At 71.3% G+C, this 55015-nt stretch carries 51 protein-coding genes and 1 CRISPR repeat array (1 of these 52 only partly in view); of the genes, 28 read left to right on the top strand and 23 right to left on the bottom strand.

Features of this window, described 5'->3' with window-relative positions; all coding sequences use genetic code 11:
• From def to G472_RS0129395, 6 genes are all read left to right on the top strand, one after another.
• On the top strand, positions 1-421 hold the 3' portion of the coding sequence (def, locus tag G472_RS0129420) for a peptide deformylase (RefSeq protein ID WP_029011263.1). 107 nt of this gene lie to the left of the window's left edge; the window shows 421 of its 528 coding nt (coding positions 108-528); its start codon lies beyond the left edge, outside the window; it ends in the stop codon at positions 419-421.
• Between the two features lie 19 nt (positions 422-440).
• Positions 441-1148, top strand: coding sequence for a COQ9 family protein (locus G472_RS0129415; protein WP_029011262.1), 708 nt, complete (start codon positions 441-443; stop codon positions 1146-1148).
• Between the two features lie 98 nt (positions 1149-1246).
• Positions 1247-2515 (top strand): serine--tRNA ligase, encoded by a 1269-nt coding sequence (serS, locus tag G472_RS0129410; RefSeq protein WP_029011261.1) that lies wholly within the window; start codon positions 1247-1249, stop codon positions 2513-2515.
• Positions 2515-3297, top strand: a complete 783-nt coding sequence (surE, locus tag G472_RS0129405) for a 5'/3'-nucleotidase SurE (RefSeq protein WP_029011260.1) — start codon at positions 2515-2517, stop codon at positions 3295-3297. The genes serS and surE overlap by 1 nt, the downstream gene beginning before the upstream one ends.
• Positions 3294-3974 carry a protein-L-isoaspartate(D-aspartate) O-methyltransferase gene (locus tag G472_RS0129400; protein WP_029011259.1) on the top strand — a complete coding sequence of 227 codons (681 nt, stop codon included), beginning with the start codon at positions 3294-3296 and terminating at the stop codon, positions 3972-3974. Before surE ends, G472_RS0129400 begins: the two co-directional genes overlap by 4 nt.
• A 44-nt stretch (positions 3975-4018) precedes the next feature.
• The gene (locus tag G472_RS0129395) at positions 4019-5209 is read left to right on the top strand and encodes a peptidoglycan DD-metalloendopeptidase family protein (protein ID WP_084536984.1); all 1191 of its coding nucleotides are present in this window, start codon (positions 4019-4021) and stop codon (positions 5207-5209) included.
• Here G472_RS0129395 and G472_RS0129390 read toward each other — a convergent pair.
• Positions 5166-6023, bottom strand: coding sequence for an ATP-binding protein (locus G472_RS0129390; RefSeq protein ID WP_029011257.1), 858 nt, complete (start codon positions 6021-6023; stop codon positions 5166-5168). The genes G472_RS0129395 and G472_RS0129390 overlap by 44 nt on opposite strands.
• Positions 6024-6207: 184 nt before the next feature.
• Between G472_RS0129390 and yajC the strand changes: the two genes are divergently transcribed.
• From yajC to G472_RS0129375, 3 genes are all read left to right on the top strand, one after another.
• On the top strand, positions 6208-6618 hold the full coding sequence (gene yajC / locus G472_RS0129385) for a preprotein translocase subunit YajC (protein WP_029011256.1): 411 nt from the start codon (positions 6208-6210) through the stop codon (positions 6616-6618).
• Positions 6619-6781: 163 nt separating this feature from the next.
• Positions 6782-8359 (top strand): protein translocase subunit SecD, encoded by a 1578-nt coding sequence (gene secD, locus G472_RS0129380; RefSeq protein WP_029011255.1) that lies wholly within the window; start codon positions 6782-6784, stop codon positions 8357-8359.
• 33 nt (positions 8360-8392) lie between these two features.
• Positions 8393-8767: an Mth938-like domain-containing protein gene (locus G472_RS0129375; protein WP_029011254.1), complete on the top strand. Its 375-nt coding sequence runs from the start codon at positions 8393-8395 to the stop codon at positions 8765-8767.
• Between the two features lie 10 nt (positions 8768-8777).
• Here the strand turns inward: G472_RS0129375 and G472_RS36390 are convergent, their stop codons facing one another.
• Positions 8778-9869 carry a DUF3616 domain-containing protein gene (locus G472_RS36390; RefSeq protein WP_051341567.1) on the bottom strand — a complete coding sequence of 364 codons (1092 nt, stop codon included), beginning with the start codon at positions 9867-9869 and terminating at the stop codon, positions 8778-8780.
• 199 nt (positions 9870-10068) lie between these two features.
• Here G472_RS36390 and G472_RS37770 point away from each other — a divergent pair, with 199 nt between their 5' ends.
• A complete protein-coding gene (locus G472_RS37770; protein WP_051341565.1) occupies positions 10069-11058 on the top strand; it encodes a hemerythrin domain-containing protein in 990 nt (329 codons plus the stop codon).
• A 9-nt stretch (positions 11059-11067) separates the two neighbouring features.
• Here the strand turns inward: G472_RS37770 and G472_RS0129360 are convergent, their stop codons facing one another.
• Positions 11068-12579: a UbiD family decarboxylase gene (locus tag G472_RS0129360; protein WP_029011253.1), complete on the bottom strand. Its 1512-nt coding sequence runs from the start codon at positions 12577-12579 to the stop codon at positions 11068-11070.
• 104 nt (positions 12580-12683) lie between these two features.
• Here G472_RS0129360 and G472_RS0129355 point away from each other — a divergent pair, with 104 nt between their 5' ends.
• On the top strand, positions 12684-12974 hold the full coding sequence (locus G472_RS0129355) for a HigA family addiction module antitoxin (RefSeq protein WP_029011252.1): 291 nt from the start codon (positions 12684-12686) through the stop codon (positions 12972-12974).
• 103 nt (positions 12975-13077) lie between these two features.
• Positions 13078-13656, top strand: coding sequence for a hypothetical protein (locus tag G472_RS37765; RefSeq protein ID WP_029011251.1), 579 nt, complete (start codon positions 13078-13080; stop codon positions 13654-13656).
• 17 nt (positions 13657-13673) lie between these two features.
• On the opposite strand, the gene G472_RS0129345 is transcribed toward G472_RS37765, so the two are convergent.
• Positions 13674-14330 (bottom strand): class I SAM-dependent methyltransferase, encoded by a 657-nt coding sequence (locus tag G472_RS0129345; protein WP_029011250.1) that lies wholly within the window; start codon positions 14328-14330, stop codon positions 13674-13676.
• Between the two features lie 148 nt (positions 14331-14478).
• On the opposite strand from G472_RS0129345, the gene G472_RS37760 reads away from it, so the two are divergent.
• Positions 14479-15312 carry a CHAP domain-containing protein gene (locus G472_RS37760; RefSeq protein WP_051341563.1) on the top strand — a complete coding sequence of 278 codons (834 nt, stop codon included), beginning with the start codon at positions 14479-14481 and terminating at the stop codon, positions 15310-15312.
• Positions 15313-15318: 6 nt separating this feature from the next.
• On the opposite strand, the gene ubiA is transcribed toward G472_RS37760, so the two are convergent.
• Positions 15319-16254, bottom strand: a complete 936-nt coding sequence (ubiA, locus tag G472_RS0129335) for a 4-hydroxybenzoate octaprenyltransferase (protein ID WP_029011249.1) — start codon at positions 16252-16254, stop codon at positions 15319-15321.
• 148 nt (positions 16255-16402) lie between these two features.
• Between ubiA and G472_RS0129330 the strand changes: the two genes are divergently transcribed.
• The 3 genes from G472_RS0129330 (at position 16403) to trhA (ending at position 19421) form a co-directional block, all read left to right on the top strand.
• Entirely contained in the window at positions 16403-17227 is an 825-nt protein-coding gene (locus G472_RS0129330) for a 16S rRNA (uracil(1498)-N(3))-methyltransferase (protein ID WP_051341561.1), read from the top strand.
• Positions 17228-17245: 18 nt separating this feature from the next.
• Positions 17246-18610, top strand: a complete 1365-nt coding sequence (locus G472_RS0129325; protein ID WP_029011247.1) for a glutamate--cysteine ligase — start codon at positions 17246-17248, stop codon at positions 18608-18610.
• A gap of 142 nt (positions 18611-18752) precedes the next feature.
• Positions 18753-19421 (top strand): PAQR family membrane homeostasis protein TrhA, encoded by a 669-nt coding sequence (gene trhA, locus G472_RS36370; RefSeq protein WP_035694186.1) that lies wholly within the window; start codon positions 18753-18755, stop codon positions 19419-19421.
• A gap of 6 nt (positions 19422-19427) precedes the next feature.
• Here trhA and G472_RS40730 read toward each other — a convergent pair whose 3' ends face one another.
• The 4 genes from G472_RS40730 to G472_RS0129300 all read right to left on the bottom strand — a co-directional run bounded on the left by G472_RS40730 (position 19428) and on the right by G472_RS0129300 (position 25146).
• Positions 19428-21983 carry a methyl-accepting chemotaxis protein gene (locus G472_RS40730; protein WP_029011246.1) on the bottom strand — a complete coding sequence of 852 codons (2556 nt, stop codon included), beginning with the start codon at positions 21981-21983 and terminating at the stop codon, positions 19428-19430.
• Between the two features lie 128 nt (positions 21984-22111).
• The gene (mog, locus tag G472_RS0129310) at positions 22112-22660 is read right to left on the bottom strand and encodes a molybdopterin adenylyltransferase (protein ID WP_029011245.1); all 549 of its coding nucleotides are present in this window, start codon (positions 22658-22660) and stop codon (positions 22112-22114) included.
• Positions 22661-22682: 22 nt separating this feature from the next.
• A complete protein-coding gene (gene ccoG, locus G472_RS0129305; protein ID WP_029011244.1) occupies positions 22683-24239 on the bottom strand; it encodes a cytochrome c oxidase accessory protein CcoG in 1557 nt (518 codons plus the stop codon).
• 97 nt (positions 24240-24336) lie between these two features.
• Positions 24337-25146 (bottom strand): DUF2243 domain-containing protein, encoded by an 810-nt coding sequence (locus tag G472_RS0129300; RefSeq protein ID WP_051341560.1) that lies wholly within the window; start codon positions 25144-25146, stop codon positions 24337-24339.
• Positions 25147-25286: 140 nt separating this feature from the next.
• On the opposite strand from G472_RS0129300, the gene G472_RS0129295 reads away from it, so the two are divergent.
• From G472_RS0129295 to G472_RS0129270, 6 genes are all read left to right on the top strand, one after another.
• Positions 25287-26243 carry a radical SAM/SPASM domain-containing protein gene (locus G472_RS0129295; protein WP_029011242.1) on the top strand — a complete coding sequence of 319 codons (957 nt, stop codon included), beginning with the start codon at positions 25287-25289 and terminating at the stop codon, positions 26241-26243.
• A gap of 12 nt (positions 26244-26255) precedes the next feature.
• Positions 26256-26579, top strand: a complete 324-nt coding sequence (locus G472_RS0129290) for a metal-sulfur cluster assembly factor (RefSeq protein WP_029011241.1) — start codon at positions 26256-26258, stop codon at positions 26577-26579.
• A 4-nt stretch (positions 26580-26583) separates the two neighbouring features.
• Complete coding sequence (locus G472_RS0129285) at positions 26584-27657, top strand: hypothetical protein (protein ID WP_035694183.1); 1074 nt, start codon at positions 26584-26586, stop codon at positions 27655-27657.
• A 73-nt stretch (positions 27658-27730) separates the two neighbouring features.
• Positions 27731-28870, top strand: a complete 1140-nt coding sequence (gene hypD, locus G472_RS0129280; RefSeq protein WP_029011239.1) for a hydrogenase formation protein HypD — start codon at positions 27731-27733, stop codon at positions 28868-28870.
• A 3-nt stretch (positions 28871-28873) separates the two neighbouring features.
• Positions 28874-30541 carry a hydrogenase maturation protein gene (locus G472_RS0129275; protein ID WP_029011238.1) on the top strand — a complete coding sequence of 556 codons (1668 nt, stop codon included), beginning with the start codon at positions 28874-28876 and terminating at the stop codon, positions 30539-30541.
• Positions 30542-30657: 116 nt separating this feature from the next.
• Positions 30658-30846: a hypothetical protein gene (locus tag G472_RS0129270; RefSeq protein ID WP_029011237.1), complete on the top strand. Its 189-nt coding sequence runs from the start codon at positions 30658-30660 to the stop codon at positions 30844-30846.
• Between the two features lie 122 nt (positions 30847-30968).
• Here the strand turns inward: G472_RS0129270 and G472_RS0129265 are convergent, their stop codons facing one another.
• The 4 genes from G472_RS0129265 to G472_RS0129250 are packed head-to-tail and all read right to left on the bottom strand — an operon-like array spanning position 30969 to position 35441.
• Entirely contained in the window at positions 30969-32600 is a 1632-nt protein-coding gene (locus G472_RS0129265; protein WP_029011236.1) for an NAD(P)-binding protein, read from the bottom strand.
• Positions 32597-33604: a thiamine pyrophosphate-dependent enzyme gene (locus G472_RS0129260; RefSeq protein ID WP_029011235.1), complete on the bottom strand. Its 1008-nt coding sequence runs from the start codon at positions 33602-33604 to the stop codon at positions 32597-32599. Before G472_RS0129260 ends, G472_RS0129265 begins: the two co-directional genes overlap by 4 nt.
• A 16-nt stretch (positions 33605-33620) precedes the next feature.
• Positions 33621-34868, bottom strand: coding sequence for a pyruvate ferredoxin oxidoreductase (locus tag G472_RS0129255; protein WP_029011234.1), 1248 nt, complete (start codon positions 34866-34868; stop codon positions 33621-33623).
• 15 nt (positions 34869-34883) lie between these two features.
• A complete protein-coding gene (locus G472_RS0129250) occupies positions 34884-35441 on the bottom strand; it encodes a 2-oxoacid:acceptor oxidoreductase family protein (protein ID WP_029011233.1) in 558 nt (185 codons plus the stop codon).
• Positions 35442-35661: 220 nt separating this feature from the next.
• On the opposite strand from G472_RS0129250, the gene G472_RS0129245 reads away from it, so the two are divergent.
• A complete protein-coding gene (locus G472_RS0129245) occupies positions 35662-35982 on the top strand; it encodes a hypothetical protein (RefSeq protein ID WP_029011232.1) in 321 nt (106 codons plus the stop codon).
• A gap of 50 nt (positions 35983-36032) precedes the next feature.
• On the opposite strand, the gene G472_RS0129240 is transcribed toward G472_RS0129245, so the two are convergent.
• The 5 genes from G472_RS0129240 to G472_RS36360 form a co-directional block, all read right to left on the bottom strand.
• A complete protein-coding gene (locus tag G472_RS0129240; protein WP_029011231.1) occupies positions 36033-36413 on the bottom strand; it encodes a response regulator in 381 nt (126 codons plus the stop codon).
• Positions 36410-40099 carry a PAS domain S-box protein gene (locus tag G472_RS0129235; RefSeq protein WP_156927300.1) on the bottom strand — a complete coding sequence of 1230 codons (3690 nt, stop codon included), beginning with the start codon at positions 40097-40099 and terminating at the stop codon, positions 36410-36412. The genes G472_RS0129240 and G472_RS0129235 overlap by 4 nt, the downstream gene beginning before the upstream one ends.
• A gap of 169 nt (positions 40100-40268) precedes the next feature.
• The gene (gene glgC, locus G472_RS0129230; RefSeq protein ID WP_029011229.1) at positions 40269-41522 is read right to left on the bottom strand and encodes a glucose-1-phosphate adenylyltransferase; all 1254 of its coding nucleotides are present in this window, start codon (positions 41520-41522) and stop codon (positions 40269-40271) included.
• 164 nt (positions 41523-41686) lie between these two features.
• Complete coding sequence (locus G472_RS0129225) at positions 41687-42124, bottom strand: SH3 domain-containing protein (RefSeq protein ID WP_029011228.1); 438 nt, start codon at positions 42122-42124, stop codon at positions 41687-41689.
• A 111-nt stretch (positions 42125-42235) separates the two neighbouring features.
• Positions 42236-42781, bottom strand: a complete 546-nt coding sequence (locus G472_RS36360; RefSeq protein ID WP_035694180.1) for a GNAT family N-acetyltransferase — start codon at positions 42779-42781, stop codon at positions 42236-42238.
• A gap of 175 nt (positions 42782-42956) precedes the next feature.
• Between G472_RS36360 and G472_RS36355 the strand changes: the two genes are divergently transcribed.
• Entirely contained in the window at positions 42957-44021 is a 1065-nt protein-coding gene (locus G472_RS36355) for a glycosyltransferase family 9 protein (RefSeq protein ID WP_156927299.1), read from the top strand.
• Between the two features lie 20 nt (positions 44022-44041).
• Here the strand turns inward: G472_RS36355 and G472_RS0129210 are convergent, their stop codons facing one another.
• Entirely contained in the window at positions 44042-44716 is a 675-nt protein-coding gene (locus G472_RS0129210) for a LuxR C-terminal-related transcriptional regulator (RefSeq protein ID WP_029011227.1), read from the bottom strand.
• 421 nt (positions 44717-45137) lie between these two features.
• Between G472_RS0129210 and G472_RS0129205 the strand changes: the two genes are divergently transcribed.
• Positions 45138-45407, top strand: coding sequence for a hypothetical protein (locus G472_RS0129205; RefSeq protein WP_029011226.1), 270 nt, complete (start codon positions 45138-45140; stop codon positions 45405-45407).
• A gap of 16 nt (positions 45408-45423) precedes the next feature.
• Here G472_RS0129205 and G472_RS37750 read toward each other — a convergent pair whose 3' ends face one another.
• A complete protein-coding gene (locus tag G472_RS37750; RefSeq protein ID WP_051341555.1) occupies positions 45424-46989 on the bottom strand; it encodes a sensor histidine kinase in 1566 nt (521 codons plus the stop codon).
• A 302-nt stretch (positions 46990-47291) separates the two neighbouring features.
• On the opposite strand from G472_RS37750, the gene G472_RS39620 reads away from it, so the two are divergent.
• Positions 47292-47462, top strand: coding sequence for a hypothetical protein (locus G472_RS39620; protein WP_169732867.1), 171 nt, complete (start codon positions 47292-47294; stop codon positions 47460-47462).
• Between the two features lie 17 nt (positions 47463-47479).
• On the opposite strand, the gene G472_RS0129190 is transcribed toward G472_RS39620, so the two are convergent.
• The 3 genes from G472_RS0129190 to G472_RS0129180 form a co-directional block, all read right to left on the bottom strand.
• Positions 47480-48478 (bottom strand): BMP family lipoprotein, encoded by a 999-nt coding sequence (locus G472_RS0129190; protein WP_029011225.1) that lies wholly within the window; start codon positions 48476-48478, stop codon positions 47480-47482.
• Positions 48479-48501: 23 nt separating this feature from the next.
• Complete coding sequence (locus G472_RS37745; protein ID WP_051341553.1) at positions 48502-49308, bottom strand: hypothetical protein; 807 nt, start codon at positions 49306-49308, stop codon at positions 48502-48504.
• 93 nt (positions 49309-49401) lie between these two features.
• A complete protein-coding gene (locus tag G472_RS0129180; protein WP_035694205.1) occupies positions 49402-51459 on the bottom strand; it encodes a putative bifunctional diguanylate cyclase/phosphodiesterase in 2058 nt (685 codons plus the stop codon).
• A gap of 353 nt (positions 51460-51812) precedes the next feature.
• On the opposite strand from G472_RS0129180, the gene G472_RS0129175 reads away from it, so the two are divergent.
• On the top strand, positions 51813-52793 hold the full coding sequence (locus G472_RS0129175) for a BMP family lipoprotein (protein WP_029011223.1): 981 nt from the start codon (positions 51813-51815) through the stop codon (positions 52791-52793).
• 13 nt (positions 52794-52806) lie between these two features.
• Entirely contained in the window at positions 52807-54318 is a 1512-nt protein-coding gene (locus G472_RS0129170; RefSeq protein WP_029011222.1) for an ABC transporter ATP-binding protein, read from the top strand.
• Positions 54319-54510: 192 nt separating this feature from the next.
• Positions 54511-55014: a CRISPR direct-repeat array (repeat unit 33 nt; unit sequence GGTCGCTCCCCGTGCGGGAGCGTGGGTTGAAAC).
• Position 55015 lies beyond the last annotated feature (1 nt).

Here is a 55015-nt window from a genome sequence, read left to right as displayed (position 1 = left end):
GATCGAGACGATGCACGACGCCCCCGGAGTCGGGCTGGCGGCGCCGCAGGTCCACCGGGGGCTGCGCATCGTCGTGTTCCGGGTGCCGGCGGATCGGTCCGGTGGCGAGGCGGTGGCGGATACGGTGCTGATCAACCCCGTCGTCGAGCCGCTGGGCGAGGAGTTGGTGGCGGGCTGGGAAGGCTGCCTGTCGATTCCCGGCCTGCGCGGCATCGTGCCCCGCCACCGCCGCATCCGCTACCGCGGCGTCGACCTGTCGGGGAATCCGATTGAGCGGGAGGCCGAGGGCTTTCACGCCCGCGTCCTGCAGCACGAGGTGGACCACCTGGACGGCATCCTCTACATCGACCGGATGCCCGACCTGCGCCTGTTGGCGTTCAACGAGGAATCGGAACACATCACGGCCGCCCTGTCGGCCTGAACGGGAGGGGAGCACGCCCATGGAAACCGCCGCCGAGATGGACCGGATCAGGGACGAGATCCTGGACGCGACGCTGCCCAACGTGGTCTTCGACAGTTGGAGCGAACTGGCGATGCGCGACGGCGCCCGCATGGCGGGCTACGACGCGGCCATGGCCCTGCGCGCCTTCCCCGGCGGCGTGCGCGATCTGGTGGAGCATTTCAGCGCCCGGTGCGATCGCCTGATGGTGGAGGAGATGCACCGCCACCCGCTGGCGGAGATGCGCACGCCCGACAAGATCCGCCTGGCCGTGCTCGCCCGCCTCGACGCGCTGGAGCCCCACAGGGAGGCCAAGCGCCGGCTGCTGGCCTATCTGGCGATGCCGCAGAACCTGGGGCTCGGCCTGCGCCTGCTCTACCGCGCGGTCGACGCCATGTGGTACGCCGCCGGCGACCAGGCCACCGACGTCAACCACTACACCAAGCGGGCGACCCTGGCGGCGGTGGTCAGCGCCACCACGCTCTATTGGCTGGACGACCCGTCGGAGGGGCGCGCGGACACCCGCGCCTTCCTCGACCGCCGCCTGGGCGACGTCATGGGGATCGGCAAGGCGGCGTCGCGCCTGCGCGGCGCCGGCGGGCTGCTGTGGAGCCTGCCCAACCCCTTCCGCCTGGCCCGCCAGGTGCGCCAGCGCACCGCCTCGGCGCAGGCGTCCAACGCCACCGTGCACATGGCGGAGAACATCTGACCCGGCGGAGGCGGCGGCCCCGCGGCCGCCCGCACTCTGGATTTGCACGGGGAGGGGGTCTATAACCGGCCTCCTGTCCCCGCAACGTCCGTTCCGCCATGCACGATCTCCGCGCCATCCGCGACAATCCCGACGCCTTCGACCGCGGCCTTGGCCGGCGGGGGCTGGAGCCCCTGTCCGCCGTGGTGCTGGACCTCGACTCCCGCCGCCGCGCCGCCCAGACGCGCATGCAGGAGATGCAGGCCCGCCGCAACGAGGCGGCCCGGGAGATCGGCCTCGCCAAGAAGCAGGGGCGCGACGCGCAGCCGCTGCTGGACGAGATGGCCGACCTCAAGATCCGCCTGCCCGAGGCGGAGGAGGAGGAGCGGCAGGTGGGCGCCGAACTGGACGCCCTGCTGGCCGCACTGCCCAACCTGCCGGCAGACGACGTGCCCGACGGGCCGGACGAGACCGCCAACGTGGAGATCCGCCGCCACGGCGAGCCGCGCCCCATAGCCAACCCCCGGGAGCATTTCGACCTGGGCGAGGGGCTGGGGCTGATGGACTTCGGGGCGGCGGCCCGCATGTCCGGCGCGCGCTTCACCGTGCTGAAGGGTGCCCTGGCCCGGCTGGAACGGGCGCTGGCCCAGTTCATGCTGGACCTGCACACCACCGAGCACGGCTACACCGAGGTGGCGCCGCCCCTGATGGTGCGCGACACCGCCCTGTTCGGCACCGGCCAGTTGCCCAAGTTCGCCGATGACCTGTTCCGCACCACCACCGACCATTGGCTGATCCCCACCTCCGAGGTGCCGCTGACCAACCTGGTGGCCGACCGGATCGTGGCGCAGGAGGAACTGCCCCTGCGCTTCACGGCGCTGACCCCGTGCTTTCGCGCCGAGGCGGGATCGGCCGGGCGCGACACCCGCGGCATGATCCGCCAGCACCAGTTCTGGAAGGTGGAGATGGTCTCCATCACCGCCCCCGACGCCTCCGACGCCGAGCACGAGCGGATGACCGCCTGCGCCGAGACGGTGCTGCGGCGCCTGGACCTGCCCTACCGGGTGGTCGCCCTGTCCAGCGGCGACATGGGCTTCTCGGCCCGCAAGACCTACGACATCGAGGTGTGGCTGCCCGGCCAGAACGCCTACCGCGAGATTTCGAGCTGCTCCAACTGCGGCGACTTCCAGGCGCGCCGCATGAAGGCGCGCTGCCGTCCCGGCGGCGAGAAGCAGACGGCGTTCGTCCACACCCTGAACGGGTCGGGCGTCGCGGTCGGGCGCTGCCTGATCGCGGTGCTGGAGAACTACCAGCAGCCCGACGGCTCCATCGTCGTTCCCGAGGCGCTCCGCCCGTACATGAACGGGCTGGAAAGGATCGTCCCCTGATGTTCGCCCTGCCGCTCGACCTGGCGTCCGCCCGCATCCTCATCTCCAACGACGACGGCATCCAGGCCGCCGGCATCCGGACGCTGGAGCGGATCGCCCGCACCCTGAGCGACGACGTGTGGGTGGTGGCGCCGGAGGCGGAGCAGTCCGCCGCCAGCCATTCGCTCACCATCCACCGGCCCCTGCGCCTGCGCCAGGTGGGGGACAAGCGCTACACCGTCGACGGCACGCCGACCGACTGCGTGCTGCTGGCGATCAACCACATCCTGCGGGACCACAAGCCGACGCTGGTGCTGTCGGGGGTCAACCATGGCTCCAACATCGGCGAGGACGTGACCTACTCCGGCACCATCGCCGCGGCCATGGAGGCCACCCTGCTGGGCGTGCCGGCCATCGCCCTGTCGCAGCACATCGAGCCGGGCGGGCCGCCCGACTGGGAAACGGCCGAGCGCCTGGGGCCGGAGGTGATCCGCAAGGCGGTGTCGGTGGCCTGGCCGAAGAACGTGCTGATGAACGTGAACTTCCCGGCCGTCGCACCCGACGCCGTCACGGGCATCCACATCGTGCGCCACGGCAAGCGCAAGATCGGCGACGAGCTGTTCGAGCGGCTGGACCCCCGCGGCCGTCCCTACATCTGGATCGGTGCCCTGCGCGGCGAGGCCGAGGTGGCGGAGGACACGGACATCCATGTCGTGTTGAACGGCGGCATCTCGGTGACGCCGCTGTTCCTCGACCTCACCCACACCCCCACGCTCCAGACGCTGAAGCAGGCGTTCGTGTGACCGTCGACGCGCGCAAGATCCGTCTCATCATGGCCCTGCGCCGGTCGGGCGTCACCGACACCCGGGTGCTTGCGGCCATCGAACGGGTCCCGCGCGAGTTGTTCGTCCCGCCCTCCTTCCACGACCAGGCGTGGGAGGACACGGCCCTGCCCATCGACCACGGCCAGACCATCAGCCAGCCGATGATCGTGGCGCTGATGACCCAGACCCTGGACGTGCACGACCGTCACAAGGTGCTGGAGATCGGCACCGGATCGGGGTATCAGGCGGCGGTGCTGTCGCGCCTGTGCCGCCGGGTCTACACCATCGAGCGGCACGGGCCGCTGCTGCACGAGGCGGAGCGCCGGTTCCAGGCGCTGCGCCTGCACAACATCACCACCCGTCACGGCGACGGGACGCGCGGCTGGCCGCAACAGGCCCCGTTCGAGCGCATCATGGTCACGGCCGCCGGCGGCCCCGAGCCGCCGAAGGACTTGACGGATCAGCTCGGCGTTGGTGGTGTCATGGTCATTCCGCTGGGTGGGTACGGCGACCAGCGCGTCGTCCGCATCCGGCGCACCGAAACCGGTTTCGATCGGGAGGATCTGTGGCCCGTCCGTTTCGTCCCTCTGTTGTCCGACCAGCCGCAGCCGGAGCAGCCGGCCGAGGCGGGCGTGGAGCACGCCCGGCGGGCCTGACGGGCCGGTGCGTCGCCGCGGCCCTGCTGGCGGCGCTGCCGGCCGTGGCCGCCTGCCAGCGCACCGGCGACCCGGCCCCGGTCACCCTGGTCCGCCAGGCCGGGGATTCCGTGGGCGGCACCGTGATCGTGCAGAAGGGCGACACGCTGTACGGCATCGCGCGGCGCTACGACGTGCCGCTGCGCGACCTCATCGAGGTCAACCGGGCCTCGCCACCCTACGCCCTGCAGGTGGGGGAGCGGCTGACCCTGCCGCGCACCCGCGTCTACACGGTGCAGCGGGGCGATACGCTTCACGGCATCTCCCGCATGACCGGCGTCGGCATGAACGAGCTGTCGCGCCTCAACGGCTTGCAGGAGCCGTACGCAGTCCAGTCCGGCCAGCAGCTCCGCCTGCCGCCCGAGCGCGGCGGGGTCGAGGTGGCGCGGGACTGGTCGCCGCCGCCCGCGGGGGCGCCGGGTGTCAAGCCCGCCCCGGTGGTGACCGCCGCTGCGCCGCCGCCGCCGCCCCGTTCGGAGCCCATCGCCCTGGCGCCGGCACCCGCCGCCGCACCGCCGCCCGCAGGCACCGCCGCCTCCCCCAAGGTCACCGCCACCCCGCTGCCGCCGCCGACCGCCGCACCGGCCGCGCCGCCCGCCGCCGCTTCGCCGCCGCCGGCTACGGCCGCGGCGCCCGCTCCCGCTCCCGCCGCGGCGCCGCCCCCGGCAGCGCCGCCGGCCACGGCAAAGCCCGCGCCGGCGGCACCGGCACAGGTAGCGGCCGCGCCGCCGCCGCGCCCGCCGTCGGAGGAGGGGCCGCCGCCGCGCGGCGGCTCGCGCTTCCTGTGGCCGGTGAAGGGCACCGTGGTGTCCACCTTCGGCACCAAGACCGACGGCATGCACAACGACGGCATCAACATCGCCGCACCCAAGGGCACTCCGGTGGTGGCCGCCGACAACGGCGTCGTGGTCTATGCTGGCAACGAGCTGCGGGGCTTCGGCAATCTGCTGCTGGTCCGCCACGCCGACGGCTTCATCAGCGCCTACGCCCACCTGGACCGGATGGACGTCCAGCGCGGCGCCACCGTGCGCCGCGGCCAGGCGATCGGCACGGTCGGCCAGACCGGGTCGGTGTCCACCCCGCAGCTCCATTTCGAGCTGCGCAAGGGCAGCCAGGCCATCGACCCGCGCACCGAACTGGAAGGTGCCCGCGTCAGCGAAGGGGCTTCCCCAGCCGGCCGGCCAGGTCCTGGATGAGCTGCCAGGCGACGCGGCCCGACCGGCTGCCGCGGGTCACCGACCACTCCACCGCCTCGGCGCGGAGCTGATCGGGCGGCAGGTCCAGGCCGTAGCGGGCGGCGTAGCCCTCGACCATGGCGAAAAAGGTCTGCTGGTCGCAGTTGTGGAAGCCCAGCCACAGGCCGAATCGGTCCGACAGCGACACCTTCTCCTCCACCGCCTCGGCCGGGTTGATGGCGGTGGAGCGTTCGTTGTCGATCATGTCGCGGGGCATCAGGTGGCGGCGGTTGGACGTGGCGTAGAACACCACGTTGTCCGGCCGCCCCTCGATGCCGCCCTCCAGCACCGCCTTCAGCGACTTGTAGTGGGCGTCGTCATGGTCGAACGACAGGTCGTCGCAGAACAGGACGAAGCGGCGCTCCAGCCCGCGCAGGCGGGCCAGCAGGCGGGGCAGGGACGGGATGTCCTCGCGGTGGATCTCCACCAGGGCCAGGGTGCCCGGCCGCTCCTCGTTCACCCGGGCGTGCGCCGCCTTGACCAGCGAGCTTTTGCCCATGCCGCGCGAGCCCCACAGCAGGGCGTTGTTGGCCGGCAGTCCCGCGGCGAAGCGGCGGGTGTTCTCCAGCAGGGTGTCGCGCTGGCGCTCGACGCCCTGCAACAGGGCGATGTCGACCCGGTTGACCGCCGGCACCGGCTCCAGCCGGTCGGGGTCGGTGTGCCAGACGAAGGCGTCGGCGGCACCGGCCTCGACCGGGGCGGCGGGCGGCGGGGCCAGGCGCTCCAGGGCGTCGGCGATGCGGGCAAGCAGGGGAAGAAGCTGGGACTCGGACATCGCGGGCTCGGCATGCGGACGGGATCGGGGGTGGCGAGCCTACGGTGCCGGCCCCCCGCCGACAAGGGAAAGCCTCGGTTCGGGCGGGCCGGGGTACCGGAAGGCGTTGCATCCCTGCCACGGGCGGCTATAGTCGCCGCGTTCCCATGCCCTGCGGCATCGACCAACCATCAGGAGCTTCAGGATGTTCATCTCGACGGCCTACGCCCAGACCGCGGCGCCGGGCGGCGGCGCCGACATGTTCATGTCCATGCTGCCCCTCATCCTCATTTTCGTGGTCTTCTACTTCCTGCTGATCCGTCCGCAGCAGCGCAAGATGAAGGAACACAAGGCAATGCTGGATGCGGTGCGGCGCGGCGACCGCGTCGTCACCGGCGGCGGCATCATCGGCACGATCACCAAGGTCGGGCCCGAGGACGAGCTGACCGTCGAGATCGCGGAGAATGTGCGGGTGCGCGTGCTGCGCTCCACCGTCAACCTCGTCCTCTCCAAGGGCGAGCCGGCCAAGGGCGAGGAGGCGGCCGCCGCCGCTCCGGAGGCGCCGAAGACCGAAGGCGCCGCCAAGTCGCTGGGCAAGATGTTCGGCCGCAAGTGATCCCCGGCGGCTCCCCCCGGGGTGCCGCCGACGTCACCTTCCTGATCAATGCCGGGGCATTGATCCGTCGGGTTCGCAGCCGGCGATCGGTGGACGAGACCGATCGCCGGGCGCATGACGCGCCCGATGCGCAACGCAACGAACGGGGCAACCGGCCAGGACCATGGTCTATCTAGCCAAGTGGAAGATCGTCCTCATCCTCGTGCTCTGCACGCTCGGGGTCATCTACGCCGCGCCGAACCTCCTGGACCGGCAGACGGTGGAGCGGCTGCAGGGTGAGTTGCCGTCGTGGGCGCCGACGCGCACCATCAACCTCGGCCTTGACCTGCAGGGTGGCTCCCACCTGCTGCTGGAGGTGGACCTGCGCGCCGTGACGCAGGAGCGTCTCAACGCCCTGCTCGACAGCGTCCGGTCGGAACTGCGCACCGCCAACATCGGCTATCTCGACCTGGCCATCGACGGCAGCGCGGTGGCCTTCACCGTGCGCGAGCCGGGGCGGGTGGACGAGGCGCGGGACCTGGTGCGCCGCATCGAATCGGGGGCGCTGGAAACCTCGGTGGACGGCGCCGGCCGGGTGCGGGTCGGCCCCACCGAAGAGGCCATCGCGGCGCGCGGCCGGCAGGCCGTCGACCAGTCCATCGAGATCGTGCGCCGCCGCGTCGACGAGACCGGCACCCGCGAGCCGACGATCCAGCGCCAGGGCGAGGACCGCATCCTCCTTCAGCTTCCCGGCATCGACGATCCCGAGCGGGTCAAGCGCCTGATCGGCCAGACCGCCAAGATGACCTTCCATCTGGTCGACGAGACGGTGAGCCCGGCCGAGATGATGGCCGGCCGCGTGCCGCCCGGCACGCTGCGGCTGCCGCTGGTGGAGCAGCCGGGCCAGTACATGGCGGTCAACCGGCGGGTGATGGTCAGCGGCGACACCCTGACCGACGCTCAGGCCACCTTCCAGGACGGCCGTCCGGTGGTCAGCTTCCGCTTCGACTCGGTGGGCGCGCGCCGCTTCGGCGACGCCACGCGGGAGAACGTGGGGCGGCTGTTCGCCATCGTGCTCGACAACCGCATCATCTCCGCCCCGGTAATCCGCGAACCGATCCTCGGCGGGGCCGGCGTCATCTCCGGGAACTTCACGGTGCAGACCGCCAGCGACCTGGCCCTGCTGCTGCGCGCCGGCGCCCTGCCGGCGCCGCTCAACGTGATCGAGGAGCGCACCGTGGGTCCCGGCCTGGGCGCCGATTCGATCGAGGCGGGCAAGATCGCCAGCGTCGCCGGCCTGACCCTGGTGGTCGTGCTGATCCTGGCCACCTACGGCCTGTTCGGCGTGTTCGCGGTGTCGGCGCTGGTCATCAACATGGTGCTGATCTTCGCCGCCCTGTCGGCCTTCCAGGCAACGCTGACGCTGCCGGGCATCGCCGGCATCGTGCTGACCATCGGCATGGCGGTGGACGCCAACGTGCTGATCTTCGAGCGCATCCGCGAGGAGCAGCGCAACGGCCGCTCGGTGATCTCGGCCATCGACGCCGGCTACAGCCGGGCGCTGACCACCATCATCGACAGCCAGTTGACCACCCTGATCGCCGCGGTGCTGCTGTACGCCTTCGGCTCCGGCCCCATCCGCGGCTTTGCGGTGACGCTGACCATCGGCATCGTCACCTCGCTGTTCACCGCGATCTGGGTGACCCGCCTGATGGTGGTGGCGTGGATGCGGCGGACGAAGCCGAAGCTCGTCCCCATTTGAGGTCCGGAACCCGCTGCACGACGAGGACCGTCCATGGACATCACGCCGCTCATTCCCCATGACCGTTTCATCATCGATGGTTACGGCGAGGGGCAGATCAGCGTCGCCGGCACGTGGCGGTCGGGGCCGGTCATTGTCTTCCCCCACCGGGCCCTGGACTGGGAGGTCGACGGCGTCGCCTCCCTGACCCCGGACAGCTTCCGCCCCGTGCTGGAGGAACAGCCGAAGGTGGAGGTGCTGCTGCTCGGCTGCGGCCCCCGGGCGATCCTTCCGCCGCCGGAGGTGCGCCGTGCCCTGCGGCCCTATGGCCTGACGCTGGAGCCCATGGACACCGGTGCCGCCTGCCGCACCTACAACGTCCTGATGGCCGAGGGCCGCCGGGTGGCCGCCGCGCTGTTCCCGGTGTAGGGCGGCCGCGTCACCGGTCCGGCAGGGCGAACAGGTCCGCGTCCACGCCGCTGCCGTCGGCGTGCAGCCGTCCCGCGCCGGGGTTGTCGTAGACGACCAGCAGGCGCGGCCCTTCGGGCGTGGCGAGCAGGGCCATGCCCTCCGCGTGATCGAAGCCCGTGCCGTGGGGCAGATCGAGCGTGCGGGTCAGCCGATCGCGGGGGATGATCGTCGCATCGCCGACATCCGCGGCGCCGCTCCATCGGTAGACGATGACCGGGCCGTCCAGATCCATCGTCGGACCGGCGAGGATCAGCAGGTCGTCACCGTCGAACGCCAGTTCGCGCACGCCCAGCCCGTCCAGGTCGAGGAAGTGCTTGCGGTAGGGCTCGCCGGCCGCGCCGATGGGGGTGATGTCCAGGCGGCCGTTCCCCGCGTCCGCCGGGTGCAGCTCCAGCACGCAGGCCCAGCCCCGCAGCACCGGCCCGCGCAGGCCGAGGAACACCCGGTCACCGCGCACCGCCAGCCCTTCCACGTCGAATCCGTTCTCTTTGGCGGGAACCTTCAGGAAGCGGCCGATGTGCGCGTCGTGCTTCAGAGCCTTGGCCAGCGCGTTGCGGCGGTCCCCCATCTTCACGCAGGCGGCGGTGCGCGGGCCGTCGCGGCGCACCGGTTCCGGGTCGGCGCCGGCCAGGGGGATACGGCCCAGGAGGTACCGGTTGGGTTCACGCTTCACGTCGGTCAGGCGGGCGAGGGCGGCGGCGGCGTCCCGTTCGTCGGGCTTGGGCTTCCGGCGCGCCAGGCTGTGCGATCCGGTCACCCACAGCCAGCCACCGTCGACCGCCAGCCCCTCCACATCCACCTCGCCATCGGAGCCGGCCGGCAGGTCGAAGAAGGACGCGAGCGCATAGGACCGGTGTCGTCCGTAGCCGGCGCTGTCATCGGTGCGCAGCAGCCGTTCGATGCGGGCCCCCTCGTCGGACCCGACGAACAGGGCCGGCCCCGCCGCTTCGATCGCCGAGAGGTTGGCGCGAATCGGTTCGGCCGGGGCATCGGATCCGGCGTCGGGGTCGGCCGGGTGCAGCGGGACCGCACGCAGGCGTTCGGCGGGGCGGTGGGGCATGGGGCGTTCTCCGGTGCATCGGGCGCCGCGAGCGGTGAACTCGGCGCGGCTGCGCGCGCCAACGGCGCGAGCGCCGGGGGCGTTCCGCGGCCGGCGCATTTTTTTCCGGAACCGTGGCGCGGCCACACGGTTTTCTCCGGCGTATTGCGGCGCAACATCCGCATGTTGCGCCGCGGAACACCGACGGGGGAACGCACTCATGAGCATCACTCAGGTTCTGCAATCCATGCCGGCGAAGGCGAACGAACTGTTCGCCAAGCTGGCCGACACCAGCGATGGCGCCGTGAAGACGCGCGAGCGTCTGCTCGGTGAGCTGAAGGAGGAGCTGGAGCAGCAGGCCCGGCTGGAGGAGGAACACCTCTTCCCGTTGCTGCGCCGCCACAAGGAGACGAAGGACCTCGTCCCCGCCGCCATCGATGACAACCGGAAGGTCCGTGCCCTGCTCTCCGAACTGGAGGGCATGCCCAGGGACGGCGCGGCCTTCGGTGACAAGGTCGGGGAACTGCGCCGGCTGTTCCAGCAGCACGTCCGCGACGAGAAGAAGGAACTGCTGCCCGCCGTCCGCAAGGCGCTGAGCGACGACGAGCAGCAGCGCCTTGCCGAGTCGCTGGAGGAGCAGAAGGCCGGCATGGTCGAAGCCCGCCGGGCCGAGGCCGAACAGGCGCGCCGCCAGCGCGAGGCGGCGGAGGCCACCGCCGAGACCGCGCGCAACGCCGCGCGGACCACGGCCGAGACCGCGCGCAACGCCGCGCAGACCACCGCCGAGACCGCGCGCAGCACGGCGCAGGCGGGCGCCGAGGTGGCCCGCACCGCGGCGCGCAGCGGCGTCGACGCGGCGCGCACCGGCGCCCGGACCGCGTTGCAGGCGGCCGGCGCCATGGACCGCATGGCCGAGCCGGTGCGCGACCGCATGCTGGCGATCAGCACCGCCCCCAACGTGGCGGCGCGGGCGGCCAGCGAGGCCGGGGCGGCGTGGATCGCCTACGTCAACCGCACGGCGCTGGCCGGCAGCGAGGCCGGCCGTCGGCTGACCCGCTGCACCTCGCCGCAGGAGCTGGCGGCGGTGCAGGGCGAGGTGGTGGGCGAGGCGATGAACGCCTGGCTCGACATGCAGAACCGCCTGCTGGACATCTCCATGCGCGCCTCGCGCGACATGGTGCAGCGGGTGGAGCGGGCTGAACGGTCGTAAAGGCGGGCGCTACTTCCAGATGGGCCGGCCGCTGCCGGGCAGGCCGTAGCCGGCCCATTTGCGCGTCACCTCCTCGATGACCGCGTCGCTCATGCGGATCTTCTCGCCCCATTCGCGCCGGGTCTCGGGCGGCCACTTGTTGGTGGCGTCCAGCCCGACCTTGCCGCCCAGGCCCGACTCGGGGCTGGCGAAGTCCAGATAGTCGATGGGGGTGCCTTCGATGACCGTGATGTCGCGGGCCGGGTCCATGCGGGTGGAGATCGCCCACATCACGTCCTTCCAGTTCCGCGCGTCGATGTCGTCGTCCACGACGATCACCCACTTGGTGTACATGAACTGGCGCAGGAACGACCACACGCCCATCATCACCCGCTTGGCGTGGCCGGGATAGGCTTTGCGCATGGACACCACGGCGATGCGGTAGGAACAGCCTTCCGGCGGCAGCCAGAAATCGACGATCTCCGGGAACTGCTGGGTCAGCAGGGGGATGAACACCTCGTTCAGCGCCTCGCCCAGCACCGACGGCTCGTCCGGCGGGCGCCCGGTGAAGGTGGACAGGTAGATCGGCCGGCGCCGCATGGTCATGCACGACACGGTGAACACCGGAAACGGCTCGACCGAGTTGTAATAGCCGGTGTGGTCGCCGTAGGGCCCCTCGTCGGCCGTCTCGTCCAGGCTGACGTGGCCCTCCAGCACGATCTCGGCCTGCGCCGGCACCTTCAGCGGCACCGTCTTGCAGTCCACCAGCTCCACCTTGCGGCCGCGCAGCAGGCCGGCGAACTGGTACTCCGACAGGGTGTCGGGCACCGGCGTCACGGCGGCCAGGATGGTTCCGGGGTCGGCGCCCAGCACGACGGCGCAGGGCAGCGGCTCCGGCCGGCCCGATGCCGCCCAGCGCCGATGGTGCTGCGCCCCGCCGCGGTGCTTCAGCCAGCGCATGATGGTGCGGTTGCGCCCCAGCACCTGCATGCGGTAGATGCCGAGGTTGAAGTCGTCCTCGCGCCGGCCGGTCGGGCCCCTGGTCACCACCAGCGGCCAGGTGATCAGCGGTGCCGGCTCGCCCGGCCAGCAGCTTTGCACCGGCAGGCGGCCCAGATCCACATCGTCGCCCTTCAGCACCACCTCCTGGCAGGGGGCGGAGCCGACGGTCTTCGGCTTCATCGCCAGCACGGTGCGGGCCAGCGGGATCAGCTCCAGCGCCTCGCGGAAGCCGCCCGGCGGCTCCGGCTGCTTGAGGAAGGCCAGCGTCTCGCCCACCGCGCGCAACTCGTGGGCCTCGCGGTCCATGCCCCGGGCGACGCGCTCCACCGTGCCGAACAGGTTGACCAGCACCGGCATCTCCGAGCGCGTGCCGTCCGCCTTGATCGCGTTCTCGAACAGCACCGCCGGGCCGCCCTCCGCCAGCAGGCGGGTCTGGATCTCGGTCATCTCCAGCACCGTGGAGACCGGCTCGCGGACCACCACAAGCTGCCCGTCGGCTTGCAGCCGGTCGATGAAGTCGCGTAAAGACGTGTACGGCATGACGGTCTATCCCGGCGGCGAGCGAGTGCGAGGCCGTAAGGTTCGGCGGCGCGCCGCATTCGTCAAGCGCCGTGAACGTGCCCGCGACGGGGGAATTGTACACCATGCCAATCACGACCCATCCCGGCGAGATCCTGCGTGAGGAGTTCCTGGAGCCGATGGGCCTGTCGGTCGACGCGCCGGCGCTGGCGCTGCGCGTTCCGGTGTCGCGCATGAACGGGATCGTCCATGAGCGGCGCGCGGTCACGGCCGACACCGCCCTGCGGCTGGCCCGCTATTTCGGGACGACGCCGCAATTCCGGATGAACCTTCAGACGAACCACGACCTGTCGATGGCTGCGCACGACCACGGCGGCGAGATCGAGCGCGACATTCAGCCGCGCGAAGCGGCGTAGCGAAAAGGCAGGTCCCTCTGCGGCGGGGCGGTGCTTCCCGGTTGCGTCCGTGCGTCCTGTTGGCGAATATCGCGCCCGGCGTTCACGCGAGCGGAGAAGGTCGATGCATCATCGCGAAGCCCTGGAGCCCATCGTCGACTTCGTGCGCGGCGTCGGCATTTCCGTCGAGTATGGCGAGGGGGCCCGCGGCGGCTTCCTGCCGGGGGTGAACATCCGCGACGGGGTGATCCACGTGGATCCCGACACCCTGGTCGGATCGGGCGACGTCCTGCACGAGGCCGGGCACATCGCCGTCGTGCCGCGCCGCTATTGGCCCCGGCTGGGGCGCGACATCCAGGCCGACCTGGAGGCTCTCGTCGCCGAAGAGACGGCGGACGGCGGCACCGCCGACCCGCAGCTCGTCGCCGCGGTCCGGATGGGGGAGTTCATGTCGCAGGCCTGGTCCTACGCGGTGGCCCGGCACCTGAGCGTGTCGCAGGAGGCCATCTTCTTCCGCGGGTCTTACCAGTTTCACGAGTATGAAGGGCTTCACCCCATGCTGGCGTGGCTGGAGCGGGGGACCCATTTCGGCCCCCTCGCGCTCGCCCAGGCGGGCATGACCGGCTTTTCCGGCCTGCTCGACCACATGGGCAACAACGGCCTGCCGCCCTTTCCCCACATGACCCGCTGGTCGATCGACTGAGGTGGCCGGGCGGGCCGTCACCCCGGCAGCATCCGCCAGACGTCGGTTTCCCGGACCGTGCGGTCCTCCAGTTCCAGCGACGTCGGCACGGCGTAACGGGCCAGATGCTCCATGCCCTGGTCGGGGCGGTAGCTGCGGCCGGGGTCGCCCAGCAGGACGGTGACGCCGGCCGCCGCCAGGGTGCGCAGCCACGCGGTGACGCGGCCGGCCATGGGCTTCTCGTAGCAGACGTCGCCGGCGCACACGAGATCAACGCCGGGCAGGGGATCGCCGATCAGGTCCTCGCAGCGGGCGTCCACGGTGACGCCGTTGAGGGCGGCGTTGAGGTCGATGGCCGCCAGGGCGAACGAATCGATCTCCAGCGCCAGGACCGAGGCGGCACCGGCCCGGCGTGCGGCAATGGCCACCAGCCCGCTGCCGGCGGCGAAGTCGACGACGCGGCGTCCCCGCACCAGGTCGGGACGGTCCAGCAGATGGCGCGCCACCGCCTGCCCGCCGGGCCAGGCGAAAGCCCAGTACGGGGGCGGAAGATTGGACTTCCGTAACGTTTCTTCCGTCGCCTCCCACAGGGGTGTCACCTCGGTGGCGAGATGAAGGCGGATCTCCGGAATCAGGGGCGGCGGGGCGGTAATCGTGTTGGTGCGGACGAAGTCCGCGGGCGAAGGGGAGGTCATCGGCGCGGCTCGTGCGTGACGGTTGCGGGGTGCGGGGCAGGGGAACTTATCCACAGCCGCGTCATGTTACATAAATCAAACGGAGTGGACAGGTCCTGCGCATCGTGTTACCCAGCCGACACAGGGAATACAACGGGGTGGGGGAGTCATGCGATCGAACGGACTGGGAATCCGCCTGTCGCTTGCCGCGTTTCTCGCGTTCAGCCCCATGATCGTCCCCGCGGCGCAGGCACAGGATTGCGTTCGCACCGTTCGCGCCCTTTCCGACTTCACGATTCGCGGTGATGCCTGGCTCTGGTGGAGCCGGGCGGAAGGTCAGTACGCCCGCGACACCCGGCCGGCCGCCGGCTCGGTGCTGGTGTTCAAGCGCAGCGGCCGGCTCAACCGCGGCCATGTGTCGCTGGTCAGCCGCGTCATTGACAGCCGCACCATCGAGGTCGACCACACCTGGCTGGACGGCGAGGGGCTGCGGCGCAACATGCGGGTGATGGACGTCTCCGGCCGCGGCGACTGGTCCACCGTCCGTGTCTGGCACGAACCCAGCGCCCAATGGGGCCTGCGCACCTATCCCACCTACGGGTTCATCCTGCCCGACGGCACGGAGCCGCAGCGCACCGGTCCGCGCATGGAGTACGCGGTGGCTCCCTCCGGCCGCGCCCCGCGCGGACGCGATGTTCAGGCCCGCATCGCCGAGGCGGCGATCCCGGTGGTGCCGGCGCGCAAGCCACTGCTGCACACCGCCGCCGTGCCCGCCCCGACGGCACCGGTCGCCGCTCCCGCCGCCGCTCCGGTCACGGTCGCCACCGTGCTGCCGGGGGTCAAGCCCGGGAGTCGCCCGGCCGCCGCCGTCACCACCGCTGCGGCCGCGCCCGCCGATGCCCGGCCGGTGACCGTTGCGGCCCTGCCGCCGACCGTCCAGCCCGCCCGCAAGCCCGTCCGCACCGGCGCCGGCTCCCATCAGGTCGCCAGCGCCGAACGTTAACTCCCCTTACACGACCCGACCGGCGACGATCGCCGCCAGCACCAGCCAGCCGAACCAGCGGTTCGAGCGGAACTTGGCCAGGCAATCGGTCTGGTCGTCGGGGTTCCAGGTCGCCACCTGCCATGCCAGGTGCAGGCAGGCCAGCATCAGCACCGGCTGGAACCAGGGGCCGACCCCGGCCATCCGCCCGGCCAGCAGCAGACCGCCGAAGGTCAGCGTGTAGAAGGCGTAGATCCAGATCTTGCTGGAGTCGCCCAGGCGCAGGGCCGTCGATTTCACGCCGATGCGGGCGTCATCCTCCTTGTCCTGGTGGGCGTAGATGGTGTCGTACCCCAGCGTCCACACGATGCCGGCGGCGTAGAGGAGCAGGGCGGGCACCTCCAGCTCGCCGCGCACCGCCGTCCAGCCCACCAGAGCCCCCCAGTTGAAGGTGAGCCCCAGGAACGCCTGCGGCCACCAGGTGATCCGCTTCATCAGGGGGTAGGTGAAGACCAGCACCAGCGACAGCGCCCCCCAGGCCACCGTCGCCGCGTTGAACTGCAGCAGCACCGCCAGCCCGATCAGCAATTGCAGGACCAGGAAGGCCAGCGCCCGGCGGACGCTGACCTGGCCGCTGGGGATCGGCCGGCCGCGGGTGCGCTCCACCCGCCCGTCGATGTCGCGGTCGAGGATGTCGTTGATGGTGCAGCCGGCGCCCCGCATCACCACGGCACCCACCGCGAACAGCGCCAGCAGGCGCCAGTCGGGCAATCCGGGCGACGCCAGCGCCGCGCTCCACCAGCAGGGGAACAGCAGCAGCCAGGTGCCGATCGGCCGGTCGAGGCGCGCCAGCCGCAGATAGGGGCGGACGGCGGCCGGCGCCAGGCGGTCGATCCAGTCGTCACGGCGAATGTCGGTGAAGCCCGGGGCCGGAGTTGGCGCGGGGGAGGGGGGCGTGGGCATGGCGGCCGGTGTTCCGTGGTCGGCGAGATGCGCGCCACCCTAGCCCCCGCCCGCGGCCCCCGCAAGGCGGGGTGCCGCGGACGGGCATTAGGTCTATAGTCGGGCGGAATCCGCCGATCCGCAGCGCCCGCCGAAGGCCCGACCGCGCATGTCCGAGAGCACCGCCACCGACCACCATCCGGATGCCCGTCCGAAGATCCGCCTCTACGTCGACGGTCCCCTGGCGACCGGCCAGGCGGTCGGGCTGGACCACGAGCGGGCGCACTACCTGCGCCACGTGATGCGCCGGGACCGCGGCGACGCCATCGCCGTGTTCAACGGCCGCGACGGAGAATGGCGGGCCACCATCGACGGGTTCGGCAAGGGCTGGTGCTCCCTGACGGTGGACGGGCGGTTGCGGGCGCAGACGGCGGCCCCCGACCTGTGGCTGCTGTTCGCGCCGCTCAAGCGCGGGCGCATCGACACGGTGGCGGAGAAGGCGAGCGAGCTGGGCGCGTCGCGCATCTGGCCGGTCTTCACCCGGCGCACCGACCCCCACCGGGTCAACCTGGACCGGCTGCGCGCCAACGCCGTGGAGGCGGCCGAGCAGTGCGAGCGCCTGACCGTGCCGGAACTGGCCGAGCCGGTGCCGCTGGACCGCGCTCTGGCCGGCTGGCCGGCCGATCGCGTGCTGTTCTTCTGCGCCGAGAGCGGGTCTGCCATTCCCGTTGCGGAGGCCGTGCGTGCCCACGCCACGCGTCCGGCCGCTTTCCTGGTCGGACCGGAGGGAGGCTTCGACACGCGGGAGCTTGACGCCATCCGCAATCTTCCCTTTGTTGTTCCGGTCGGCCTGGGGCCCCGTATCCTGCGGGCCGACACGGCGGCCTTCGCCGCGCTCGCGTGCTGGCAGGCCCTCGCCGGGGACTGGGCCGCGGGTGGCGACGCCAGACCGCCGTACCGGTCGCCGGATGCTCCGGCGACGCCCACCTCCTGATCAGGGCAACGCACGGCCATGTCCGCTCCCCCCACCGCGCAAGGCGAACCGGTCACCGACCGGCGGCAACTGGTCGCCTATCTGGAGTCCGGCAGCAAACCGGCCGAGGACTGGCGCATCGGAACCGAGCACGAGAAGTTCGCCTACCGCTTGTCCGACCTGCGGCCGCTGCCCTACGACGGGCCCGACGGTATCGGCGAGCTGCTGACGCGCATGCAGCGCTTCGGCTGGGAACCGGTGGAGGAGAACGGCAACGTCATCGCCCTGACGCAGGACAAGGCCAACATCACCCTGGAGCCGGGCGGGCAGGTGGAATTGTCCGGCGCACCGCTGGTCACCCTGCATCAGACCTGTTCGGAGGTGCACCGCCACCTGCGCCAGGTCAAGGAGGTCGGCGGGGAACTGGGCATCGGCATGATGGGGCTGGGGTTCCAGCCCAAATGGACGCGCGACGACATCCCCTGGATGCCCAAGGGCCGCTACCGCATCATGCGCGACTACATGCCCAAGCGGGGCGGGCTGGGCATCGACATGATGACGCGGACCTGCACCGTGCAGGTGAACCTGGACTTTGCTTCGGAAGCCGACATGGTGAAGAAGTTCCGGGTGTCGCTGGCGCTCCAGCCGGTGGCGACGGCGCTGTTCGCCAACTCCCCCTTCACCGAGGGGAAGCCCAACGGCTTCCAATCCTTCCGCAGCCACATCTGGACCGACACCGATCCCGACCGCACCGGCGACCTGCCGTTCGTCTTCGCCGACGGTTTCGGGTTCGAGCGGTACGTCGACTACATGCTCGACGTGCCCATGTACTTCGTCTACCGCAACGGCACCTACATCGACGCCTCCGGCCAGTCCTTCCGCGACTTCATGGCGGGCCGGCTGCCCGCCCTGCCGGGTGAGACGCCGCGGATCACCGACTGGGTCGACCATCTGACCACCGCCTTCCCCGAGGTGCGCCTGAAGAAGTACCTGGAGATGCGCGGCGCCGACGGCGGCCCGTGGCGGCGCCTGTGCGCCCTGCCGGCCCTATGGGTCGGGCTGCTGTACGACACGGCGGCGCTGGACGCCGCGTGGGACCTGGTGAAGGACTGGACCGGGGAGGAGCGCGCCCGCCTGCGCGCCGACGTGCCCCGCCACGGCCTGCGCACGCCGTTCCGCGACCGCACCCTGCGCGAGGTGTCGCTGGAGGTGCTGGAGATCGCCCGCGGCGGTCTGGTGCGGCGGCGGCGCAACGACAACTGGGGCGACGACGAGGCGCATTTCCTGGACACGCTCCAGGGCATCGCCGAATCCGGGCAGACGCCGGCCGACGAGTTGCTGGCCCGCTACCACGGGGTTTGGGGCGGCAGCGTCGACCCCGTGTTCCGGGAGTACGCCTACTGAGGTTTTAACCTCCCCGGATCGCGGAGCACGGCACGGGGCATCGCGTTGATCCTTTGACGGCGGCCGGACCGCCGGACAAGGACGGAGGACCGATGCCCCGCGACCGCTTCGGCGCCGCGCGCCACCGGGGGGCGCCGTCGCCATGACCAGCGCCCCTTTCGATTTCCCCGACTACACCGACCGGGAACGCACGGCCGATGCCGTGGTCCACGTGGTGGGCGTTCCCGGCGCCATCATCGCCGCCGCCTGGCTCATGAGCGCCGCGGCGGTCCACGCCACGCCCCTGGAAATGACGGCGCTTGCCATCTACTGCGCCGGCATGGTGGGCGTACTGACCTCCTCGGCGCTCTATAACATGACGCCGGCCGGCTGGTGGAAGGAACGGTTCCGCCGCGCGGACCACGCGATGATCTACATCGCCATCGCCGGCTGCTACACGCCGCTGTCGCTCACCCGCCTGAACGGCGAGGGCGAGGGGCTGGTGCTGTGCATGGCCGTGTGGGGCATGGCGCTGGCCGGCGCCGCGCTGAAGCTGCTGTTCCCCCGCCGTTTCGAGCGCACGGGGTTGGTGCTCTACCTGCTGATGGGCTGGGCCGCCCTGGCGGTGGTGGGGCCGCTGCAGGCGTCGCTGTCCGCCGCCGCCTTCGCGCTGATCCTGGCGGAGGGGGTTGCCTTCACCCTTGGCGCCTGGATCCACCACCAGGTCTGGATCCCCTACTACAATCCGATCTGGCACGTCTTCGTGCTGATCGGTGCCGGCTGCCACTACGCCGCCATGGTGCTGGAGTTCACCGGGGCGGCGCCGGCCTGACCCCGGTCAGGCGACCCGGCGGAAGAAGGCGACGAGGCCGCGCAGGTCGTTGGCCTGATCGGCCAGGGAGCGGGACGCGGCGGTGGTCTCCTCGACCAGCGCCGCGTTGCGCTGGGTCATCTCGTCCATCTGGGCGACGGTGGCGTTGATCTCGTCCAGGGCGGTGGCCTGTTCGGCCGAGGCTGCCGCCATCCGGGCGATGAGGGCCGCCACCTCCTGCACGCCCGATACGATGCCGGCCAGCGCGTCACCCGCCCGGCCGACCAGCTCCACACCGTCGCGCACCTGGCCGTCGCTGTCGAGGATCAGGGTCTTGATCTCCTTCGACGCCTGGGCGGAGCGCTGGGCCAGGTTGCGCACCTCCTGCGCCACCACGGCGAAGCCGCGCCCGGCGTCGCCGGCCCGCGCCGCCTCCACCGCCGCGTTCAGGGCCAGCAGATTGGTCTGGAAGGCGATCTCGTCGATCACCCCGATAATGTCGGTGATCCGACGGCTGGCCTCTTCGATCCGCTTCATGGCCGCTACGGCGGAGCCGGCGATGGTGCCGCCCGACTCGGCGGAGCGGCGCGCGTCCTCGGCCATGCGGTTGGCGTGCCGGGCGTTGTCGGCACTGGAGCGGACGGTGGCGGCGAGCTGCTCCATGCTGGCCGCCGTCTCTTCCAGCGACGACGCCTGCTGCTCCGTGCGCTCCGCCAGGTCGGTGGAGCCCAGCGCGATTTCCCCGGACGCGGTGCCGATGGTGTCCGCGGCGGCGGCGATGCGCGCGACGATGTCGCCCAGCCGTTCGGCGGTACGGTTGGCGTCCTGCCCGATGCGGCCGAACATGCCCCGCTGGTCGCCGTCGATCCGCTTGGACAGGTCGCCGTCGGCCAGCGCCGCCAGGAACTCCACCACGTCGCGCAGCGACCGCTCCGACGTTCCGGTCAGGGCGTTCATGCTGCGCGCCAGCTCCAGCATGAAGCCCTCCTTTCCCGTCGTGGTGCAGCGTTTGGAGAAGTCGCCCTCGGCGGCGGCGCGGACGATGGCGGCGATCTCGTCTTCGATGGCCAGTTCCTGGGTCACGTCCCGCCATTCCACGACCGTCCCGTGGCGGGCCCCCTGTTCATCCAAAACCGCCGTTGCGATCAGGTCGAAGCGGCGCACCCCGATGTCCACCCGGGAGCGGTGGGAGCCGGTGAGCGTCGAGAGGAGGCGGCGCTGCATCGTCGGGTCGCGGTGCCAGTCGTCGATGTGGGAGCCCTGCAGGGCGTTGACGTCGAACCGCGGCAGCCGGGCGCGGATGTCCGCCTCCGCCCGGCGGAACATCTCCAGCACGGCGCGGTTCAGGTAGATGATCCGCCCGTCGGTGTCGGCCATCATCACGTTGGCCGACACCGTGTCCAGTGCGGTCTTGATGCGCATGGCCGATACGCCGGCGGTGCGGATGTGATGGATGGCGCGGGCCAGCGCGCCGACCTCGTCGCCGCGCTCGTCGCCGGGCACGGGCACCTGGACCTCGCCGGCCGCGATGCGTTCGGTGGCGGCCGTCAGGCCACCGATGGTGCCGGTGATAGAGCGCACCACGGCGATGCCCACCAGCAGCGCCAGCCCCGACCCGGCCAGCGCCACCGCCAGGACCAGCGCGAAGTCCCGCCGCGCCGCCGCGGCCCTGGCGTCGGCCATGGCGCGCAGATCGTCGGCCAGGCGGTCCTCCACCTCCTTCATACGGTCGATGCGCTCCGTCGTGGCGCGGAACCAGTCGGGGGCGGCGGTGCCCTTCAGGTCGCCCGCGATCCCCGCGTCGAGTGCCACCCGGCGCAGTGCCTCGACCGTTTCCAGCGCCGAACCCTCGGCCCGGCTGCGGAACAGGGCGGCCGCGTCGGAGGCGGCGACTCCCCGGAAGACCGCGAAATAGGTGTCCTGGGCCGCGATCAGCGACACCAGGCGGCGGTAGGTCGGGCCGTCGAAGGCCCCGGCGGCAAACCCGCCGGAACCGGTGGCCCGTTCCTGCCCGGCGCGTTCCTTGCCCTGCATCAGGGCGGTGTAGGCGACGACCACGTTCTTCAGGTCGGCGTCGCCGGTGATCCGGCTGACCTCGTAGGTGGCATCCAGCAGGCCGCCGATGACGCGGGTGTAGAAGGCGAAGGACTCCGGCCCCGGGACCGCCAGGCGGTCGATTGCGCCGCGGCGCTGCGCCAGCGTGGCCAGAAGCGACTCGGCATCGGCTACCGACGCCAGGAACCCCTCATAGTCGGGGCTGCCCCGCAGCCCCGCCAGCGCGCCCGTCAGCCCCGCCAGCGCCCCGTCGGACAGGGTGCGCTGGGCGTCCAGCTCGCGGCGGAACTGGTTGCCCCGGCTGCCGATGTAGAGGGCGCTGGCCCCGCGCTCTCTTTGCAGTTCGTGCGCCAGGGCCCCCACGGTGGTGGTGACGTCGGCCAGGGTGCGCAGCCGGGTGATCTCCGACAGGGCGCGCCACCGGTCCGCGACGACTCCCGCCGACAGGGCGGCCAGGGCCACGATCGACACCGCCAGCGCGGCCAGCACCTGGCGTCGGATCGGCCAATGGGAAAGGCGCGGGATCATGGGCATCCCCGGTCAGCGAAGGATTGAGGGAACGCACGGATTGTATGCCAACCTTAGCGGTTGGGGTATGAACAATCCATAACCGGCGTGCGGTCTTTGACCCCGACGGCCGGTGCGTCCCTGCGGGGTCAGGCCTTCGGCCGGAAGGCGGCGCACACCGCGGGATCGGTGTCGATCCGGGCGCCGCCGATCAGGTCCAGGCAATAGGGAATGGCGGGGAACACCGCCATCAGGCAATCGCGGATCGCCGACGGCTTGCCCGGCAGGTTGAGGATCAGCGCCGTGCCGCGGATGCCGGCGGTCTGGCGCGACAGGATGGCGGTGGGGACCACAGCCAGGCTGACGGTGCGCATCAGCTCCCCGAAGCCGGGCATCATCTTCGCGCACACGCTCTCCGTCGCCTCCGGGGTCACGTCGCGCGGGGCGGGGCCGGTGCCGCCGGTGGTGACGACCAGGTCGCACCCTTCGGCGTCCGTCAGCTCCGCCAGGGTGGCGGCGATGACCTCGAATTCATCGGGGATGAGGCGGGCCACCGGCTCCCACGGGGAGGTGATGATGCGCTCCAGCTCCGCCCGGATGGCCGGGCCGCCCTTGTCCTCGTAGACACCGCGACTGGCGCGGTCCGACACGGTGACGATGCCGATGCGCAAGGGCCGGTCGCTGCCGGGCGTGGTCATGGCCGGGACTCCTGCCGGGACGTCAATCGTGGGGGGCGAGGAAGACGGAGGTGTAGGTCTGCGTGTCGCCGCGCACCCGCTCCGTCAGGGTGAAGGTGAGCGGGGTGGAGGCGGCGCCGACCGACCCCGGCGGTACCGTCACATAGACGCGGTAGGTGGCGACGCTGTCGGGATCGGCCTCGATGGTGACCGGTCCGTTCGTGTCGCCGTCGCCGGCGGTGGCCAGATCGGCCCCGGTCAGCCCGCTGATCGCCAGGGTGTACGCGCGGCTGTCGCGCGTCTTATTGGCGACCTTGAAGGTGTACGCGTTGCGCAGGGAGCCGTCCTGCAAGGTGACGTACAGCGGGGCGCGATCGCGCAGCACCGACACCTCGAACCGGGCGCGGTTGGCGAAGGTCACCGTCATCAGGGCACCCACCAGGATCATGACCACGAGGTAGACCACCACGCGGGCGCGGATCAGCGGCACCCGGTACCCCGGGGCTGCGACGGCACAGCCGCCGCCGGTCCCGCAACCGCCGCCGGCCCCGCAGCCGGTTGCCGCCGCCGGCGCGGCAGCGGGCCCGGGAGCGGCGGCCGGCCCCAGCGCGGCGGCGGCCTGGCCGGCCAGCGTGTCGAAGGCGATGAGGCCGCGCGGACGGCCGACCGAGTCCATGATCTTGTCGCAGGCGTCGACGCACAGGCCGCAGTTGATGCAGTCGGCGTTGGCGCCCTCGCGAATGTCGATGCCCATCGGGCAGACCTGGACGCATTGCGCGCAGTCGATGCAGTCGCCATAGCCGCGGGCCTGACGCTGTTCCCAGCTTTCCGACTTGCGCTTGGGCGCGCGGGTGTCGCCGCGCAGCGGCTGGTAGGTGACGACCAGGCTGTGCTCGTCCAGCATGGCCGACTGGATGCGCGGCCACGGGCACATGTACTTGCACATCTGCTCGCGCGCGAAGCCGGCCATGGTGTAGGTGGACACCGTGAACAGGCCGAGGAACGTCAGGGCGTTGCCCGACAGGTTCAGCGTCGCCATGTCCGCTGCCAGGGTCGGCGCGTCTGTGAAGTAGGCCAGGAAGCCGAAGCCCGACACCAGCGACACCACACCCCAGAAGGCATGCTTGGCGGTCTTGCGCATCAGCTTGCGCCGGGACCAGCGGGCCTTGTCCATGCGGATGCGCTCCGCCCGGTCGCCTTCGAAAAACTGCTCGATCCGGATGAACAGGTCGGTCCACACGGTGTGGGGACAACCGAAGCCGCACCAGATGCGCCCGGCCAGGGCGGTGGCCAGGAACAGCCCGACGGCGGCGATGATCAGCAGGCCGGTGAGGTAATAGATCTCCTGCGGCCAGATCTCGATCCCGAAGATGAAGAAGCGGGCCTGCTCCAGATCGAACAGCACGGCCTGGCCCGGCGCCTCCGCCCCGCGGTCCCAGCGCAGCCACGGCACCACGAAGAAGATCGCCAGCAGAATGCCCAGCGCCGACCATTTCAGGCGGCGGAAGCGGCCGGACACCGCACGCGGGTGGATCTTCTTGTGGGATTCGTAGAGGGGGGCCTGCTCCGGCGCGGATTTGAACGGAGTACCGTCGGGCATGTCGCGGACCTGGTGGCGGGATCTGGATGCGGACCATACCGGATAGCGATCCTGCGACGAATTGACCAGGATCAAGATCGCCGGCCGCGCTGCCGCGTCACACCCTCAGCCAGTCGAAGCAGCCCGCCGGCAGAATGCCGTTGCTGACCAGCAGCGCGCCATGGCGGTAGAGAGGCCGGACCGACCCGCCGGGGCCGACGTCGATGGCCCACAACTGCCCGGACCCATCCCCCCACACCAGCCGCCCGTCCACCGCATCCACCGCCGCCGCCACGTCGGTCATGGCGGTGCCGGGACGGAACAGCACCATGTGGATGGTGACGTCGGGCGGCGGCAGGGCGGCAAGGGGACCGGCGACCAGCACGGCCGCCGCCAGGGCCGCCGGTGCCGCCCGCCGGGTGCGGCGATCACCGCCGCCGCTGTCATCGGTGCCGCCTCGGCGGTGCAGCCACAGGCCCGCGGCGATGAACAGCACGCCGAACACCACGAACCACAACAGGTCCCACAGCAGGGGGCTGGCGGACTCCATGCGGATGCGGTGGATGCCGAGAATCCAGTGGGACAGGATGCCGTCCACCACGTGCCAGACGCCGAATCCGATCAGGGCGTCAGCGAACAGCCGGCGATCGGCGCCCGGCCCGGCGAAGGCGCGGCGGCTGCGCCACAGCAGCCACAGGCCCGCCGCCGCGACGACGTACATGATCGCGTGGAACAGCCCGTCGGCCAGGATCTGGACCCGGATGTCCCGGAAGGCGGCACCCTCCACCGCCGACAGCAGGTGATGCCATTGCAGGATCTGGTGCAGCAGGATTCCGTCGAAGAACCCGCCGATGGCGAAGCCCAACAGGAATCCGGCCCACCGGAGGCGGGAGGGCGGTGCCGCGTGCGCGGGTGCGGTGTCGAGCATGGCGGGTCCTCGGCGTGCCCGGTCTGCCACCTCAATGCCCGCGGGCCCGAAGCGTTCCGGCCCCTTGACCGTGATCAAAGCCGGCCGGCCCCCGTGTCGGCTATGGACAGACCATGGTTTTTCGGTCCGGAGCGAACGGCATGTCTTCGATTACCCGGCGCGTCGACGCCATCACGGCGATCCCGCAGGCGTACCTTACCGCCGCACCGCCGCCGCCGCGCAGCGTCAAGATCGAGCTGACCGCCCGTTGCGACCTGCAGTGCTTCTTCTGCGCCACGGGGTACAAGCTGCGCGACCGCGCCGACATCGACCGGGACCTGCTGGTCCGCCTGCTGCACGAGATGCGGGCCGCCGGGGTCGAGGAGATCGGCCTGTTCTACCTCGGCGAATCGATGCTCTACCCGCGCCTGGCCGAGGCGGTCGCGGTGGCCAAGCGGGACTGCGGCTATCCCTATGTCTTCCTGACCACCAACGGCCGCATGGCGTCGCCGGAGAAGGTGCGGGCCTGCATGGAGGCGGGGCTGGACAGCCTGAAGTTCTCCATCAACGCCGCCGATGCCCGGCAATACAAGGAGATCACCCGCGTCGACGCCTTCGACCGGGTCATCGCCAACCTGAAGGAGGCGCGCGCCGTGCGCGACGCCGTGCTGGCGCAGACCGGGCATCGCTGCGGGCTCTACGCCTCGTCGATCCTCTACGACGGGGAGCAGAAGGAGCGCATGCAGCGCACCGTGGACGCCATCCTGCCCTACGTGGACGAGCACTACTACCTGCCGCTCTACAACCAGGCGGGCTTCACCGCGGGGGCCGGCGGCACGACGCCGGTCGCCGGAAACATCGGCCGCGTCGGCGCGCTGCGGGATCCGCTGCCCTGCTGGGCGGTGTTCACCGAGGGCCACGTCACCTATGACGGCAAGCTCTCCGCCTGCTGCTTCGATCACGACGGGCGCTTCGACATGGGCGACCTCACCACCACCCCGTTCCGCGATGCCTGGAACGGCGCCCGCTTCCGGGATCTGCGCGCCGCCCACCTGGAGCGCGACGTCACCGGCACCGTGTGCGAGCGCTGCATCGCCTACCGGACCGGCGACGCCTGAAGGAGATCCGCCATGAACGACACCGCCACCCTGACCGACGCCGTCCGCGACGCCCTGCGCGGTGTCATCGACCCCGAAATGGGCATCGACGTTGTGGATCTGGGCCTGGTGTACGGCATCGCGGTGGACGACGACCGGGCCGTGTCCGTGCGCCTGACCGTGACCTCGCCCGCCTGCCCGCTGGGCGAGTTCATGCGCGCGACGGCGGAGGATGCCATCCGCGCCGCCGTTCCCGACGCCACGGGGGTGGCGGTGACGCTGGTCCTCGACCCGCCGTGGGCGCCCGAACGCATATCCGCCGCGGCCCGCCGGCGGCTCGGCTGGCCGGAGGCGTGAGGCCATGACCGCCGCCGCCCTGCGGGCGCGCCGCCTGCCGCTCCTGGCCCTCGGGGCCGCGTCGCTGGTGGTGGGCGTGCTGGCCGGCCTGGCCCGGATGGGCTGGGCGCTGCCGCTGCCCCACGATGGTGCTGCGCTGCTGCACGGGCCGCTGATGGTCTCCGGCTTCTTCGGCACGGTGATCGGGCTGGAACGGGCCGCCGCCCTTGGCCGGTGGCCGGTGTTCGCGGGGCCGCTGGCCTCGGGGGCGGGCGGGATTCTGCTGGTGACGGGCGGGCCGGAGGCGGCGGGGGCGGCGCTGCTGACGCTTGCCGCCGCCATCCTGCTGGCTGCCTCGCTGTGGGTGTGGCGGCAGCAGCCGGCGGGCTTCACCGCCACCATGGCGGGGGGTGCGGCCTGCTGGCTGGTCGGCAACGGGCTGTGGCTGGCGGGATGGCCGGCCACGGCCGCCGTGACGTGGTGGATGCTGTTCCTCGTGCTGACCATCGCCGGCGAGCGGCTGGAGCTGAGCCGCTTTCGCCCGCCGGACCGCCGGGCGGCGCCGGCCTTCGCGGTGACGGTGGCGGCGCTGGTGGCCGGCGCCGTGCTGGCGACGGTGGCGCCGGACGCCGGGCTGCGGCTGACGGGCGTCGGTCTGGCGGCGCTGGCCCTGTGGCTGGTGCGCTTCGACGTGGCGCGGCAGACCGTGCGGATGCCGGGGCTGCCGCGCTTCGTGGCCCTGTGCCTGCTCTCCGGCTACGGCGGGCTGCTGGCCGGCGGCCTCATTGCCCTGGCATCGGCCGCGCCGGCGACCGGGCCGCTGTACGATGCGGTGCTGCACGCGGTCATGCTGGGGTTCGTCTTCGCCATGGTGTTCGGCCATGCCCCGATCATCCTGCCCGCCGTGCTGCGCCTGGCCGTGCCCTTCGGCCGCCGCCTCTACCTGCCGCTGGTCGCCCTGCACCTGGGCGTGGCGATGCGCACCGCCGGCGTGCTGGCGGACGACCTGATGCTGCGCCAGTGGGGCGGGGCGGCCAACGCCGCGGCGATCGGCCTGTTCATCGTCCTGACGGCGTGGAGCGTGGTGCGCGGCCGTTGACGCGGATCAACGCGGGGCGTGGCCGCGGCAGGCAGGGTATGGTCTCGTTGCCGCCGGAGATCGGATGTCGCCCATGAAGTATGTCGAGGAGTTCCGCGACGCCGCACTCGCCCGCGGCCTGGCCGGGGCGATCCGCGCGGCGGTGCGGCCGGATCGCCGTTATCACATCATGGAGTTCTGCGGCGGCCATACCCACGCCATCGCCCGCTACGGCATCCCCGACCTGCTGCCGCCCGCCGTCCGCCTGATCCACGGGCCGGGCTGCCCGGTCTGCGTGCTTCCGGTGGGGCGGATCGACGACGCCATCGCCATCGCCCGCCAGCCCGACACCATCCTGTGCACCTACGGCGACGTGCTGCGGGTGCCGGGATCGGGGCGCCTGTCGCTGCTGAAGGCCAAGGCGGCGGGGGCCGACGTGCGCATGGTGCTGTCCACCATGGACGCCCTGCGCATCGCCGAAACCAACCCCGGCCGGCAGGTGGTGTTCTTCGCCATCGGCTTCGAGACGACGACGCCGCCCACGGCGGTGGCGCTCCGGGCGGCCCGCGCCGGCGGCATCGCCAACTTCTCGGTTCTCTGCAACCATGTGCTGACGCCCTCCGCCATCCAGAACATCCTGGAAAGCCCGGAGGTGCGCGAACTGGGCACCGTGCCGCTGGACGCCTTCATCGGGCCGGCCCACGTGTCCACGGTGATCGGCAGCCGCCCCTACGAGTACTTCGCCGAGGAATACCGCAAGCCGGTCGTGGTGGCGGGGTTCGAGCCGCTGGACGTCATGCAGGCGATCCTGATGCTGGTGCGCCAGATCAACGAGGGCCGGGCGGAGGTGGAGAACCAGTTCACCCGCGCCGTCACCCGCGACGGCAACGCCAAGGCCAAGGCCCTGGTGGCGGAGGTGTTCGAGCTGCGCCGCTCGTTCGAATGGCGCGGTCTCGGCCGGGTGCCGTACAGTGGCCTGCGGATCAAGGCCGCCTATGCCGACTGGGACGCCGAGCGGCGCTTCGCCACGGCCAACGCCTCGGTGCCCGACCACAAGGGCTGCGCCTGCGGCGCCATCCTGCGTGGTCTGAAGACGCCGACGGACTGCGTCCTGTTCGGCACGGGCTGCACCCCCGACAACCCCATGGGGTCCTGCATGGTCTCGGCGGAAGGGGCGTGCGCCGCCCATTACACCTACGGGCGGTTCCGCGACCGGCGCGCGGGGGCGGCCTGAGCCATGCGCATCCTGCTCCTCGTCCACGCGTTCAACAGCCTCGCCCAGCGCCTGTTCGTCGAACTGGCGGAGCGCGGCCACGACCTCACCATCGAGTTCGACGTCAACGACGCCGTCACCCGCGAGGCGGTGGCCGCCGTGCGCCCCGACCTGGTGCTCGCCCCCTTTCTGAAGCGCGCCATCCCGGAAGACGTGTGGCGCCGCGTGCCCTGCCTGATCGTCCACCCCGGTCCGCCCGGCGACCGCGGCCCCTCGTCCCTCGATTGGGCGGTGCTGGAGGGGGCGGAGCGCTGGGGCGTCACCGTGCTGCAGGCCGACGGCGAGTTCGACGCCGGCCCGGTGTGGGCGTCGCAGACCTTCCCCATGCGCGACGCCGCCAAGGCCGGCCTCTACCGCCGCGAGGTGACGGAGGCTGCGGTGACGGCGGTGATGCAGGCGCTGGAGCGCCTGACCGGCGGCGGGGCGCCGATGCCGGTGGACCCGGCGGCGGTGCGCTCCCGCCCGGTCCTGCCGTGGTCCTCCCGCGCCATCGACTGGGCCGCCGACGACACCGCCACGGTGCTGCGCAAGATCCGCAGCGCCGACGGCGTGCCCGGGGTGCGGGACCGTGTCGCCGGCCTTCACGTCAACCTGTTCGACGCCCATCCGGAAAGCCGGCTGACCGGCCCGCCGGGCGCCCTGCTGGCGCAGCACCACGGCGCGGTGTGCCGCGCCACCGTCGACGGCGCGGTGTGGATCGGCCACATGAAGCGGCGCTCCGCCGACCCCGCGGCGCCGACGCTGAAGCTTCCCGCCGCCATGGTGCTGGGCGACGCCGCCGTCGGCCTGCCCGAGGTGGACGGTGACCACCGCGACGTGTGGTACGAGGAGTCGGCGGGGGTCGGCTATCTGCACTTCCCCTTCTACAACGGCGCCATGGGCGCCGGGCAGTGCGCCCGCCTGCTGGCGGCGCTGGGGACGGCGCTGCGGCGGGCCCCCCGGGTGCTGGTGCTGATGGGCGGCCCGGATTTCTGGAGCAACGGCATCCACCTCAACCTCATCGAGGCGGCGGACAGCCCGGCCGACGAATCCTGGCGGACCATCAACGCCATCAACGACGTGGCCCGGGCGGTGCTGACCGCCGGGGACACGCTGACCGTGTCGGCCCTGGCCGGCAACGCCGGGGCCGGCGGCGTCTTCCTGGCGCTGGCCGCTGACCGGGTGTGGGCGCGCCGCGGCGCGGTGCTGAACCCGCATTACCGGGGCATGGGGAACCTTTACGGCTCGGAATACTGGACCTATGTGCTGCCGCGCCGGGTGGGAGCGGAGCACGCCCGCGCGGTGACCGAGGCGCGCCTGCCCATGGGCGCGCCGGAAGCCGTGCGCCGGGGCCTGGTGGACGAGGCGTTCGGGACCACCGTGGAGGATTTCCGCGCCGGCGTCCGCGCCCGCGCCGAGGCTCTGGCGGCCGACCCGGTGCTGCCCGAGCTCCTGGCCGAAAAGCGCCGCCGCCGCGCCGCCGACGAGGCGGAGAAGCCGCTGGAGCGCTACCGCGAGGAAGAGCTGGAACGCATGCACCTCAACTTCTACGGCTTCGACCCCAGCTACCACGTCGCGCGGTACAACTTCGTCTTCAAGATTCCCAAGTCGCGCACACCGCTTTACCTCGCCCGGCACCGCCGGGCAGATTGAGGCTCTGCGGAAAGGGAGTATGCCGGCAGAACAGGGTGGCCTGTTTACCTCCGGTTAAGTCCATCGGTCTTAAGACGGTTGGCACTGTCCATCCCGGACCGACGGAGTTCACGGAAATGGCCGCGTCCGTTACCCGCGCTCTTCTTGCCATCAAGCGTTACAATCGACAGCCCGATCAGATCGACCACACCATCCTCGCGGCGATCAACGTGACGCTGTGCCTCGCCTCCGGTGGCAACGACCGGGTCGCCGAAGGCTTCAACGCCGACGTCGCGTCCGCCGGACGGGGTGCGGGGCGGGTGTAGGCGCTTCACCGGTCCGGGATCATCCCCGTTGTCTCCGGTATGAAGCCCTCCCCCGTCGAAGATGGGAGAGGGTTGGGTGGGGGCTCGAAGCAGCGGCGTCCCGATCAGACAGTACCCGTCCTTCAGATCTCCTCCTCCACCATGTCGATGGCGCCGCAGGGGCATTCGGCGGCACACAGGCCGCAGCCCTTGCAGAAGTCGTAGTCGATGCGGAAGCGGTTGCCCGGGCCCAGCTTGACCACGGCGTTGTCCGGGCACACGCCGAAGCAGTTGTCGCATTCGAAGCAGTTGCCGCAACTGAGGCAGCGCCGAGCCTCGAACAGCGCGGTGGTCTCGTCCAGGCCGCCCTTCACCTCGTCGAAGGTGGTCTGCCGGCGCAGGGCGTCGAGGACGGGCTGCACCGTGCGCGGGGCGTCGGTGTAGTACCAGGTGTTCAGCCGATCGTACCCGGCCACCGCGTGCTTGGGCGCGGACTCCTGCGGTGCGCCGCGCAGATAGGCGTCGATGTGGCGCGCCGCCTTCTTGCCGTGGCCGACGGCAACGGTCACCGTGCGCTCCGACGGCACCATGTCGCCGCCGCAGAACAGGCCGGGGTGGCCGGTCTGCAGGTCGGGGCCGACCCGGATGGTGCGGTCCTTGTTGACCTCCACCCCGGGCACCCGCTCGATCACCGTGGTGTCCACGTCCTGGCCCAGCGCCAGGATCAGGGTGTCGCCCTCGATGGTCTCGACCTCGCCGGTCGGCCGCGGCCAGCCGGTGTCGTCCAGCTCCATCCGCTCCACCACCAGCGAGCCCTCGTCCATGCGCCGGATGGTGCTGAGCCAGCGCACCAGCACCCCTTCCTCCAGCGCCTCCTCCACCTCGAAATCGTGTGCCGGCATCATCTCGCGGGTGCGGCGGTAGACGATCAGCGCCTCCTCGGCACCCAGGCGCCGGGCGGTGCGGGCCACGTCGATGGCGGTGTTGCCACCGCCGTAGACCACCACCCGGCGGCCGAGCTTCGGCGGCTCGGCCCCCGTCTCCATGCCGCGCAACACCGACACGGCGTCCAGGATGCGCCCCGCCGCCACCGCGGGAATGTCGACCCGCCGCGCCAGATGGGCGCCGATGGCGGCGAAGCAGGCATCATACCCGCCCTCGGCCATGGCGCGGGGAATGTCGTCGATGGCGGTGTTCAGACGCAGCTCCACCCCCATGGCGAGGATGCGCTCCACCTCGGCGTCCAGCACCTCGCGGGGGAGGCGGTAACGGGGAATGCCGAAGCGCATCATGCCGCCGGGCTTCGGCCCGGCGTCGGCGATGGTCACCGTGTGGCCCATGCGGGCGAGGTGGTAGGCGGCCGACAGGCCGGACGGGCCGGCGCCGATCACCAGCACGCGCTTGCCCGTGGGCGGGCCCGGCTCGACCCGCCAGCCCTCGCGGATGGCCAGATCGCCCAGGAAGCGCTCCACCGCGTGGATGCCCACGGCCTGGTCGAGGCGGCCGCGGTTGCAGGCGTCCTCGCAGGTGTGATAGCAGGCGCGGCCCATGATGGCGGGCAGCGGGTTGTCGCGCATCAGCACCTCCCACGCCGCGCGGTAGTCGCCGCTTTCCGCGTGGTACAGCCACCCCTGGATGTTCTCCCCGGCCGGGCAGCGGGCGTTGCAGGGCGGCAGGTGGTCGGCGTAGACGGGCTTCGAGGTGCGCCACGAGCCGGTGCGGTTGGCCAGCGAGGTGCCGGCGTCCAGCGTGATGGCGAAGGGATGCTCGGTCATCGCACGGCCTCCTCGGCGCTCAGCAGGTTGAAGCGGCGGATGTTGGCGTCGGCCATGGCCTGCAGGCGGTCCAGCGCCTCCTGCGCCCCGGGCGCATCGGGCCGGAAGAGATGGGCGAAGCGTTTCTGGGGCTTCAGATACTCCGCCACCGGGACGCGCCGGCGGATGGGGGTGGTGGCCGTGACCTCTCCGTGCTCCGCCTCGAACAGGGGGAACAGGCCGCTCTCCACCGCCAGGCGCGACAGGCGGATGGTGTCGTGGCTGGCCGCCCCCCAGCCCAGCGGGCAGGGCACCAGGATGTGGATGTAGCGCGCACCGTGCAGGCCCATGGCCCGGGTCACCTTGGCCTCCAGGTCGTGCAGGTCGGCGACCGTGGCGGTGGCCACATAGGGGATGCCGTGGGCCATGGCGATCCGCGGCAGGTTCTTGCCGGTGCCGAAGACGTTGCCCGGTGCCGCCCCCACCGCCGGGGTGGTGGCGGTGCGCGCCGCCGGCGGCGTGGCGCTGGAGCGCTGCACGCCGGTGTTCATGTAGGCTTCGTTGTCATAGCAGATGTAGAGGACGTCGTCGTTGCGCTCGAACATCCCGGACAGGCAGCCGAAGCCGATGTCGGTGGTGCCGCCGTCGCCGCCCTGGGCGATGACGCGGGTCGCCTTGCCCTTCACCCGCATGGCCGCTGCCACGCCGGACGCCACCGCCGCGGCGTTGCCGAACAGGGAATGCAGCCAGGCCACCTGCCACGAGGTTTCGGGATAGGGCGTGGTGAACACCTCCAGGCAGCCGGTGGCGTTGACGCACACCAGGTCGCGGTTGGCGGCGCGCATGGCCGCGTCGATAGCGTAGCGCGCCCCCAGCGCCTCGCCGCAGCCCTGGCAGGCGCGGTGGCCGCAGGTCAGCGCGTTGGAGCGGTTGCGGGATGCCTGCACCGTCCGCTTGTCGGAGTCGAGCAGGCGGTTGCCGACGGTCAGCGTGCCGGTCTGGTAGAACTTGACGGTCTGAGTCATGGCCGATGCTCCCCCTTCACGACGCGCGGCCGGCGCCGACGCGGCGCAGGACGTTCTCGGCGATCGGTCCGGCGCGGCGGGTGCGCTCCATGCGGGCGATCTCCGCCTCCACCACGTCGGACTTCAGGTCGAGGAAGTGGACGTCGTAGTGCGGCTCCCGCTCCACCTTGCGCAGGAAGTCCGCCAGGGAGTCGCCGGTGATGGGCCGTCCGCCCAGGCCGGCGATCAGCGTGTAGACCCGGTTGCCGAAGCCGCGCAGGGCCATCCGCACATGGCTGGCGAGGATGCCCCCCATGCCCACCGCGAGTGCCTTTTCCAGCACCACGACCCGCCGCGCGCCCAGCAGCGCCTCGCGCACGTCGTCCAGCGGGAAGGGGCGGAAGGCGCACAGGTTGAGCGCACCCACCGCGTGGCCGGCGTCGCGCAGGGCGTCCACCGTGTCCTTCACGGTGCCCATGACCGATCCCATGGCGACGACGACGGTGTCGGCGCCGTCGATGCGGTACGGCCGCACCAGCCCGCCGGACTCGCGGCCGAAGACGGCGCGGAACTCCGCCGCCAGCTCGGGGATGCGCTCCAGCGCCCGCATCTGCTTGTGGTGGGCGAGGTAGCGCACCTCCATGAAGGCGTCGGGGCCGACCATGGCGCCCATGGACAAGGGCTCCGCGGGGTCAAGGACCTGCACCGGGTCGAACGGCGGCAGGTAGGCGTCCACCCGGGCCTGGTCGGGCACGTCCACCCGCTCCACCGCGTGGGTCAGGATGAAGCCGTCCACGTTGACCATCACCGGGCACGACAGCTCCTCCGCCAGGCGGAACGCCTGGATGTGCAGGTCCACCGCTTCCTGGTTGGTCTCGGCGAACAGCATGATCCAGCCGGCGTCGCGCACGGACATGGCGTCGGAATGGTCGTTCCAGATGTTGATCGGCGCACCGATGGCGCGGTTGCCCAGCGTCATGACGATGGGCAGGCCGAGGCCGGAGGCGTTGTACACCGCCTCCATCATGAACAGCAGGCCCTGGCTGGCGGTGGCCGTGTAGGACCGGGCACCGGCGGCCGAGGCGCCGATGGCCACGGACAGGGCGGCGAACTCCGATTCCACGTTGATGAACTCGCACCCCGTCAGGTGCCCGTCGCGCACCAGTTCCCCCAGCCCCTCCACGATGTGGGTCTGCGGCGTGATGGGATAGGCGCAGATGACCTCGGGCCGGCAGAGGGCTATGGCTTCCGCCATGGCGCGGCTGCCTTCGATCTGCTTCAGCATGGGACGTCCCCCGGTTCAGGAGAGGCAGTGTTCGTAGGCGGCGGTCGCGGCCCTGGCGTTGGCGTCCCCGATGGGGCCGGGGAACGTCTCGCGGATGGCGGCCAGCACCGAGTCCAGGTGGATCTGGCCGGTGACCGCCGCGAAACCGCCGAGCAGGGCGGCGTTGGGCACCGGCCGGCCCACATGGGCCCGGGCGATCTCGGTGGCGGGGACACAGCGGGCGTGCCCCTTGGGAAAGCGGGCCATGACGTCGGCCAGATGCAGCCCGTCGAAGCCGAGACCGGTGTTCACCAGCACATACCCGGTGTCGGGCAGGCCCTGGAAGACGTCGACGGAGTGGAAGAGGGTGGGGTCCTGGACGATCAGGGCGTCGGGGACCCGGATGGGTTCCCGCGCGCGGATCTCGGTGTCGGCGATGCGGCAGAAGGAAACGACGGGGGCGCCCGTCCGCTCGGACCCGAAACTGGGAAAAGCCTGGGCGTGCCGGCCCTCCCTGAAGGCGGCGACGGACAGCATCTCGGCGGCCGTGACCACCCCCTGTCCGCCGCGCCCGTGGATGCGTACCTGGAACATGCGCGTTCCTCCCGGGTACTTTTTTGGTTGCGGAAGTCTAGGGATGGGTGCGGTGCAGCGACATTGATCCAGCGCAACCCGCCCGACCGGGCCACCCCCGTCCGTCCGTGGCACCAAAGGCCCCGCCACCTGTTCTTCCAGAGGACAACCGGCCCCGGCCGGTCACGGATCAACGGAGGAAGGAGTGTTCCCGGACGGGAGCCTCCCGGAGTGTGCAAGCATGAGCTGGTCGACCGAAGGTGCTTCGCTGGCCGATGTGCTGGAGCCGGTGCTCTGCGTGGCCGAGGACGACGAGGGCGAACTGGTGCAGGCCGTGAACGACGTGGCGGAGGCGCTGGCGGCACTCGGCGTGCTGATCGTGGACCGTGCCGGACAGCCGGTGCACGGCGTCAGCGACGAACGCGCGGTGATCGGCGCGCTCGCCGCCTACGCCAAGGGGCTTGCGCACGGAGGACGGCTCGACGATGCGGTGTCTGTGGGGGAGCTGATCGACCGCATCGACCAGCTCCGCTATCGGCCCAAACGGCCGGGGGTGCATTGAAATGACCGGCGCCGAGGCGGCTGATTGCCGCCCCCGTCCGCAAGGCGGCGCTATCGCCGCCGGGCGGCGACGGCGTCAGCGAGGGCGTCGTACAGGCTGGGCGGACTGAAGGGTTTCTGAAGGGCGGGCGCATCGGCGAAACGGGCGTCGATGTCCGCAGCACCGTAGCCGGTGGTGAAGACGAAGGGGATGCCGCGGGCCGTCAGGGCCTCCGCCACGGGATAGATGGGCTCGCCCCCCACGTTGACGTCCAGGATGGCGCCGTCCAGCGCCGGATCGGCGGCCAGTTCGAGGGCCGCGGCGACGCTGGCGGCGGGGCCGATGATCCGGCAGCCGAGGTCACCCAGCATGTCTTCCAGCATCATGGCGACCATCGCCTCGTCCTCCACCAGGAGGACGCGCAGGCCGGAAAGTCGTTCGTCGGCGGTCATGGAAGCATCACCTTTGTGGATACCGGCAACCGCATGCGGCAGATCACACCGCCGGCGGCGAAGTCAAGGCTGACGGAGGCGTTGAGTTCGCGGGCAACGCCGCGTTCGATGAGGCGTGAACCGAATCCCCGCCGCGACGGTGGCGACACCGGCGGGCCGCCGGTTTCGGTCCAGGTGAGGTCGACCGCGCTCCCGTCCATCCGCCACGCGATGGCGATCCGCCCATCGGTTCCGGCCAGCGCGCCGTACTTCATGGCATTGGTCGTCAGTTCGTGGAACACCATGCTGAGCGTCACCGCCGCGTTGGGACCGAGGCGCAGCTCCGGCCCGCCCACGGCGATCCGGTGCCCGTCCTTCGCGATGTAAGGTGCCAGCGTGCGGCGGACAACATCGTTCAGCGACGCACCGTGCCAGGACTCGCGGGTCAGCAGGTCGTGCACCTGGCTCAGCGCCAGCAGGCGGCCGGTGAAGGTGTCGATGAAGGCATCGGGGGTCGCCGCCCCGCGCAGCGTCTGCTGCGCCACCGACTGCACGGTGGCCAGGGTGTTCTTCACCCGGTGGTTCAGTTCGGCCAGCAGCAGCTTCTGCCGCTCCTCGGCCCGCTTGCGCTCGGTGATGTCCAGCAGGGTGCCGACCGCGCGCACCGGCGCTCCTCCGGCGTCCCGGTGCACACGCCCGCGCACCTGCATCCAGCGCTCCTCTCCGGTGTCGGCACGCAGGATGCGGAACTCGTCCTCGTGCAGCCGGTCACCGTCCTGCGCGAAGGCGGCCTGGTAGCGGGCGATCGTCACCTCACGGTCGTCGGGATGGATCAGCCGCGCGAACAGGTCGTAATCGGCCGGCCGGTCCAGGGGGATGCCGATGATGCGCTTGAACTCGTCCGACCAGCGGCGGCGGCCGGACACCGGGTCGAAGTCCCAGATGCCCAGCCCCGTCGTCCCCACGGCGAGGCGCAGCCGCTCCTCGCTGTCCCGCAATGCGGCCTCGGCGCGCTTGCGCTCGGTCATGTCGACGGTGACGGCCAGCAGGCGGTCGATCCGCCCCTTGCCGTCGCGCAGGACCGTCACCGAATTCTCCACCCAGACCACACCGCCGCCCGGGCGCACGAACCGTTTCTCCACCACGTAGGGGCTGCCGTCGCGCAGCGCCCGGGCAAACGGGGGCAGGCTGTGGGCATGGTCGTCCGGGTGGGTGAGATCCTGCATGCGCACACCCGGCAGCGCGTCGCGTCCGATGCCGACAAGACGGCAGAAATAGTCGTTGGCGGTGATGAAGCGGCCGTCCGCGTCGATCTGGCTGAGCCCGGCGCTGGCCTGCTCCACCACCGCGGCGAAGCGGGCGTCGCTGGCGCGGATGGCCTCGGCGGCGTTGCGCCGCTGGCGCGCCAGTTCCAGGTTGGAGCGCACGCGGGCGACCAGTTCGCGCGCCGTGAAGGGTTTGGTCAGGTAGTCGTCGGCCCCGGCATCCAGCCCGTCGACCCGCGCCTCCTCTCCGGCGCGGGCCGACAGCAGGACCACCGGCACGTCGCGGGTCGCCGGATCCGCGCGCAGGGCCGCCAGCAGGGCGAAGCCGTCCAACCCCGGCATCATCACGTCGCTGAGCACCAGGTCGGGCCGGCGCGCGCGCGCCGCGGCCAGTGCCGCCGCGCCGTCGGCGACCGCCTCGACCTCGTACATCCCGTCCAGCAGGCGCGTGACGTAGCCGCGCATATCGGCGTTGTCGTCGGCCAGCAGCACGCGGCCACCCGCCGCCTTACCGGCTGCCGGCCCCGGTGCCGGTTGGGAGCCGGTGTGGCGCCCGGCCGGTCCGCCGTTGGGCAGCCAGCGCAGCGCTTCCTCGACGAAGGTGCCGGCCCGGACGGGAGCGGCGGCCACGGGACGCGGCGTCCCGTCGCGTCCGGCCGGAGCGGGGAGATGGGCCGTGCCGAAGGGCAGGGTGATCGTGAAGGCGCTGCCGCGGCCGGGGGTGCTGTCCACCGTGATGGTGCCGCCGTGCAGGCGGACCAGCTCGCGCACCATGGCCAGGCCGATGCCGCTGCCCTCCTGGCTGCGGCCCTGCGCGCCCTCGACCCGATGGAAGCGTTCGAACAGGCGCGGCAGCTCGGCGGCGGCGATGCCGATGCCGGTGTCGCGCACGCACACCCGGGCGCCGTCGCCGCTCTCGCGGACGGTGACGGTGATCCCGCCCGCCAGAGTGTACTTGAAGGCGTTGGACAGGAGATTGAGGATCACCGTCTCCCACAGGTCGCGGTCGAGATGGACCGGCCGGGACAGGGGCGGCGCGTCGATCGACAGCGTCAGGCCGGCCCGCTCGCAGGCGGAGCGGAAGTTGGCCGCGAGATCGGCGGTCAGGGCCGCCAGGTCGGCCGGCTCGTACGCCGCCTGCAGCCGCCCGGCCTCGATGCGCGCGAAATCGAGCAGACCGTTGACCAGCTTCAGCAGGCGCAGCCCGTTGCGGTGGGCGAGTTCCAGGTGTTCCCGGATGTCCGCGGACGGGGAGTCGGGCGTGCGCTCCAGCGCCTCCTCCAGCGGGCCCAGCAGAAGGGTCAGCGGCGTGCGGAACTCGTGGCTGACGTTGGAGAAGAAGATGGTCTTGGCGCGGTCGATCTCCGCCAGGGCCTCGGCGCGCCGGCGCTCCTCCTCGTGGGCACGGGCGGAGGCGAGCGCGCTCGCGACATGGCCGGCCACCAGGTCGGCAAAGCCCCGGAATTCCTCGTCCAGGGGGCGCACCGGGCTCAGCCCGAGCACCAGCGCCCCCGCCCGTTCCTCCCGCGTCGAGCCGGCCAGGGGCAGGACCAGGGCGGAGCGCGGCGGGTGATCGCCGATGCCCGCGGGCAGCCCGGGAAAGCGGGCGTCAAGGTCTTCCACCACGACGGCCGTGCCGGACACCGTCACCACCTCCAGCGGCCATGGTGCCGCCGTCCCGCCGCCGGCCGTCACCATCGGCGGGCAGGCGGGATGGTCGGCGTCCGGGCCGACCCGCGCGCCCAGGCGGAAGCTGTCCCCCTCGGCGAGGTAGAGCAGGGCGAAGGGAAGATCCCGGCGGTCGGCGGCCAGCGCCGCGGCGGCGGCGGCACAGGCTCCGTCGACGGTGCGCGCCCGCGCCATGCCTGCCGCCAGGTCGCGCAGCAGCGCCAGCCGGCGCTGTCCCACGACCTTCTGCGTTTCCTCGGTGCAGGCGCAGAACACGCCGGCGATGCCGCCGGCATCACCCGGCAGCGGGCTGTAGGAGAAGGTAAAGTAGGTTTCCTCCGGAACGCCGTAGCGTTCCATCAGCAGCAGCAGGTCGCGGTCCAGCGTCGCATCGCCGCGTTCCAGGACGGCGTTGGTACGCGGGCCGATCACCGGCCAGATCTCCGCCCAGATGCGCCGGGCCGGCTGCCCCAGTGCCTGCGGGTGGCGCGCGCCGAGCACGGGGATGTAGGCGTCGTTGTAGAGGTTGACGAGGTCCGGTCCCCACCAGATGAACATCGGGTAGCGCGACGCCAGGATGATGCGCACGGCGGTGCGCAGGCTCGGCGGCCAGCCCTCCGGCGGGCCGAGCGGGGTGGCCGACCAGTCGCAGGCGGCCATCAGCGCGCCCATGCGGCCGCCACCTGCGAACGGATCGTCGGCCGTCGGGCACTGCCCCTGCGCACCCGGGGCGGCAACGGGAGCCGTGGCGTCATCCCGGCGGTAGATGGTCACGACACCTCGCGGTTTGCGTCGGGGACGGGCAGGTACTTTCTATCGTCGGAAGCTTAGCGTCACCGCGACGAGGGGGAAGCGTTCCAATGGTTATAGCGCCGCCCGGGCCTGCACGGGGGCCGGGCGAAGGATGTATCCCATCGGCATGCCCGGCTGCCCGCGCAAGCTGTCATACGGTCATAGTGGTCAGGCTGACCGGCGAGCGCGGACCGGGGATGACGACGATTCCGCTGTCCGAGACGTGGTAGCGCCGTCGGTCCTCAGCCTCGTCATAGCCGATCACCGTGTCGGCCGGGATGTGCACGTTCTTCTCGATGATGGCCCGGCGGATGCGGCAGTTGCGGCCGATCTCCACATTGTCGAAGACGATGCTGTCCTCCAGGGTGGTGAACGAATGCACCCGCACGTAGCGGCCGAGCACCGACCGGCGCACCGTCGCACCGGAGATGATGGTGCCGCCCGACAGGACAGAATCGATGGCCTGCCCGCGCCGGCCGTCATCGTCGAAGGCGAACTTGGCCGGCGGGTCGGAATAGCTGGCGGTGCGCAACGGCCAGGCGCGGTTGTAGATGTCGATGGGCGGTTCGATGGCCCGCATGTCCATGTTGGCTTCGTAATAGGCGTCCAGGGTGCCGACGTCGCGCCAGTAGGCGGGCTGGCTGGCCGCCTGGCCGGGGATGCGGTTGGTGGCGAAGTCGTAGGCGTACATGGCCGAGGTGCCGACCAGGCGGGGCAGGATGTCCTTGCCGAAATCATGGCTGCTGTCGCTGCGCGCCGCGTCCTCATAAACCATTTGCAGCAGGCACTGGCGCGAGAAGATGTAGTTGCCCATGGACGCCAGCACCTGGTCGGGCCGGCCGGGAATGGTGGGGGCGTCGGCGCGCTTCTCGATGAAGCCGGTGATTCGCCGGTCGGAGTCCACCTGCAGCACGCCGAACTCCCCGGCGTGCCTGCGATCCACGGGCAGGGCGGAGATGGTGACGTCGGCCTTGTGTTCCAGATGGTACTCGATCATCGAGCGCACGTTCATGCGGTAGACGTGATCGGCGCCGAACAGCAGGACCAGGTCGGGCTCCGACTGTTCGATCAGGTTGGCGTTCTGGAACACGGCGTCGGCCGTGCCGCGGTACCATTCCTCGCCTTCCGTGCGCATCTGCGCCGGCACGGGGACGATGAACTGGTTGGTCAGCATGCCGCCGAACTGCCAGCCGTCGCGCAGGTGCTGGATCAGCGACTGGCTCTTGAACTGGGTCATCACGTAGATCGAGTAGACGCCCGAGTTCACCAGGTTCGACAGCACGAAATCGATGATGCGGTACTTCCCGCCGAACGGCACGGCGGGCTTGGCCCGTTCCACCGTCAGGGGGTGGAGGCGGGTTCCCTTCCCGCCGGCCAGCACCAGAGCCAGGATCTTGATCTGCATTTGCGGGTTTCCTCCCTTCAGGCGCCCCTTGCGGCAGCAACCGAACGGCCGGCCGGTCGCACCGGTTCCGGCCGGGTGCGGTCGCCCCGTCCCGCCAGTGTCGGCCATGGCGGACGGGGCGTCCACCGTGCCGGCGTCTTTTTTGCGGTTCCGCGGGTCGCCGGTCAGGAGGCCGGCAGCGGCGCCGCGTCGATCCGACCGCGGGGAGCGGCGCGGACCGCGGGGCCGGACTGGTCGGCCGGCCGGGGCATCACCACCGGACCGCGGTTGGTGTTGGTGTCGTCCCGCAGGCGCAGCAGGTGCAGGCGGACGTAGGCGGTGCCGCTGCCCGTTGACACCGCGATCCAGTCGGTGCCCCGCGCCCGGCCGAGTACGGTGACCGGCTGTCCCGGTCCCATCCGGGCGATCACCGCCGATCCCGCGGTGGGGGCGGCGTAAAGTGCCGTGGCGCGGTCCACCGCCCAGGTGCCCGCCACCGGTTCCAGGCCGGGAGCGGTGGGCAGCGGAGCGGGCGGCGGCGGCGGAACGGCGGCGACCCGGTTCCCCGGCTGGCAGGCAGCCAGGATCAGGGCGGCGCCGAGAAGCAAGGGACGAAGACGCATGGTGCCGGAAACCCTGTGGGAATCACGCCCCCGCGGGCGATCGGCGGCGACCCTAGCACGGCGGCGGCCCCTTCGGCAGTGCGGAATCGGCAGCCGCGGCAGCCCCTCTTTTCATTGGGCGGCGTGGCGGGTGTGGCGGTCGTTCAGCCGCTTGTGCAGGAGGATCTGGTCAATGGCCACATCGACCGTGCGTCCGTCGGGGGTGCGATAGCTGTAGGTGCCCCGCTCGGTTCCGGAGGGCTCGTAGCCCAGCCGTTCGTAGAAGTGGATCACGCCTAAGTTGTCCCGGTCGATTCCCAGTTCGATCTCGTCAACGCCGCGCGCCGTCACCAGCCTTTCCGCCGCCAGCATCAGCCGGGTGCCGATGCCGCAGCGCCGGAAGGCCGGGAAGACCCGCACCGCCCAGATGGTGGCCCGGCGCAGGTGGCGCTTGCGTTCGTAGTCGATCCACACCTGGCCGGCGGGAAAGCCGTTGACGTCGGCCAGCACCATGCTGCCGTCGCCCCTGGCCTGCGTGGCGAAGGTGCGGCGGATGATCTCACGGTGCGGGGTGAATTCGCCGAACCACTCCAGGGCCGGCAGGTCCGTTTCCCGGCACAGGCGAATGGTGACCGGCACCGCCAGGGTGTCGCGCTGAAGGATGGCGTCCTCTCCCATGTGCCGCGGCCCTCCCGTCTCCATCCCCGGCTCAACGCCGGGGGGTGGCCGGCGTTCCCCTCCGCCGGCCTTCCGGCCGATCCTCCGCCCTCCACCCCTTCGAAAAGGTGAATGAACCGGCGGGGGGGTGGACGCGTTGCCTGCCATCGTGGTTGTCCGAAAGGAAACGATGGCCGTGTACGCCCGTCCGGATGTCACCGCCGAAATCCGCGCCCTGGTCGAGCGAGCCGGCATCCTGTTCCGCCGCCGCCGGCTGCACGCCTGCCTGGCCCTGCACGGGCGGGCGCTGGCGCTCGGCGTCGACCCGCTGGAAACGGGCGGTGAGCGCTGGGCGGCGCACATGATGCTGGGGGAGTTCACGCACGCCCTGGCGATCAGCGACCTGGTGCTGCGGCGCACGCCGCGTGACGCCTTCAACCGGGGCGACCGGCCCTTCCACGAGCGCGCGGTGTGGGACGGCCGGCCCTTCGACGGGCGCCGGGTGCTGGTACGGTGCTATCACGGGCTGGGTGACATCGTGCAGTTCGCCCGCTATCTGCCCCTGCTGGCGCGCCGCGCGCGCGGCGTCGCCGTGCAGGCGCCGGACGCCGCCCTGCCTCTGCTGGCCGGGCTGCCCGGCGTGTCCGCCCTGCTGCCGCAGGGCGACGATGTCGCTCTGCCGCGGTACGACGTGCAGACGGAGGTGATGGAGCTGCTCCACGCCTTCCGCACCACGCCGGCGACGGTGCCGGCGGTGGTTCCCTTCCCGGCGGTGACCCGGGACCGGGTGCGGCGGCAGGCCGCGGGCATGACCGGGCGGGCCCGGCTGCGGATCGGACTGGCCTGGGCGGCCGGGGCGTGGGACGGCGGTCTGCGCTCCCTGCCGCCGGCCCTGGCGTCGCGGCTGACGGGGCTGCCGGGCATCGACTGGGTGTGTCTGCAGCGGGGTCCCGCCCTGGCCGAGGGGCTGCGCCGTCTCGCCTTCTGCGACCGCGGGCCGCGCAGCGACGATCTGCGCGACACGGCGGCGGCGATGCTGGCGTGCGACCTGGTGGTGTCGGTCGACACGGTGGTGGCGCACCTGGCCGGCGCGATGGCCGTGCCGGTGTGGACCCTGCTGCGCTACGAGGCGGACTGGCGCTGGATGGTGGAGCGGGACGACAGCCCCTGGTATCCGACCATGCGCCTGTTCCGCCAGCCCGCCCCCGGCAACTGGGAGGCGGTGACGGACGCGGTGGCGGCGGCCCTGCGGCGGCTGTAGGAACCGCCGGCAGCACGGGGTCAGTGCGTGACGTCGGCCACGGCGGCGGCGGGCTGTTCGCCGATGCCGTTGTTCATGGCCCAGATCGCCGCCTGGGTGCGGTTGGAGGCGTTGATCTTGCGCAGCAGGCTCTTGAGGTGGACCTTCACGGTCGCTTCGGTGATGTGCAGGTGGTTGGCGATCATCTTGTTGGAATTGCCGTTCAGCAGGCAGCGCAGGATCTGGATCTCGCGCGGGGACAGCCCCTTGCGGCTGACCGGGACGTGCACCTCCAGCTCGCTGCCGCCGATCAGCATGGCGGCCAGATGGGTGGGGAACACCTTCTCGCCGATCATCACCAGCTTCAGCGACTGCATCAGCGATTCCGACGCGATGTCCTTGGTGAGATAGCCATCGACGCCGGCGTTCAGCGCCTCGGCCAGGCGGTGGGTGCTCAGGGCGTCGGCCAGGACGACGATGCGCGATTGCGTCAGACGGGCGCGCAGGGTGCGCAGCACCTCCACCTCATCGCCGCCGGCACCGGGATCGACGACGACCAGGTCCGGATGGACCGGCGCCGCCTCGATGGCGGCAAGGGCGTCGCGGGCGCTGCCGGCCTCGCCGACCACGCGGTAGGGGGAATTGTCGAACAGCCGCTTCATCCCCTCGCGGAAGAGCCGGTTGGTGTCGATGAGGAAAACATGTGCGGCGTTCATCGCGATTCACCTGCTGTCATGGATGAAGAAACCCTGTCATTCGCGGCCCGGCGCCCCCGTCGGGTGGACGTCGGAAGGGGCGCCTTGTCCGCCACCAAGGAGATAACCGCGATTTGGTGGAGCAACGAGTCCGCTTTTGGTTGCGTGGAACGCCGGAAAAGGAAGTATAGCCAATGCCTGCCCCGGCTGTTCGGCAGGGACATCGGCCGTGCATCCATGAAACGGCATAGGACCGCCGGGAGAGTCCATTGTGCGGCAGGGCACGCCCGGACCCGGATCCGGAGTCGTAAGCGACGGCATCGGCGGTCATAGGACCCGCTTGTGGTATCGAGTCCTACCCTTGACCATTGCCTTGATTGACCGGTCCGGCGCGGTGGCGCTAGCGTCGACGGTGCAAGACGACAGGGAAAGGAACCGAACGATGTCCACTGCGGCCTTTGTGACGATGCCCGCTTCCGTCAGGACCGTGATCGACGCCGCGCACATCGACCTGTTCGATGACGAGGAGTGTCTGGACGTGATCTTCGAGGCGTCCTGCTCGGTGGAGCCCGGCTCCCGCGCCGAGGCTCTGGAATGGGCCGCCGCCTATCTCGACATGCTGCGTTCCCGTGCCGTTGCCGCCGGGGCGCACCGGCGCACCGCGACGCCCGCGGACCTGCGCTTCCGCAGCTTCGAAGGGGCGCCCTGCTGATCGCCCGGCCCGCCCGTCAGGGGGCGGGTGGAAAGTCGAGGGTCACGGTCGTGCCGCGGCCCGGCTCGCTGTCGATGGACAGGGTGCCGCCGTGCAGTTCGACCAGCCCCTTGGCCAGGGGCAGGCCCAACCCGGTTCCAACGCCGGAACCGATCGAAGGGTCGTGGGCCTGACCGAACCGTTGCAGGGACCTGGTGATTCCCTCCGGCGTCATGCCGATCCCCGTATCGGCCACCGTCACGCGGCAGCCGCCGTCCGGCCGCCGGTCGATGACCAGGCGGACCGAGCCGCCGCGGGGCGTGAACTTGCAGGCGTTGGACAGGAGGTTCACGACGATCTGGCGCAGGGCGCGGGGGTCGGCGTGCAGCGTCCCGGCGTCGGGTGTTATCTCGGCGGTGACGGTCACGGCGGAGGCCCGGGCCTGGCCCGCGTTCAGGCGCAGGCAGGCGTCGGCCAGGGCCGCGGGGTCCACCGGTTCCGGCGTCAGCGTCATCCGCCCGGCCTCGATCTTGGCGAGGTCGAGCACGTCGTTCAACAGCGACAGCAGGTGGGTGCCGGCCGCATGGATGTCGGCCGCATACTCCGCATAGCGGTCGATCGCGTGGGGCCCCCAGGCGCGGTCGCGGATCATCTCGGCGAAGCCCAGCACGGTGTTCAGCGGCGTGCGCAGCTCATGGCTCATCAGCGCCAGGAAATCGGATTTCGCGCGGTTGGCCCGTTCCGCCGCCCGCCGCGCCTCTTCGGCCGCCTGCACGCGGCGCATCCAGCGGAACAGCACCACCAGCAGAACGGGCACCACGATTCCCACCACCGCCCCGGCCCGTGCCGCGTCGGCGGCGCTGCGCCGCCAGCCCTCGACCACCGGAGCCCGGGGAATCGTCATGGTGACGACCAGCGGTGCCGTGCGCACGCTGTCGTAGGCCACGAGCACGCTGTCGCGGTCCCCGGTCCACACCGTGCCGAAGGGGTGCCGCGCCAGGGCATCCGCGAACGGCTCCGCGCCGGCGACCGGCGCCGCGCCGGGGTCGCCAGACACCGGGGTTCCATCGGCGAGCGCCAGGCCGATGTGGCCGCCGGGGGGCGGCGTGACGGGATCGAGCATGCGGCGGAGCGCCCGGACGGGGACGGCGACCGCGACGCGCCCGTCCACCCCCGGCGGCGACCGGCGGAACACGACCATCCAGCCGATCCGCTCGTCATGCACCAGCGACACGCGGTCGGCCCGGTGCGGGTCGAGGCGGGTGGCGAGAGGGGCCGGGCCGGACAGGTGCTCCCCCCGGCCGGACGTGGCGGCAAGCGCCGCCAGCGGCTCCGGCAGCGGTCCGACGACGCCGGTCGTTGCGGCGTTCGTCAGCAGATCCGCCGCCTGATGGTCGATGTCCGCAACCGTGGCCGTCAGCAGGCCGGCGACCAGCCGCACGGTGCCGAGCGTATGGCGCTCCGCCTCCGCGACGGTGCGCTCATAGTCCCGCCACAGGCCGGCGGCGACGAGCGCGGCGTAGCTGAGGATGCTGACGGCGGCGAGAACCGCGAGGATCGGCCAGGAGCCGGCGGCGGCGCGGAAGCGGGGCGGAGATCCCATCGGGGGAGGGCGTTCGCGGGTTGTGACGGCCCGTTCCGCCCGCGGTCGGCGGGGAGGGTCACGGGATTGTCACGATCATGACGCGTTCGCCCGCGCGGATTCAACCGCATTCAACAAAAATGTAGATCATTACTTTCGGCGGATTGACTATTCGCCGCTTGACGGTTCCTTGGTTGTTCGGTCAGTCTCTATACAAAGAACTTCGCCGATTGCCGATGTGGGTGATAAACAAAGCCGGCGGGTTCTTCATGGAAACATATAAAACTTTATGCGACTTGCGCATCGGGTGAGGGAGGAATGCGATGGTGCGGATCGTGAATTTGGGCCGGACCGGCTTGTACGTGGCGATGCGCAACGGTGAGTTGACGGTGCTGGGCGGGCGGAGCCACTGGGCCGACGCGGACGAGGCGCGCCGCGCGGCTGCGCGCGAGAACATGCGCGTCAGCGACCGGGTGTTGTGCACGGTGCCGTGATCGTGGCGCGGCCGTGATTACGGCACGGCCACGGTGATGCGCCCTTCGATGATGGCGCGGCGGGCCTGCTCCGCCGCCTCCACCATGGCCGGGGAGAGAAGCGGGCGGTTGTGCTCGTCCACGGCGTAGTCGACCGCCCCCTCCTCCAGCCCCAGGGACCGGACGCCGGGCGTCCAGGTGCCGTCGCGGGCGGCGTGCAGCGCGCGCTTCACCGCCTCGTCGGTGCGCTTGAGCATCGAGGTGAGGATGGTGCCGGGCTGCAGCGGGTTCTGGTTGGCATCCACCCCGATGGCCAGGCGGCCGGCGTCGCGGGCGGCCGAGAAGATGCCGAAATTGGACGTTCCCGCACCGGCGAACACCACGTCGGCGCCCCGTTCGAACTGGCTGCGCGCCACCTCCGCGCCGGTCGCCGGATCGTTGAAGGCGTCCGGTGTCGCGCCGACGAAGTTGACCAGGGTGCGCACGTCGGGACGGGCGTGGCGCGCCCCCTGCTCGAACCCGGCGATGAACTTGCGCAGCAGCGGGATGTCCATGGCCCCGATGAAGCCGATCGTCCCGGTCTTCGACGCCAGCGCGGCGAGCACGCCGACGAGGAACGATCCCTCCTGCTCCTTGAACACGACGGACTGCACGTTGGGCCGGTCCACCACGGCGTCGACGATGGTGAAGCGGACCGTCGGGTGGCGGTCGGCGACCTCGGCCAGCGGCGTGGCGTAATAGAAGCCGATGACCACAACGTCGGTTGCGCCGCGGCGCACCGCCGCGTTCACGGTCTGCGCGAACTGGGCGACCGCCTGCGGCTGCGCCTCGATCACGCCGATGCCGGTTTCGGCCGTGAAGGCCTGCGCGCCGTGGTAGGCCCCTTCGTTGAAGCTCTTGTCGAACTTCTGGCCGACCGCATAGATCAGCGCCGGTGCCATCCCGGCGGCCGCCGCACCGCCGGACCGGCCGGCCGGGGCCGCGGCGGCCGACGCCAGCGTCAGGGCGAGGAAACGGCGGCGGGTCAGTCGGGGCATGGGCAACCGCATCGTCAGGGGCATCAGGGCGGGGTGGCGGCGTCGCGCAGCAGCGCGTCGACGCGGGTTCGCAGGGGCCGCAGAGCGTCCAGCGCATCCGGCCCGATGATGGCGGCATAGGCCGCCCCGTCGGGATGCGCGCTCCAGTCGTTCCCGATCAGCCGGGCGTCGGCCCGGCCGGAATCATACAGTTTCGGCTTGGTGTAGGTGAACAGGTCGACGGCCATGCCCAGCGCCGCCGCGAAGGACGCGTCGTCGAGCCCGCTGTAGGGCGTACCCGTCCCGTCGCGCAGGTTCAGGAACAGCAGCGAATCGCCGAGCGCGGTGTAGCCGCCGCCCATGCCGGGATGAATGTCCGCCAGCAACTCGAAGAAGGCCTGCCCCAGGTTCGGGGTCAGGGCCCCCTCGGCGACGCGCAGGATGACGTAGCGGGTGGCCCCCTGCTCGCGGTCGGGGATCTCCGCCACCAGGACGCTGTCCTGGCGCAGCACCCATCCCAGGGCCGCCGCCACCCGGTCGGCGTCGGGGTCGGGCAGGTCCAGGGTGGTGGCGAGGGTCGGGTTGGTGCGCCGTTGCCAGCCACCGAAGGTGGCGCTGGTCGACGCCGCTTCCGGCGCCACGCCGAGAGCGGCGAGAACGCCCGGCACGACCTCCCGCGCGACCCGGCCGGTCAGCGCCTCGCGCTGCGCATAAGGGGCCGCCGCCGGGGCGTCGCCGCCGACGGCGGGCACCGCCTCGTACAGCAGCACCTGTGCCGCCCCTGCCGCCGCGGCCGGCAGGGGCAGGGCGAGCGCGACGATGACCCAAAGGACGAGCAGCAGGCGCGGCATGAATCCTCTTCCCCCGGAAACGGCGCTGCCCAGCCTACCGGCGGCGGGGCGAAGCGGCCACCGGAATCCGGTGCCGGCCGGCACGCCTCCTCTTCAGATCTGCAAGCCCGGCCGGCGCACGAACGCTTCGAAGGCGGGGAGTTCCAGCGGGCGGCTGATCAGATAGCCCTGGATGCAGGTGCAGCGCTGCTGGAGCAGCATGTCCGCCTGCTCCCGCGTTTCCACACCTTCGGCGATGGTGGCGAATCCCAGGCTGTCCGCCAGGCTCACGATGGTGCCGACGATGGCGGGGTCGGTGGAGGACTTGACGATGTCGCGCACGAAGCTGCGGTCGATCTTCAGCGTGTCGATGGGGAAGCGCTTGAGATAGGCCAGCGACGAATAGCCGGTGCCGAAATCGTCGATCGACAGCTTGACGCCGATCCCCTTCAGCCCGTTCAGCACGCCGACCGCCTTTTCGATGTCGCCGATCATGGCGCCCTCGGTCAGCTCCAGCTCCAGCCGGTCGGGGGGCAGGCGGGACTCCTCGATCACCGACTGGACCAGACCGACCAGACGGGCGTCCTGGAACTGGCGGGCCGACAGGTTCACCGACACGACCCCGGCCTCCAATCCCCGGTCGATCCACGACGCCATGGTGCGCGCCGCGCTGTACAGGGTCCAGCAACCGATCTCCCAGATCAGGCCGGTGTCCTCGGCCAGGGGGATGAACTCCGCCGGCGACACCAGGCCGCGGCCGGGATGGCGCCAGCGGATCAGCGCCTCCGCCCCGATCAGACGGCGTTGCGCCAGATCCACCTTGGGCTGGTAGAACAGCTCGAACTCGCCGGTGGCGATGGCGCGGCGCAGATCGCTTTCCAGGGTGAGGTGATAGCCGTTCTGCGCCCGCATGGTGCCGTCGTAGAGGACGAAGCGCTGCTCCGGATTGCGCTTGGCGTGGTGCATCGCCAATTCGGCGTTGCGCAGCAACTGGTCGGCGGTTTCGCCGTCGTCGGGATAGAAGGCGACGCCGATGGAGGCGCCGCAATAGATCTCCTGCCCGAAGATGGTAAAGGGCTCGTTCATCGAATAGACGATCTTCTCCGCCAGCCGCCCGCCCGACAGGCGGTCGGCGGCGTCGGGGGCGACGACCAGGAACTCGTCGGCGCCCAGCCGCCCCACGGTGTCGGCGACGCGCGTCACGTTGCGCAGGCGCCGCCCGATCATCTTCAGCAGTTCGTCCCCGGCCTGGTGCCCCAGGGTGTCGTTGACCTGCTTGAAGCGGTTGAGATCGAGGAAGGCGACGGCGACCTTGGTGCGGCTGCGCTGGGCGCGCAGCAGCGCCTCCTCCAGCCGTTCGCAGACCAGCCAGCGGTTCGGCAGGTCAGTCAGGCGGTCGAAGCTCGCCTGGTAGCGGATCTGGTGTTCCTGATATTTGCGCTGGCTGATGTCGGCCAGGGTGAGCACGTAATGCTCCAGCGTGCCGCCGGGGGAGCGCACGGCGGACACCGTCATCTCCGCCGAAAACTCCTCGCCCGAGCGGCGGAAGGTGACGATCTCGCCCTGCCAGCGGCCGGCCTGCTGGGCCGTGCGCCAGATCTCCTCGATGAAGGCGCGCTCGTGGCTGCCGTGGTGGAAGAGCACCAGCGGCTGCCCCACCAGCTCATCGATCTCGAAGGCGGTCATCGCGGTGTAGGCGGGGTTGACCGCCTGGACCATCAGCTCGGGGTCGACGATCAGGATGCCGTCGGCGACGTTGAGGAAGACGGTGGCCAGCAGCCGGATCTTCTCCTCGTGCTGCTTGCGCTCGGTGATGTCCTGGACGGTGCCCTCGTAGAATCGGATGGCCCCGTCGGCACCGCGCACGCAGCGCGCGTTTTCCGAGATCCAGATGATCGAGCCGTCGCGGCGGAAGACCCGCGCCTCGAAATTGTGCACCACGCCCTGACGGACCATCAGTTCGCCGAAGGCTTCGCGGCGGCCGGGGTCCACATAGAGCTGGCCGGCGATGTCCGTCAGGTTGACGATCAGTTCTTCGGGGCCGTCATAGCCGTAGATGCGCGCCAGCGCCGGGTTCACCCGCAGGTACCGGCCGTCCACGGTGGTCTGGTAGATGCCCTCGACGGCGTTCTCGAAGATGCTGCGGTACTGCTCCTCCGTCTCCTGACTCATGGCGGGCGATTCCTTCGACGATTGATCCGCGATCACGCGCAACGCTTCGGCAAACAGCATCTTCCGCACTCGATGACCACCCGTCGCCGGCTTCGCCCCGCCGCCGGCGCCGGAGCGCCCGGCTCATTCGTCCGGCCCGATGATTGTGTTTCAAAAATTTCATGAATGAAAGACAAATATGACAACCGAACGGTGCGTCATTGCAGCGCGCTCACCACTCTATTATGCAGGCGAACTGTTGGCGCGGCGAATTGATTGCCGGCAATTCCGCTGTCGCGGGGCCGGGGTGGCGATTATCCTGGCGCGCGGGCCGGACCGCCGGGGCGGGCCGGCGGGCAGCGCGGGAGGCGGGGATGGTGCGGGCAGGTCTTGTGGCGGCGGCGTTGGGGTTCATGCTGGCGACCGGCGGGGCGACGGCGGCGGATTTCGTGCCGGGGGTCGTCTACGACACCGGCGGCAAGTTCGACAAATCCTTCAACGAGGCCGCCTATGTGGGGGCCGAGCGGTTCCGGGCGGAAACCGGCATCGCCTACCGCGAGGTCGAACTGACCGGCGAGACGCAGCGCGAACAGGCCATGCGCACCCTGGCGCGCCGCGGCGCCGACGTGGTGGCGGCCATGGGGTTCTCCCAGGCGGCGGCGGTGGAAACGGTGGCCAGGGAGTTTCCCGACACCCGCTTCTGCCTGATCGACGGGGTGGTGGACCTGCCCAACGTCCGCTCCGTCACCTTCAAGGAGCATGAGGGCTCCTTCCTCGTGGGCATGCTGGCGGCCCTGGCGTCGCAGAGCGGCACAGTGGGCTTCGTCGGCGGCATGGACATCCCGCTGATTCGCAACTTCCGGACCGGCTACGAGCAGGGCGTCACCCATGCCCGGCCCGACGCCCGGGTGCTGTCCAACATGACCGGCGCCACCCCGGCCGCCTGGAACGATCCCATGCGCGGGGCCGAGCTGGCGCGCAGCCAGTTCGCCCGCGGCGCCGACGTGGTCTACGCCGCCGCCGGGGCGACCGGCCTCGGCGTGCTTCAGGCCGCCGCCGACGCCGGCCGGCTGGGCATCGGCGTGGACAGCAACCAGAACGGGCTGCATCCCGGCCGGGTGCTGACCTCGATGCTCAAGCGCGTGGACGTCGCGGTGTACGAATGCTTCAAGGCGGCGCGCGACGGCGCCGGCCTGGCCGGGCACCGGGTGATGGGGCTGGCCGAGGACGGCGTCGGCTATGCCCTGGACGAGCACAACCGGGCGCTGGTCACGCCGGAGATGGAGGCGGCGCTGGAGGAGGCGCGGGCGCGAATCGTCGCCGGCACGCTGACGGTGCAGCCCTACCAGCCGTAGGGCCACGGCGGCCATGGCGGGGGAACCGGCGCTGGAGGTGGTGGGCATCGACAAGTGGTTCGGTGCCAACCACGCCAACCGCGGGGTGTCGCTGCGGGTGGAGCGCGGCACCATCCACGGCATCATCGGCGAGAACGGCGCCGGCAAGTCGACGATCATGAACATCGTCTATGGCTTCCTGCGCCCCGACGCCGGGGAGATCCGGGTGGGCGGGCGCCGGGTGACCATCACCGGCCCGCGCGACGCCATGGCCTGCGGCATCGGCATGGTGCACCAGCACTTCATGCTGGTGGACACCTTCACCGTTCTGGAGAACGTGCTGCTGGGGGTGGAGGGCGGTGCGCGGCTGCGGCCGGGGCTGGAGCGGGCGCGTGCCGACCTGCTGCGCCTGGAGCGGGAATTCGGCCTGGAGGTGGAGCCGGACCGGCCGGTGGGCGACCTGCCGGTGGGGGCGCGCCAGCGGGTGGAGATCCTCAAGGCGCTCCACCGCGGCGCCGAGCTGCTGATCCTCGACGAGCCCACGGGGGTGCTGACCCCGCAGGAGGCCGACCACCTGTTCCGCGTGCTGCGCGCCCTGACCGCTGCCGGGCGGACGGTCATCCTGATCACCCACAAGCTGCGCGAGATCATGGAGCTGACCGACGCGGTCACGGTGATGCGCGCCGGCCGGGTGGTGGCCCGGCGCGCCACCGCCGCCACCGGGCGGGAGGAGCTGGCGGAGCTGATGGTCGGCCGCAAGGTGCCGCTGCGGGTGGACAAGCGCCCTGCGGCGCCGGGGCCGGTGGTGCTGGCGGTGGAGGGGCTGCGGGTGACCGACGGTGCCGGGGTGGAGCGGGTGCGCGGCGTCGACCTGACGGTGCGCGCGGGCGAGATCGTCGGCATCGCCGGCGTCTCCGGCAACGGCCAGTCGGAGCTGCTGGAGGCCCTGGCCGGCATGCGCCCGGCTGCGGCGGGCACGGTGCGACTCGGCGGCGCGCCGCCGGCGCGCCTTGACCCGCGCGCCCTGCGCCGGCGCGGCGTCGCCCATGTGCCGGAGGATCGCCAGCGCGTCGGCCTGGTCACCGCCTTCGCGGCGCGGGAGAGCGCCATCCTCGGCTACCACGACGATGCCGCGTACAACGGCCGCGTCCTGATGGACGGCCGCGCCGTGCGCGCCCACTGCGCCGGGCTGATGGACGCCTACGACGTCCGCCCCCGCGCGCCCGACCTGCCCACGGCCGGCTTTTCCGGTGGCAACCAGCAGAAGCTGGTGCTGGCCCGCGAGATCGAGCGCAACCCCGACCTGCTGCTGGTCGGCCAGCCCACCCGGGGCGTCGACATCGGGGCCATCGCGTTCATCCACAAACGCCTGCTGGCCCTGCGCGATGCCGGCAAGGCGATCCTTCTGGTGTCGGCGGAGCTGGAGGAGATCCTGACGCTGGCCGACCGCATCCTGGTGATGGTCGACGGCCGCATCGCCGGCGAGGTGGCCCCGGCCGACGCCGACGAGCGCCGGCTGGGCCTGATGATGGCGGGCGCGGGATAGGGCAGGCCGCCATCCGCGCGAACCCCGAGCACCCGCCGAATCCCCGGCCGGTTCGCGTACGCCTCAACCCCTTGGATGGCAACTCTTTTCTCCGACGCCCGACCACGCTACCCTGGTCCCCGCCGCCGCGGCCCCGGAGGTTCGCGCAACGGCCGCACTTTCGGGTTCTTGGACAAGTGCATAGAATGAGGGAGTCGCTCCCCGTGCGGGAGCGTGGGTTGAAACCCGTTGACGTAGTAGTCGATGCCGTTGTGCGTGACGTCGCTCCCCGTGCGGGAGCGTGGGTTGAAACCCGAGGGCCTGTGCAGTCGGCGGCGGGGTGACGGAGGTCGCTCCCCGTGCGGGAGCGTGGGTTGAAACGCCGAGAAGCGGGTCGTCCACCTCCAGCCATTCCGGTCGCTCCCCGTGCGGGAGCGTGGGTTGAAACCACCGAGGGCGTTCCGAGATGAGTAACCCCAAGCAGGTCGCTCCCCGTGCGGGAGCGTGGGTTGAAACGGAGGAGGAGAGGGAGGGAGGAGGAGGGAGGAGGTCGCTCCCCGTGCGGGAGCGTGGGTTGAAACCGTAGGAGCCGGTCAGCACGTACCAAGGGACCGAGCGGTCGCTCCCCGTGCGGGAGCGTGGGTTGAAACCCACAGCTCTTGCGGAGTGCGGGCGATCTCGAACGGTCGCTCCCCGTGCGGGAGCGTGGGTTGAAACG

Source organism: Azospirillum halopraeferens DSM 3675 (assembly GCF_000429625.1).
Taxonomy (GTDB): Bacteria; Pseudomonadota; Alphaproteobacteria; order Azospirillales; family Azospirillaceae; genus Azospirillum; species Azospirillum halopraeferens.
The sequence above is the reverse complement of the archived record's forward strand: the minus strand, read 5'-3'. Positions and strand labels throughout refer to the sequence as shown.

What these genes read in the sequence shown, in the direction of transcription:
- ubiA (WP_029011249.1), bottom strand. Translation starts at nt 16,254, where the DNA reads ATGCCCACGCCCCCCTCCCCCGCGCCAACTCCGGCCCCGGGCTTCACC.
- hypD (WP_029011239.1), top strand. Translation starts at nt 27,731, where the DNA reads ATGAAGTATGTCGAGGAGTTCCGCGACGCCGCACTCGCCCGCGGCCTG.
- G472_RS0129375 (WP_029011254.1), top strand. Translation starts at nt 8,393, where the DNA reads ATGGACATCACGCCGCTCATTCCCCATGACCGTTTCATCATCGATGGT.
- surE (WP_029011260.1), top strand. Translation starts at nt 2,515, where the DNA reads ATGTTCGCCCTGCCGCTCGACCTGGCGTCCGCCCGCATCCTCATCTCC.
- G472_RS0129190 (WP_029011225.1), bottom strand. Translation starts at nt 48,478, where the DNA reads ATGCCCCGACTGACCCGCCGCCGTTTCCTCGCCCTGACGCTGGCGTCG.
- G472_RS0129360 (WP_029011253.1), bottom strand. Translation starts at nt 12,579, where the DNA reads ATGCCGTACACGTCTTTACGCGACTTCATCGACCGGCTGCAAGCCGAC.
- G472_RS0129205 (WP_029011226.1), top strand. Translation starts at nt 45,138, where the DNA reads ATGTCCACTGCGGCCTTTGTGACGATGCCCGCTTCCGTCAGGACCGTG.
- G472_RS0129345 (WP_029011250.1), bottom strand. Translation starts at nt 14,330, where the DNA reads ATGACCTCCCCTTCGCCCGCGGACTTCGTCCGCACCAACACGATTACC.
- G472_RS0129270 (WP_029011237.1), top strand. Translation starts at nt 30,658, where the DNA reads ATGGCCGCGTCCGTTACCCGCGCTCTTCTTGCCATCAAGCGTTACAAT.
- G472_RS0129295 (WP_029011242.1), top strand. Translation starts at nt 25,287, where the DNA reads ATGTCTTCGATTACCCGGCGCGTCGACGCCATCACGGCGATCCCGCAG.
- G472_RS0129245 (WP_029011232.1), top strand. Translation starts at nt 35,662, where the DNA reads ATGAGCTGGTCGACCGAAGGTGCTTCGCTGGCCGATGTGCTGGAGCCG.
- mog (WP_029011245.1), bottom strand. Translation starts at nt 22,660, where the DNA reads ATGACCACGCCCGGCAGCGACCGGCCCTTGCGCATCGGCATCGTCACC.
- G472_RS0129275 (WP_029011238.1), top strand. Translation starts at nt 28,874, where the DNA reads ATGCGCATCCTGCTCCTCGTCCACGCGTTCAACAGCCTCGCCCAGCGC.
- G472_RS0129260 (WP_029011235.1), bottom strand. Translation starts at nt 33,604, where the DNA reads ATGACTCAGACCGTCAAGTTCTACCAGACCGGCACGCTGACCGTCGGC.
- G472_RS0129265 (WP_029011236.1), bottom strand. Translation starts at nt 32,600, where the DNA reads ATGACCGAGCATCCCTTCGCCATCACGCTGGACGCCGGCACCTCGCTG.
- G472_RS37765 (WP_029011251.1), top strand. Translation starts at nt 13,078, where the DNA reads ATGCATCATCGCGAAGCCCTGGAGCCCATCGTCGACTTCGTGCGCGGC.
- G472_RS0129325 (WP_029011247.1), top strand. Translation starts at nt 17,246, where the DNA reads ATGTCCGCTCCCCCCACCGCGCAAGGCGAACCGGTCACCGACCGGCGG.
- secD (WP_029011255.1), top strand. Translation starts at nt 6,782, where the DNA reads ATGGTCTATCTAGCCAAGTGGAAGATCGTCCTCATCCTCGTGCTCTGC.
- G472_RS0129210 (WP_029011227.1), bottom strand. Translation starts at nt 44,716, where the DNA reads ATGAACGCCGCACATGTTTTCCTCATCGACACCAACCGGCTCTTCCGC.
- trhA (WP_035694186.1), top strand. Translation starts at nt 18,753, where the DNA reads ATGACCAGCGCCCCTTTCGATTTCCCCGACTACACCGACCGGGAACGC.
- G472_RS37750 (WP_051341555.1), bottom strand. Translation starts at nt 46,989, where the DNA reads ATGGGATCTCCGCCCCGCTTCCGCGCCGCCGCCGGCTCCTGGCCGATC.
- G472_RS0129330 (WP_051341561.1), top strand. Translation starts at nt 16,403, where the DNA reads ATGTCCGAGAGCACCGCCACCGACCACCATCCGGATGCCCGTCCGAAG.
- serS (WP_029011261.1), top strand. Translation starts at nt 1,247, where the DNA reads ATGCACGATCTCCGCGCCATCCGCGACAATCCCGACGCCTTCGACCGC.
- G472_RS37745 (WP_051341553.1), bottom strand. Translation starts at nt 49,308, where the DNA reads ATGCCGCGCCTGCTGCTCGTCCTTTGGGTCATCGTCGCGCTCGCCCTG.
- G472_RS0129175 (WP_029011223.1), top strand. Translation starts at nt 51,813, where the DNA reads ATGGTGCGGGCAGGTCTTGTGGCGGCGGCGTTGGGGTTCATGCTGGCG.
- G472_RS0129240 (WP_029011231.1), bottom strand. Translation starts at nt 36,413, where the DNA reads ATGACCGCCGACGAACGACTTTCCGGCCTGCGCGTCCTCCTGGTGGAG.
- G472_RS0129355 (WP_029011252.1), top strand. Translation starts at nt 12,684, where the DNA reads ATGCCAATCACGACCCATCCCGGCGAGATCCTGCGTGAGGAGTTCCTG.
- G472_RS37770 (WP_051341565.1), top strand. Translation starts at nt 10,069, where the DNA reads ATGAGCATCACTCAGGTTCTGCAATCCATGCCGGCGAAGGCGAACGAA.
- yajC (WP_029011256.1), top strand. Translation starts at nt 6,208, where the DNA reads ATGTTCATCTCGACGGCCTACGCCCAGACCGCGGCGCCGGGCGGCGGC.
- G472_RS0129415 (WP_029011262.1), top strand. Translation starts at nt 441, where the DNA reads ATGGAAACCGCCGCCGAGATGGACCGGATCAGGGACGAGATCCTGGAC.
- G472_RS0129250 (WP_029011233.1), bottom strand. Translation starts at nt 35,441, where the DNA reads ATGTTCCAGGTACGCATCCACGGGCGCGGCGGACAGGGGGTGGTCACG.
- G472_RS0129255 (WP_029011234.1), bottom strand. Translation starts at nt 34,868, where the DNA reads ATGCTGAAGCAGATCGAAGGCAGCCGCGCCATGGCGGAAGCCATAGCC.
- G472_RS36390 (WP_051341567.1), bottom strand. Translation starts at nt 9,869, where the DNA reads ATGCCCCACCGCCCCGCCGAACGCCTGCGTGCGGTCCCGCTGCACCCG.
- G472_RS0129390 (WP_029011257.1), bottom strand. Translation starts at nt 6,023, where the DNA reads ATGTCCGAGTCCCAGCTTCTTCCCCTGCTTGCCCGCATCGCCGACGCC.
- glgC (WP_029011229.1), bottom strand. Translation starts at nt 41,522, where the DNA reads ATGCAGATCAAGATCCTGGCTCTGGTGCTGGCCGGCGGGAAGGGAACC.
- G472_RS0129225 (WP_029011228.1), bottom strand. Translation starts at nt 42,124, where the DNA reads ATGCGTCTTCGTCCCTTGCTTCTCGGCGCCGCCCTGATCCTGGCTGCC.
- G472_RS37760 (WP_051341563.1), top strand. Translation starts at nt 14,479, where the DNA reads ATGCGATCGAACGGACTGGGAATCCGCCTGTCGCTTGCCGCGTTTCTC.
- G472_RS0129290 (WP_029011241.1), top strand. Translation starts at nt 26,256, where the DNA reads ATGAACGACACCGCCACCCTGACCGACGCCGTCCGCGACGCCCTGCGC.
- G472_RS0129300 (WP_051341560.1), bottom strand. Translation starts at nt 25,146, where the DNA reads ATGCTCGACACCGCACCCGCGCACGCGGCACCGCCCTCCCGCCTCCGG.
- G472_RS36360 (WP_035694180.1), bottom strand. Translation starts at nt 42,781, where the DNA reads ATGGGAGAGGACGCCATCCTTCAGCGCGACACCCTGGCGGTGCCGGTC.
- G472_RS0129180 (WP_035694205.1), bottom strand. Translation starts at nt 51,459, where the DNA reads ATGAGTCAGGAGACGGAGGAGCAGTACCGCAGCATCTTCGAGAACGCC.
- G472_RS39620 (WP_169732867.1), top strand. Translation starts at nt 47,292, where the DNA reads ATGGTGCGGATCGTGAATTTGGGCCGGACCGGCTTGTACGTGGCGATG.
- G472_RS0129285 (WP_035694183.1), top strand. Translation starts at nt 26,584, where the DNA reads ATGACCGCCGCCGCCCTGCGGGCGCGCCGCCTGCCGCTCCTGGCCCTC.
- ccoG (WP_029011244.1), bottom strand. Translation starts at nt 24,239, where the DNA reads ATGCCCGACGGTACTCCGTTCAAATCCGCGCCGGAGCAGGCCCCCCTC.
- G472_RS40730 (WP_029011246.1), bottom strand. Translation starts at nt 21,983, where the DNA reads ATGATCCCGCGCCTTTCCCATTGGCCGATCCGACGCCAGGTGCTGGCC.
- G472_RS0129170 (WP_029011222.1), top strand. Translation starts at nt 52,807, where the DNA reads ATGGCGGGGGAACCGGCGCTGGAGGTGGTGGGCATCGACAAGTGGTTC.